The 55,431-nt window shown below is 71.7% G+C and carries 53 protein-coding genes, 2 tRNA genes and 1 riboswitch (2 of these 56 running past the window's edge); of the genes, 15 read left to right on the top strand and 40 right to left on the bottom strand.

The features are described from left to right. On the top strand, positions 1-1,180 hold the 3' portion of the coding sequence (locus tag ACZ6RC_RS00505; RefSeq protein WP_469578343.1) for a transglycosylase domain-containing protein. It extends 1,091 nt beyond the left edge of the window; 1,180 of the gene's 2,271 nt are visible here — the last part of the coding sequence; the start codon falls outside the window, past its left edge; it ends in the stop codon at positions 1,178-1,180. A gap of 37 nt (positions 1,181-1,217) precedes the next feature. Here ACZ6RC_RS00505 and ACZ6RC_RS00500 read toward each other — a convergent pair whose 3' ends face one another. From ACZ6RC_RS00500 to ACZ6RC_RS00490, 3 genes are all read right to left on the bottom strand, one after another. After that, positions 1,218-1,538 carry a DMT family transporter gene (locus ACZ6RC_RS00500; RefSeq protein ID WP_391143372.1) on the bottom strand — a complete coding sequence of 107 codons (321 nt, stop codon included), beginning with the start codon at positions 1,536-1,538 and terminating at the stop codon, positions 1,218-1,220. Between the two features lie 31 nt (positions 1,539-1,569). Beyond that, positions 1,570-1,645, bottom strand: a riboswitch (guanidine-III (ykkC-III) riboswitch). Positions 1,646-1,751: 106 nt separating this feature from the next. Continuing rightward, a complete protein-coding gene (locus ACZ6RC_RS00495; protein WP_365715335.1) occupies positions 1,752-2,090 on the bottom strand; it encodes a GroES family chaperonin in 339 nt (112 codons plus the stop codon). Positions 2,091-2,150: 60 nt separating this feature from the next. Continuing rightward, the gene (locus ACZ6RC_RS00490) at positions 2,151-2,471 is read right to left on the bottom strand and encodes a DUF3618 domain-containing protein (protein ID WP_391143203.1); all 321 of its coding nucleotides are present in this window, start codon (positions 2,469-2,471) and stop codon (positions 2,151-2,153) included. 123 nt (positions 2,472-2,594) lie between these two features. On the opposite strand from ACZ6RC_RS00490, the gene bcp reads away from it, so the two are divergent. The 3 genes from bcp (at position 2,595) to ACZ6RC_RS00475 (ending at position 5,060) form a co-directional block, all read left to right on the top strand. Then, positions 2,595-3,068: a thioredoxin-dependent thiol peroxidase gene (gene bcp / locus ACZ6RC_RS00485; RefSeq protein ID WP_469578339.1), complete on the top strand. Its 474-nt coding sequence runs from the start codon at positions 2,595-2,597 to the stop codon at positions 3,066-3,068. Between the two features lie 214 nt (positions 3,069-3,282). Further along, entirely contained in the window at positions 3,283-4,779 is a 1,497-nt protein-coding gene (gene proP / locus ACZ6RC_RS00480; RefSeq protein WP_391143210.1) for a glycine betaine/L-proline transporter ProP, read from the top strand. A 194-nt stretch (positions 4,780-4,973) separates the two neighbouring features. Further along, positions 4,974-5,060, top strand: a tRNA-Leu gene (locus ACZ6RC_RS00475). A 52-nt stretch (positions 5,061-5,112) separates the two neighbouring features. Here ACZ6RC_RS00475 and rdgB read toward each other — a convergent pair. The 4 genes from rdgB to ACZ6RC_RS00455 form a co-directional block, all read right to left on the bottom strand. Next, positions 5,113-5,715, bottom strand: coding sequence for an RdgB/HAM1 family non-canonical purine NTP pyrophosphatase (rdgB, locus tag ACZ6RC_RS00470; protein WP_391143219.1), 603 nt, complete (start codon positions 5,713-5,715; stop codon positions 5,113-5,115). A gap of 8 nt (positions 5,716-5,723) precedes the next feature. Further along, positions 5,724-6,104, bottom strand: a complete 381-nt coding sequence (locus ACZ6RC_RS00465; protein WP_453614142.1) for a hypothetical protein — start codon at positions 6,102-6,104, stop codon at positions 5,724-5,726. Positions 6,105-6,262: 158 nt separating this feature from the next. Further along, complete coding sequence (gene rph, locus ACZ6RC_RS00460; protein ID WP_391143226.1) at positions 6,263-6,994, bottom strand: ribonuclease PH; 732 nt, start codon at positions 6,992-6,994, stop codon at positions 6,263-6,265. 76 nt (positions 6,995-7,070) lie between these two features. Continuing rightward, complete coding sequence (locus ACZ6RC_RS00455; protein WP_356604889.1) at positions 7,071-7,304, bottom strand: PTS sugar transporter subunit IIB; 234 nt, start codon at positions 7,302-7,304, stop codon at positions 7,071-7,073. Positions 7,305-7,541: 237 nt separating this feature from the next. Between ACZ6RC_RS00455 and ACZ6RC_RS00450 the strand changes: the two genes are divergently transcribed. Beyond that, positions 7,542-8,804 (top strand): PTS transporter subunit EIIC, encoded by a 1,263-nt coding sequence (locus tag ACZ6RC_RS00450; protein WP_453614140.1) that lies wholly within the window; start codon positions 7,542-7,544, stop codon positions 8,802-8,804. Between the two features lie 286 nt (positions 8,805-9,090). Further along, positions 9,091-10,356, top strand: coding sequence for a PTS transporter subunit EIIC (locus ACZ6RC_RS00445; protein WP_453614137.1), 1,266 nt, complete (start codon positions 9,091-9,093; stop codon positions 10,354-10,356). 88 nt (positions 10,357-10,444) lie between these two features. Here the strand turns inward: ACZ6RC_RS00445 and ACZ6RC_RS00440 are convergent, their stop codons facing one another. Continuing rightward, the gene (locus ACZ6RC_RS00440; protein ID WP_391143238.1) at positions 10,445-11,197 is read right to left on the bottom strand and encodes an MBL fold metallo-hydrolase; all 753 of its coding nucleotides are present in this window, start codon (positions 11,195-11,197) and stop codon (positions 10,445-10,447) included. Positions 11,198-11,453: 256 nt separating this feature from the next. Here ACZ6RC_RS00440 and ACZ6RC_RS00435 point away from each other — a divergent pair, with 256 nt between their 5' ends. Then, positions 11,454-11,960 (top strand): type II toxin-antitoxin system PemK/MazF family toxin, encoded by a 507-nt coding sequence (locus ACZ6RC_RS00435; protein WP_469578331.1) that lies wholly within the window; start codon positions 11,454-11,456, stop codon positions 11,958-11,960. Between the two features lie 109 nt (positions 11,961-12,069). Here the strand turns inward: ACZ6RC_RS00435 and ACZ6RC_RS00430 are convergent, their stop codons facing one another. From ACZ6RC_RS00430 to clpS, 7 genes are all read right to left on the bottom strand, one after another. After that, complete coding sequence (locus tag ACZ6RC_RS00430; protein ID WP_469578328.1) at positions 12,070-13,020, bottom strand: PLP-dependent cysteine synthase family protein; 951 nt, start codon at positions 13,018-13,020, stop codon at positions 12,070-12,072. A gap of 5 nt (positions 13,021-13,025) precedes the next feature. Continuing rightward, on the bottom strand, positions 13,026-13,304 hold the full coding sequence (locus ACZ6RC_RS00425; protein WP_391143246.1) for a MoaD/ThiS family protein: 279 nt from the start codon (positions 13,302-13,304) through the stop codon (positions 13,026-13,028). 99 nt (positions 13,305-13,403) lie between these two features. Then, positions 13,404-13,520, bottom strand: a complete 117-nt coding sequence (locus ACZ6RC_RS00420) for a putative leader peptide (protein WP_391143248.1) — start codon at positions 13,518-13,520, stop codon at positions 13,404-13,406. A 90-nt stretch (positions 13,521-13,610) separates the two neighbouring features. Further along, positions 13,611-14,042: a M67 family metallopeptidase gene (locus ACZ6RC_RS00415; protein WP_391143251.1), complete on the bottom strand. Its 432-nt coding sequence runs from the start codon at positions 14,040-14,042 to the stop codon at positions 13,611-13,613. 78 nt (positions 14,043-14,120) lie between these two features. After that, positions 14,121-15,548 (bottom strand): amino acid permease, encoded by a 1,428-nt coding sequence (locus tag ACZ6RC_RS00410; protein WP_391143254.1) that lies wholly within the window; start codon positions 15,546-15,548, stop codon positions 14,121-14,123. A gap of 361 nt (positions 15,549-15,909) precedes the next feature. Beyond that, entirely contained in the window at positions 15,910-16,488 is a 579-nt protein-coding gene (locus ACZ6RC_RS00405; RefSeq protein WP_391143257.1) for a DUF2017 domain-containing protein, read from the bottom strand. Further along, positions 16,488-16,793, bottom strand: a complete 306-nt coding sequence (gene clpS / locus ACZ6RC_RS00400; protein ID WP_391143258.1) for an ATP-dependent Clp protease adapter ClpS — start codon at positions 16,791-16,793, stop codon at positions 16,488-16,490. The genes ACZ6RC_RS00405 and clpS overlap by 1 nt, the downstream gene beginning before the upstream one ends. Positions 16,794-16,896: 103 nt before the next feature. Here clpS and ACZ6RC_RS00395 point away from each other — a divergent pair, with 103 nt between their 5' ends. After that, positions 16,897-18,273: a nicotinate phosphoribosyltransferase gene (locus tag ACZ6RC_RS00395; protein WP_469578322.1), complete on the top strand. Its 1,377-nt coding sequence runs from the start codon at positions 16,897-16,899 to the stop codon at positions 18,271-18,273. A 115-nt stretch (positions 18,274-18,388) separates the two neighbouring features. Then, positions 18,389-18,988: an isochorismatase family protein gene (locus tag ACZ6RC_RS00390; RefSeq protein WP_391143264.1), complete on the top strand. Its 600-nt coding sequence runs from the start codon at positions 18,389-18,391 to the stop codon at positions 18,986-18,988. A gap of 53 nt (positions 18,989-19,041) precedes the next feature. On the opposite strand, the gene ACZ6RC_RS00385 is transcribed toward ACZ6RC_RS00390, so the two are convergent. Both ACZ6RC_RS00385 and ACZ6RC_RS00380 read right to left on the bottom strand, forming a co-directional pair. Beyond that, positions 19,042-19,335, bottom strand: coding sequence for a hypothetical protein (locus tag ACZ6RC_RS00385; RefSeq protein WP_365715357.1), 294 nt, complete (start codon positions 19,333-19,335; stop codon positions 19,042-19,044). A gap of 123 nt (positions 19,336-19,458) precedes the next feature. Next, positions 19,459-21,900: an immune inhibitor A domain-containing protein gene (locus ACZ6RC_RS00380; RefSeq protein ID WP_469578318.1), complete on the bottom strand. Its 2,442-nt coding sequence runs from the start codon at positions 21,898-21,900 to the stop codon at positions 19,459-19,461. A 371-nt stretch (positions 21,901-22,271) separates the two neighbouring features. Between ACZ6RC_RS00380 and ACZ6RC_RS00375 the strand changes: the two genes are divergently transcribed. Then, the gene (locus ACZ6RC_RS00375) at positions 22,272-22,541 is read left to right on the top strand and encodes a hypothetical protein (RefSeq protein WP_469578316.1); all 270 of its coding nucleotides are present in this window, start codon (positions 22,272-22,274) and stop codon (positions 22,539-22,541) included. Between the two features lie 12 nt (positions 22,542-22,553). On the opposite strand, the gene ACZ6RC_RS00370 is transcribed toward ACZ6RC_RS00375, so the two are convergent. Next, on the bottom strand, positions 22,554-23,348 hold the full coding sequence (locus ACZ6RC_RS00370) for an RDD family protein (protein WP_391143273.1): 795 nt from the start codon (positions 23,346-23,348) through the stop codon (positions 22,554-22,556). A gap of 143 nt (positions 23,349-23,491) precedes the next feature. Next, positions 23,492-25,003, bottom strand: a complete 1,512-nt coding sequence (locus ACZ6RC_RS00365; protein WP_469578313.1) for an RDD family protein — start codon at positions 25,001-25,003, stop codon at positions 23,492-23,494. 333 nt (positions 25,004-25,336) lie between these two features. On the opposite strand from ACZ6RC_RS00365, the gene ACZ6RC_RS00360 reads away from it, so the two are divergent. After that, positions 25,337-25,864 (top strand): SsgA family sporulation/cell division regulator, encoded by a 528-nt coding sequence (locus ACZ6RC_RS00360; protein WP_453614119.1) that lies wholly within the window; start codon positions 25,337-25,339, stop codon positions 25,862-25,864. Between the two features lie 59 nt (positions 25,865-25,923). Here ACZ6RC_RS00360 and ACZ6RC_RS00355 read toward each other — a convergent pair whose 3' ends face one another. Beyond that, positions 25,924-27,303 (bottom strand): FAD-binding oxidoreductase, encoded by a 1,380-nt coding sequence (locus tag ACZ6RC_RS00355; protein WP_391143278.1) that lies wholly within the window; start codon positions 27,301-27,303, stop codon positions 25,924-25,926. Positions 27,304-27,412: 109 nt separating this feature from the next. On the opposite strand from ACZ6RC_RS00355, the gene ACZ6RC_RS00350 reads away from it, so the two are divergent. Next, positions 27,413-28,876 carry a tetratricopeptide repeat protein gene (locus tag ACZ6RC_RS00350; RefSeq protein ID WP_469578310.1) on the top strand — a complete coding sequence of 488 codons (1,464 nt, stop codon included), beginning with the start codon at positions 27,413-27,415 and terminating at the stop codon, positions 28,874-28,876. 105 nt (positions 28,877-28,981) lie between these two features. Here the strand turns inward: ACZ6RC_RS00350 and hppD are convergent, their stop codons facing one another. Beyond that, on the bottom strand, positions 28,982-30,127 hold the full coding sequence (hppD, locus tag ACZ6RC_RS00345) for a 4-hydroxyphenylpyruvate dioxygenase (RefSeq protein WP_469578307.1): 1,146 nt from the start codon (positions 30,125-30,127) through the stop codon (positions 28,982-28,984). 121 nt (positions 30,128-30,248) lie between these two features. Between hppD and ACZ6RC_RS00340 the strand changes: the two genes are divergently transcribed. After that, positions 30,249-30,725, top strand: coding sequence for an Lrp/AsnC family transcriptional regulator (locus ACZ6RC_RS00340; protein WP_391143286.1), 477 nt, complete (start codon positions 30,249-30,251; stop codon positions 30,723-30,725). Between the two features lie 31 nt (positions 30,726-30,756). Here ACZ6RC_RS00340 and ACZ6RC_RS00335 read toward each other — a convergent pair whose 3' ends face one another. The 6 genes from ACZ6RC_RS00335 to ACZ6RC_RS00310 form a co-directional block, all read right to left on the bottom strand. Beyond that, positions 30,757-31,551: a S16 family serine protease gene (locus ACZ6RC_RS00335; RefSeq protein ID WP_469578304.1), complete on the bottom strand. Its 795-nt coding sequence runs from the start codon at positions 31,549-31,551 to the stop codon at positions 30,757-30,759. Positions 31,552-31,778: 227 nt separating this feature from the next. Continuing rightward, positions 31,779-32,420 carry an IclR family transcriptional regulator gene (locus ACZ6RC_RS00330; RefSeq protein ID WP_189975433.1) on the bottom strand — a complete coding sequence of 214 codons (642 nt, stop codon included), beginning with the start codon at positions 32,418-32,420 and terminating at the stop codon, positions 31,779-31,781. 402 nt (positions 32,421-32,822) lie between these two features. After that, positions 32,823-34,613, bottom strand: a complete 1,791-nt coding sequence (locus ACZ6RC_RS00325; protein ID WP_391143292.1) for a DEAD/DEAH box helicase — start codon at positions 34,611-34,613, stop codon at positions 32,823-32,825. Between the two features lie 102 nt (positions 34,614-34,715). Beyond that, entirely contained in the window at positions 34,716-35,108 is a 393-nt protein-coding gene (locus tag ACZ6RC_RS00320; protein ID WP_469578300.1) for a type II toxin-antitoxin system death-on-curing family toxin, read from the bottom strand. Then, on the bottom strand, positions 35,105-35,305 hold the full coding sequence (locus tag ACZ6RC_RS00315) for a CopG family transcriptional regulator (RefSeq protein ID WP_469578296.1): 201 nt from the start codon (positions 35,303-35,305) through the stop codon (positions 35,105-35,107). The genes ACZ6RC_RS00320 and ACZ6RC_RS00315 overlap by 4 nt, the downstream gene beginning before the upstream one ends. A 25-nt stretch (positions 35,306-35,330) precedes the next feature. Beyond that, complete coding sequence (locus ACZ6RC_RS00310) at positions 35,331-36,812, bottom strand: MFS transporter (RefSeq protein WP_469578293.1); 1,482 nt, start codon at positions 36,810-36,812, stop codon at positions 35,331-35,333. Between the two features lie 375 nt (positions 36,813-37,187). Here ACZ6RC_RS00310 and ACZ6RC_RS00305 point away from each other — a divergent pair. Continuing rightward, positions 37,188-37,259: transfer RNA gene (locus ACZ6RC_RS00305), tRNA-Cys, on the top strand. A 79-nt stretch (positions 37,260-37,338) separates the two neighbouring features. Here the strand turns inward: ACZ6RC_RS00305 and ACZ6RC_RS00300 are convergent. The 9 genes from ACZ6RC_RS00300 to ACZ6RC_RS00260 form a co-directional block, all read right to left on the bottom strand. Continuing rightward, positions 37,339-39,651 (bottom strand): xanthine dehydrogenase family protein molybdopterin-binding subunit, encoded by a 2,313-nt coding sequence (locus ACZ6RC_RS00300; RefSeq protein WP_391146368.1) that lies wholly within the window; start codon positions 39,649-39,651, stop codon positions 37,339-37,341. After that, complete coding sequence (locus ACZ6RC_RS00295; protein WP_469578291.1) at positions 39,648-40,973, bottom strand: (2Fe-2S)-binding protein; 1,326 nt, start codon at positions 40,971-40,973, stop codon at positions 39,648-39,650. The genes ACZ6RC_RS00300 and ACZ6RC_RS00295 overlap by 4 nt, the downstream gene beginning before the upstream one ends. After that, positions 40,970-41,845 (bottom strand): FAD binding domain-containing protein, encoded by an 876-nt coding sequence (locus ACZ6RC_RS00290; protein ID WP_391146374.1) that lies wholly within the window; start codon positions 41,843-41,845, stop codon positions 40,970-40,972. Before ACZ6RC_RS00290 ends, ACZ6RC_RS00295 begins: the two co-directional genes overlap by 4 nt. A gap of 225 nt (positions 41,846-42,070) precedes the next feature. Next, positions 42,071-43,777 (bottom strand): beta-N-acetylhexosaminidase, encoded by a 1,707-nt coding sequence (locus ACZ6RC_RS00285; protein WP_469578288.1) that lies wholly within the window; start codon positions 43,775-43,777, stop codon positions 42,071-42,073. Positions 43,778-43,848: 71 nt separating this feature from the next. Next, positions 43,849-44,688 (bottom strand): carbohydrate ABC transporter permease, encoded by an 840-nt coding sequence (locus ACZ6RC_RS00280; protein WP_469578286.1) that lies wholly within the window; start codon positions 44,686-44,688, stop codon positions 43,849-43,851. After that, positions 44,685-45,587: a carbohydrate ABC transporter permease gene (locus tag ACZ6RC_RS00275; RefSeq protein WP_469579387.1), complete on the bottom strand. Its 903-nt coding sequence runs from the start codon at positions 45,585-45,587 to the stop codon at positions 44,685-44,687. Before ACZ6RC_RS00275 ends, ACZ6RC_RS00280 begins: the two co-directional genes overlap by 4 nt. A gap of 215 nt (positions 45,588-45,802) precedes the next feature. Then, on the bottom strand, positions 45,803-47,110 hold the full coding sequence (locus ACZ6RC_RS00270; RefSeq protein WP_453614093.1) for an extracellular solute-binding protein: 1,308 nt from the start codon (positions 47,108-47,110) through the stop codon (positions 45,803-45,805). Positions 47,111-47,319: 209 nt separating this feature from the next. After that, a complete protein-coding gene (locus tag ACZ6RC_RS00265) occupies positions 47,320-47,619 on the bottom strand; it encodes a DUF3039 domain-containing protein (protein WP_391146387.1) in 300 nt (99 codons plus the stop codon). 29 nt (positions 47,620-47,648) lie between these two features. After that, on the bottom strand, positions 47,649-48,209 hold the full coding sequence (locus tag ACZ6RC_RS00260; RefSeq protein WP_391146389.1) for a YqgE/AlgH family protein: 561 nt from the start codon (positions 48,207-48,209) through the stop codon (positions 47,649-47,651). 253 nt (positions 48,210-48,462) lie between these two features. On the opposite strand from ACZ6RC_RS00260, the gene murA reads away from it, so the two are divergent. Beyond that, on the top strand, positions 48,463-49,803 hold the full coding sequence (gene murA / locus ACZ6RC_RS00255) for a UDP-N-acetylglucosamine 1-carboxyvinyltransferase (RefSeq protein WP_391146391.1): 1,341 nt from the start codon (positions 48,463-48,465) through the stop codon (positions 49,801-49,803). 124 nt (positions 49,804-49,927) lie between these two features. On the opposite strand, the gene ACZ6RC_RS00250 is transcribed toward murA, so the two are convergent. The 4 genes from ACZ6RC_RS00250 to ACZ6RC_RS00235 form a co-directional block, all read right to left on the bottom strand. After that, the gene (locus ACZ6RC_RS00250; RefSeq protein WP_017237029.1) at positions 49,928-50,209 is read right to left on the bottom strand and encodes an HU family DNA-binding protein; all 282 of its coding nucleotides are present in this window, start codon (positions 50,207-50,209) and stop codon (positions 49,928-49,930) included. A gap of 484 nt (positions 50,210-50,693) precedes the next feature. After that, a complete protein-coding gene (locus ACZ6RC_RS00245; protein ID WP_391146395.1) occupies positions 50,694-52,121 on the bottom strand; it encodes an NAD-dependent malic enzyme in 1,428 nt (475 codons plus the stop codon). A gap of 423 nt (positions 52,122-52,544) precedes the next feature. After that, positions 52,545-54,914 carry a HelD family protein gene (locus tag ACZ6RC_RS00240; protein ID WP_469578279.1) on the bottom strand — a complete coding sequence of 790 codons (2,370 nt, stop codon included), beginning with the start codon at positions 54,912-54,914 and terminating at the stop codon, positions 52,545-52,547. A 74-nt stretch (positions 54,915-54,988) separates the two neighbouring features. After that, a protein-coding gene (locus tag ACZ6RC_RS00235) for an RNA polymerase subunit sigma (RefSeq protein WP_469578276.1) crosses the window boundary here: on the bottom strand, positions 54,989-55,431 show its final stretch. The gene runs 481 nt beyond the window's last position; 443 of the gene's 924 nt are visible here — the last part of the coding sequence; its start codon lies beyond the right edge, outside the window — the gene reads right to left on this strand; the stop codon is at positions 54,989-54,991.

Raw genomic sequence — 55,431 nt, 5'->3', positions numbered from 1 at the left:
CGCGGCGATCGAACCGGCCACCGGCCGGGTCCTCGCGCTGTACGGCGGCGTCGACTACACCGAGCAGTACGTCAACAACGCCACCCGCCGCGACTACCAGGTCGGCTCCACCTTCAAGCCCTTCGTCCTCGCGGCCGCCGTCGAGAACGCGGCACAGACCCAGGACGGCCGGACGATCACCCCGAACACCTCCTACGACGGCACCAACAAGCGCCCGGTGGAGGGGTGGCCCGGCGACCTCTACGACCCGGCCAACGAGGACGACGTGTCGTACGGCCCGCTCACCGTCCGCGCGGCCACCGACCAGTCCGTCAACGCGGTGTACGCCCAGCTGGCGGTGGACGTCGGGCCCGCCGAGGTCAAGGAGACGGCGATCGCCCTCGGCCTGCCCGCGAAGACCCCCGACCTCAACGCCACCCCCTCGATCGCGCTCGGCCCGGCCACCGCCAGCGTCCTCGACATGGCACAGGCGTACGCCACCTTCGCCGACCACGGCACCCACCGCGCGTACACGCTGGTGGACAAGGTCAGCAGGGACGGCCAGGAGCTGGAGCTGCCCGCCCCGGAGACCCGGCAGGCGATCGGCCGGGAGGCCGCCGACACGACGACATCGGTCCTGCGCGGGGTGGTGGAGAGCGGTACGGGCAAGGCGGCGCTGTCGGCCGGCCGCCCGGCCGCCGGAAAGACGGGCACGGCCGAGGAGGACCGGGCCGCCTGGTTCGCCGGCTTCACGCCCGATCTCGCGACGGTGGTCGCCGTGATGGGCCAGGACCCGAAGACGGGCCGGCAGAAACCGCTGTACGGAGCGCTCGGCCTGCCCCGGATCGACGGCGGCGGGGCGCCGGCGGAGGTCTGGGGCCACTTCACCCGCGAGGCGCTGGCCGGGACCGCGCCGAAGGATTTCGACCTGCGGATCGCGGCGGGCGCGGAGGAGGTCCTCGAACCGGTGGACCCGCAGGACCCCCTCGCCCCGGAGCGCTCCGGGGACCCGCGCGACCCCCGGGACCTCGGCGGCACACGGGAACCGGGCGACACTCGGGAACCGGGGCGCCCGGGCCGCTCAAAACAGGCCGAGGAGCCCGGACGCCCCGGCTGGCCGGAAAGCGCCGCCCGCCCGGACACACCCCGGGCCGAGGACCGCGTCCAGCGGTACCGGCCCGGCGGGGCGGGCAACCCCTAGGGGTGTCGTGACCCCGGCAAGATCGGCAAGAGGCCCCCTAGTGGCCGGAGGTCGCCTTCAGGCCCACCACCGCGACCAGCAGCAGACAGACGAAGAAGATCCGCGCCGCCGTCGCCGGCTCACCGAGCACGACCATGCCGAGCACCGCGGCACCGGCCGCTCCGATGCCCACCCACACGCCGTACGCCGTACCGATGGGCAGCGACTTGGCGGCCTGCGACAGCAGGAGCATGGAGGCGACGATCCCGGCGCCCGTGAGAAGACTCGGCCAGAGACGGGTGAAGCCGTCGGTGTACTTCATACCGATGGACCAGCCGACTTCGAGCACACCGGCTATGACGAGAAGAACCCAGGCCACGACGAACACCTCCGCGAGACGGATCAACAGGGGTGCGTCGTCTTTGCGATTCCTGGGAAGGCCCGGTACGGCGCGTCTCGTCGGGTGTCTCCAGGCTAGCAAAAGGCAGACGAAAGACCTGGTGACCATGGTCACCAGGTCTCGGGTCCGGCCCCGCCGCGAGCCCCGTACGGGACGGCGGGCGGCTCCGCGGCAGGCGGCGAGCCGCGGGCGCTACAGGTACAGGCCGGTGGAGTCCGTGGACCCCTGGAAGCGGTCCGCCGCCACCGCGTGCAGGTCGCGCTCGCGCATCAGGACGTACGCCACGCCCCGCACCTCGACCTCGGCCCGGTCCTCGGGGTCGTACAGGACCCGGTCGCCGGTCTCGACGGTGCGGACGTTCTGGCCGACGGCGACGACCTCGGCCCAGGCCAGCCGGCGCCCGACCGCGGCGGTCGCCGGGATCAGGATGCCGCCGCCCGAGCGCCGCTCGCCCTCGGGAGAGTCGGTCCGGACCAGGACGCGGTCGTGCAGCATCCTGATGGGCAGCTTGTCGTGCGTGTTCTCGCTCACGCCCCGAAACCTACCTGCCCGGGCGTGTCGGCCGTAGCCGGGTGGGGGCCACAGGGAGCGTCATCCCTTGCGCCGCCGGGACGAGGTCGCCAGCAGCCCCACGAGGGCCACGGCGACCAGGGCCACCGGCACGACCCGTTCGAGCCGCGGCGCGCCGTCGGCGTGGGTGAAGCGGGCCTTCACGCCGGAGACGGTCCGGTTGACGGCGACGAACGCCCGTCCGGCGGTGTGGTCGACCGACGAGGCGACCCTCGCCTTCGCGTCGCCGATGATCGTCTTCGGATGCATCCGAATACCGATCTCGTCGAGAGTCTCGGCAAGCTGGTCGCGCCGGCGGACGATGTCCGCCTCGATCTGCGCAGGGGTCCTGGCGTCCGACACCGCGCTGCCTCCGTTGTCGTCATCGGTTCGTTGATGGACAGTCTGTCAGCTTCCGCGCTCTCGGGTTGTCCTCGACCCCCATTAGGCTCTTCTGGCGTACGCGTCCATCCTCCGAGGAGAGCCATGAGCGAGCGACTTCAGCCCGGTGACACCGCCCCCGCCTTCACCCTGCCCGACGCGGACGGCAACGAGGTCTCGCTGGCCGACCACAAGGGCCGCAAGGTCATCGTGTACTTCTACCCCGCCGCCCTGACGCCCGGCTGCACCAAGCAGGCCTGCGACTTCACCGACAACCTGGACGTGCTGGCCGCCGCGGGCTACGACGTCATCGGCGTGTCCCCGGACAAGCCGGAGAAGCTGGCGAAGTTCCGCGAGCAGGAGTCCCTGCGGGTGACGCTGGTCGGCGACCCGTCGAAGGAGGTGCTGGAGGCGTACGGCGCCTTCGGCGAGAAGAAGCTGTACGGCAAGACGGTGACGGGCGTCATCCGCTCGACGGTCGTCGTCGACGAGGAGGGCAAGGTCGAGCGGGCGCTCTACAACGTCAAGGCGACCGGGCATGTCGCCAAGGTCCTCCGGGACCTGGAGATCCAGGCCTGACCGCCCGGCGACCGGCCCGGCCGTCCGGGACCGGGCTCGACCGTCCCGCGCCGGGCCTGGACGCCCGGCGCCCGGCCTGACCGTCCGGCGCCCGGACGGAGGGCCCAGGGCGGGGTGACGGACGTCCCAATGACCGGTGACTTCCGTTTGTGAACGGCGTGACCGCGCAGATGTTCCTCTTGGAGTTCCATGCCCCGAGAAAGGACGTACGGTCATGCCGGCCACCGACCGCGACAACGCGGCCGACCCCGAGGCCCTGAAACGCCACCCCCGGCTGTTCAGGGCCATCACGCGTCGGCAGCAGCCCAGACTGCGCCGGACGGACATCACGGTGACCGACGAGGCGGCGGTCAAGCGGGCCGTGAAGGCGGCCTCGCTCGGCAATGCCATGGAGTGGTTCGACTTCGGCATCTACGCCTACCTCGCGGTCACCCTCGGCCACGTCTTCTTCCCGTCCGGGAACGACACGGTCCAGCTGCTGTCGTCGTTCGCGACCTTCGCCGTCGCCTTCCTGGTCCGCCCGCTCGGCGGCATGTTCTTCGGCCCGATGGGCGACCGGATCGGACGCAAGAAGGTCCTGGCGCTGACCATGATCCTGATGGCGGTCGGCACGTTCGCGATCGGCCTGATCCCGTCGTACGCCTCGATCGGCTTCTGGGCACCGGTGCTGCTGGTCTTCTTCCGGATGCTCCAGGGCTTCTCCACCGGCGGTGAGTACGGCGGCGCCTCGACCTTCATCGCGGAGTACGCCCCCGACCGCCGCCGCGGCTTCTTCGGCAGCTTCCTGGAGTTCGGCACCCTCGCCGGCTACGTCGGCGCGGCCGGTCTCGTCACGGCGCTGACCGCCTGGCTCGGCTCCGACACGATGGAGGCCTGGGGCTGGCGCGTGCCGTTCCTGGTGGCCGGACCGCTCGGCCTGGTGGGTCTCTACCTCCGGATGCGGCTCGACGAGACGCCCGCGTTCCAGAAACTGGAGAGCGAGTCGGCGCACGCCTCGGAGGCCGCCGACACCGTGGAGACCTCGACCAAGGGCGACCTGGCCAAGATCTTCCGGCAGCAGTGGCCGACGCTGATCCTGTGCATCGCCCTGGTGGGCGCGTACAACATCACCGACTACATGCTGCTCTCGTACATGCCGACGTACCTCTCCGACGAACTCGGCTACAGCGAGACGCACGGCCTGCTGATCCTGCTGCTCGTGATGGCCTTCCTGATGCTGATCATCACGCAGGTGGGACGGCTGAACGACCGCTTCGGGCGCAAGCCGGTCCTGATGGCGGGCATGCTCGGGTTCCTCTTCCTCTCGCTCCCGGCGTTCCTGCTGATCGGCCAGGGCGGGATCCCGGCGATCACGGCGGGCATGCTGATGCTCGGCCTGTCGCTGGTCTGCATGCTGGGGACGATGTCGGCGGCGCTCCCGGCGCTGTTCCCGACGAACGTGCGGTACGGCTCCCTGTCGGTCGGCTACAACCTGTCGGCCTCCCTCTTCGGCGGCACGACGCCGCTGGTCATCACGGCCCTGATCAGCGCGACCGGCAGCAACCTGATGCCCGCGTACTACGCGATGGCCGCGGCGCTCGTCGGCGTGGTGGCGGTGGCCTGCATGAAGGAGACCGCACAGAAGCCGCTGGAGGGCTCGCCCCCGTCGGTGGAGACCCCGGAGGAAGCGGCGGAACTGGTCCTGGCCCAGACGCCCGAACCGAAGTTCTGACCCTCCGACCGGCCTCCCGCCGACCCACGAACGGCCCGCACCGGATACCGCCGGCGCGGGCCGTTCCTGCGGCTCCTGTGCCCCAACTGCCATGCGATGACCACCACCTGATGTCGGGGAGGGCCCGGCGGACGGGCCCATGGCGCCCTCTCGACCACCGAAGCGGCCTTCCCCGGTACGATGTCAGGCGGCTAGCGGCGGTGGTGCAATGGCGACACAGCAGACTTAGGATCTGTGGCCCGTGAAACGGCTTGAGGGTTCGAATCCCTTCCGCCGCACCAAGAAGGCCTGCGAATCGAAGGTCGATTCGCAGGCCTTTATTGTGCGGACTCCTCAGCCCAGCAGCTCCCGCACCACCGGCACCAGCGCCCTGAACGCCTTCCCCCGGTGGCTGATCGCGTTCTTCTCCTGCGGCGTCAGTTCCGCGCACGTCACGTCGTACCCCTCCGGCTCCAGGATCGGGTCGTAGCCGAAGCCGTTCGTGCCCACCGGGGTGTGGCGCAGGGTGCCCTCCAGGCGGCCTTCGACCACGCGTTCCGTGCCGTCGGGGAGGGCGAGGGCCGCGGCGCAGGTGAAGGCGGCGCCGCGGTGGGGGGTGGCGATGTCGGCGAGTTGGGCCAGGAGGAGGTCGAGGTTGGCGCGGTCGTCGCCGTGGCGGCCGGCCCAGCGTGCCGAAAAGATGCCGGGGGCGCCGTTCAGGACGTCGACGCAGAGGCCGGAGTCGTCGGCGACGGCGGGCAGGCCGGTGGCCTGGGCCAGGGCGTGGGCCTTGAGGAGGGCGTTCTCGGCGAAGGTGACGCCGGTCTCCTTGACGTCGGGGATCTCCGGGTACGCGTCCGCGCCGACGAGGTCGTGGGGCAGACCGGCGTCGGCGAGGATGGCGTGGAGTTCGGTGATCTTTCCGGCGTTGCGGGTGGCGAGGATCAGACGGGTCATGGGTCCGATTATCCCGGTGTGCAGACCTTGCCGATCTCGGTGGCGGCGTCCGTGACGGGCTTGATGTCCGGGGTGGTGTCGCCGTTGTTCACGGCGGTGCGGACGGAGTCGACGCCCTTGGTGAGGTCGTCGACGGCCTTGGAGAGGTCGGCGTTGTCCGTGGTGTCCTTGAGATTGCCCAGCTCGGTGGAGATGTCGTTGAGGGCTTCGTTGAGCTGGGTGGGGTCGTTGGAGGCGTTGGAGACGGCCTGCTGGAGCTTGTCCACGCTGGTGGCTATGGCGTCGGCGGTGGCGACGCAGTCCATGGCCTTGTCGAGGGCTCCGCAGCCGACGAGGGTGGTGGTGAGCACGGCGGCCGTGGCCGCGGCGAAGGCGAGTCGGCGCTTCAAGTCGGGTCCTCCCCTGGTGTACGGAAACGGGCGCACGGTCGGACCGTGCGCCCGTGTCACGGAGGACGCCGTTGTGGGTCTCCGTGGTTGCCACGTCTGTCCGCCCCGACCACACGCCGGGCGGGGCGGTGAGGGGTGTGGGCGGGCTGTCGCGGTGGTTAGAGCGTGCCTTCGAGGGCCTGGCGCTGGAGTTCGGCGAGTTCGGTGCAGCCGCCGGAGGCCAGGTCGAGGAGGGCGTTGAGCTCCTTGCGGTCGAAGGGCTCGGCTTCGGCGGTGCCCTGGACCTCGACGAAGCGGCCGTCGCCGGTGCAGACGACGTTCATGTCGGTCTCGGCGCGGACGTCCTCTTCGTAGCAGAGGTCGAGGAGGGGGACGCCGTCGACGATGCCGACGGAGACGGCGGCGACGGTGCCGGTGAGGGGCTTGCGGCCGGCTTTGACGAGCTTCTTGGTCTGGGCCCAGGCGACGGCGTCGGCGAGGGCGACGTAGGCGCCGGTGATGGCGGCGGTGCGGGTGCCGCCGTCGGCCTGGAGGACGTCGCAGTCGAGGACGATGGTGTTCTCGCCGAGCGCCTTGTAGTCGATCACGGCGCGCAGGGAGCGGCCGATGAGGCGGGAGATCTCGTGGGTGCGGCCGCCGATCTTGCCGCGGACGGATTCGCGGTCGCCCCGGGTGTTGGTGGAGCGGGGGAGCATCGAGTACTCGCCGGTGACCCAGCCTTCTCCGCTGCCCTTGCGCCAGCGCGGGACGCCTTCGGTGACGGAGGCGGTGCAGAAGACCTTGGTGTCGCCGAAGGAGACGAGGACGGAGCCCTCGGCGTGCTTGCTCCATCCGCGTTCGATGGTGACGGGGCGGAGCTGTTCGGGGGTACGGCCGTCGATACGAGACATGGGACGAGCGTAGCCGTACGTGGAGGAGGGCCCGTTCCCCTGCCGGAACGGGCCCTCCTTCAGGTGCGGGGGTGGCTCACATCATGTCTTCGATGTCGGCGGCGATGGGGTCGGCGTCGGTGCCGATGACGACCTGGATCGCGGTGCCCATCTTGACGACGCCGTGGGCGCCGGCGGCCTTCAGGGCGGCTTCGTCGACCTTGGTGGGGTCGATGACCTCGGTGCGCAGGCGGGTGATGCAGCCTTCGACCTCTTCGATGTTGTCGATGCCGCCGAGGCCGGCGACGATCTTCTCAGCCTTGCTGGCCATGTGTCTCTCCCTGTCCGTTCCGTTCGGAGAACGTAAGTCTCGGCGCACCCACGGTCCGCTGTGTCACGGTAACCCACGGTTGGCCCAACTTCGCGAGCGTGTGCACGGGTTCTGCCGAATGATGACGATCACCGGCGCCCTGCCCTGAGCGGGCTCCGGGGAGCCTATCGCAACTGGTCTACACCAGTGTGCAACGCGAGCCGGGGCGTGCTTGTTCCGGGACCTGGGAGGACGCCGATGAGTAGCGAGAGCGCCGCCGCGCCGCGGAGGACGTGGCGGAACGGCCTCTTCCAGGGGCTTCAGAAGGTGGGCCGCAGCCTCCAGCTCCCCGTCGCCGTGCTGCCGGCGGCCGGTCTGCTGGTCAGCCTGGGCAGTCTCTTCTCCGCGTATCTGCACGGCGATTTCTGGGACAAGACCTCCGCCGTGCTGCTGGGAGGCGGCACGGCCATCCTCGACGGCTCCTTCGGTCTGCCGCTCCTCTTCTGCATCGGCGTCGCGATCGGTTTCGCGAAGAAGGCGGACGGCTCCACGGCGCTCGCCGCGGTGGTCGGTTTCCTCGTCTACTTCAACGTCCTCAAGGTCTTCCCTCGCGAGGGGACGGTGACACCGGAGCTGCCGGAGGGGGTGCCGCAGAACCCCGGGGTGCTGGGCGGCATCCTGATCGGCCTGCTCACGGCCGTGACCTGGCAACGATTCCACCGGACGAAGCTGGTCGACTGGCTGGGCTTCTTCAACGGCCGCCGGCTGGTCCCGATCATGATGGCCTTCGCCGGTGTCGTGCTGGGCGTGGTGTTCGGGCTGATCTGGGAGCCGGTGGGTGACGCGCTGACCTGGTTCGCCAAGCAGCTGATCAGCCTCGGCGCCTGGGGCTCCGCCATCTTCGGCGTCGCGAACCGGCTGCTGATCCCGATCGGCATGCACCAGTTCATCAACACCTTCTTCTGGTTCCAGGCGGGTGAGTACACCAAGGCGGACGGCACGGTCGTCCAGGGTGACCTGACGCGCTTCTTCGCGGAGGACCCGTCGGCGGGTCAGTTCATGTCGGGCTTCTTCCCGATCATGATGTTCGGTCTGCCGGCCGCCGCCCTCGCGATCGCGCACTGCGCCCGTCCCGAGCGGCGCAAGGAGGTGACGGGTCTGATGATCTCGGTCGCTCTCACCTCATTCGTCACGGGCGTGACCGAGCCGCTGGAGTTCTCGTTCATGTTCGCCGCGCCGCTGCTCTACGGTCTGCACGCGCTGCTGACGGGGGCGTCGATGGGCATCACGTGGGCGCTGGGGGTGCACGCGGGTTTCAGCTTCTCGGCGGGGTTGATCGACTACGTCGTCAACTGGCATCTCGACACGAAACCCTGGCTGATCATTCCGATCGGTCTGGGGTTCGCGGTGGTCTACTACGTGCTCTTCCGCTTCCTGATCACCAAGTTCGACATCCCGACGCCGGGGCGTGAACCGGTGGAGGAGGAGGAGCGGGCGGACCGGGACATCACGAAGCCGTAACCCCGCGGGCCCCGGTTCCCCTCTTCGGGAGGGGCTTCCGGCCCCTCTTCCCAAGGTCGACAAGGCCCCTGGACCTCATGGTCCGGGGGCCTTTCGTCGTGCGGGGCGGGTTATGGCCGAGTCCACAGAATTCGCAGGTTCCTTATCTAAGTCTCACGTGCTAAAACTGGTCTACACCAATGAGTGGTGTAGACCACGCGGTCCAGACCACCGCGTTCCACGAGACGCCGCCGTCGCCCCCTTTTTCCTGTCCTCTGGCGGCGCCTTGCCTTACTGGAGGAAGTTGATGAGTACGGCCACCGCCCAGGCCGCCGCTCCCGCGAAGAAGCGCGGATCCGGCCTGTTCCAGGGCCTGCAGAAGGTCGGTCGCAGCCTGCAGCTGCCGATCGCCGTGCTGCCGGCCGCGGGTATCTTGCTCCGTCTCGGCCAGCCGGACGTCTTCGGCACGGACGGGCTCGGGTGGGACAAGGTCGCCTCCGTGTTCGCCACGGCCGGCGGCGCTGTCTTCGACAATCTGCCGATGCTGTTCTGCATAGGCGTGGCCATCGGCTTCGCGAAGAAGGCCGACGGCTCGACGGCCCTCGCCGCCCTCGTCGGCTTCCTCGTCTACGCCAACGTCCTCAAGGCGTTCCCGGTGACCGAGGCCGTCGTGAACACGACCGCCAACAAGGGCGTCGACGTCGCGGCCACGTACAACAACCCGGGTGTCCTCGGCGGCATCCTCATGGGTCTGCTCGCCGCGGTGCTGTGGCAGAAGTTCCACCGCACCAAGCTGGTCGACTGGCTCGGCTTCTTCAACGGCCGCCGTCTCGTGCCGATCATCATGGCCTTCGTCGGCACCGCCGTCGGCGTCGTCTTCGGTCTGGTCTGGGAGCCGATCGGCAACGGCATCTCCAGCTTCGGCGAGTGGATGACCGGCCTCGGCGCCGGTGGCGCCGGCCTCTTCGGTCTGATCAACCGCGCGCTGATCCCGGTCGGCATGCACCAGTTCGTGAACACCGTCTCCTGGTTCCAGATCGGCGACTTCACCAACGCGGCCGGCGAGGTCGTCCACGGCGACCTGAACCGCTTCTTCGCGGGCGACCCGAGCGCCGGAATCTTCATGTCCGGCTTCTTCCCGATCATGATGTTCGGCCTCCCGGCCGCCGCGCTCGCCATCGCGCACTCGGCCCGCCCCGAGCGCCGCAAGGCCGTGACCGGCATGATGGTCTCCCTCGCGCTGACCTCCTTCGTCACCGGCGTGACCGAGCCGATCGAGTTCTCGTTCATGTTCATCGCGCCGCTCCTGTACGTGATCCACGCGGTCCTGACCGCCGTCTCGATGGCCGTCACCTGGGCCCTCGGCGTCCACGCGGGCTTCACGTTCTCCGCGGGCTTCATCGACTACGCCCTGAACTGGAACCTCGCGACCAAGCCCTGGTTGATCATCCCGATCGGTCTGGTCTTCGCGGTGATCTACTACGTGCTCTTCCGCTTCGCGATCACCAAGTTCGACCTCACCACCCCGGGCCGCGAGCCCGAGGAGGAGATCGAGGACCTCACCAAGGCGTGAGCCCCGCCCCCGCCTCACCCGTACGACGGAAGGGCCCCGGAACCGTGTCGGTTCCGGGGCCCTTCCCGTACGCGGGGGCCGGTGGCGCTCAGATCTCGTAGACCGCGCCCGGTCTCGCCAGCTCCACCGGGCCGGTGTACACCGCGCGGGCGTCCGCCAGGTTCAGCGAGCCGTCGGTCCACGGCGGGATGTGGGTCAGCACCAGCCGCCCGACCGAGGAGCGCGACGCCTCCGCGCCCGCCTCACGGCCGTTGAGGTGCAGCGCCGGGATGTCCTCCTTGCCGTGGGTGAAGGACGCCTCGCACAGGAACAGGTCCGCGCCCGCCGCCAGTTCGTGCAGCGCGTCGCAGACGCCCGTGTCGCCGGAGTAGGTCAGGGCGCGGCCGCCGTGCTCGATGCGGATGCCGTACGCCTCCACCGGGTGGCACACCTTCTCCGTACGGACGGTGAACGGGCCGATCTCGAAGGTCTCCGACCGCAGCGTCCGGAAGTCGAAGACCTCGCTCATCGCCTTCTCGGAGGGCGTGTCCGCGTACGCCGTGGTCAGCCGCTGTTCGGCGCCCTCCGGGGCGTAGACCGGGAGGGCGTCGCAGCGGCCGCCCTCGTGGCGGTAGTAGCGGGCGACGAAGTAGCCGCACATGTCGATGCAGTGATCGGCGTGGAGGTGGCTGAGGAAGATCGCGTCGAGGTCGTAGAGACCGACGTGGCGCTGCAGCTCGCCCAGGGCGCCGTTGCCCATGTCGAGGAGCAGCCGGAAGCCGTCGGCCTCTACGAGGTAGCTCGAACAGGCCGATTCCGCGGACGGGAACGACCCGGAGCAGCCGACGACGGTGAGCTTCATGGAGCGTGAACCTCCGAGGAAGGGCGTCCTTGGACGGTGCGGGGCAGCCGCAGGGGAGTCACTGGACAGTCGCTGAGCGGTCACTGAGCGGTCACTGAGGGAGAGGGCGTGCGATCTGTCGAGCGTACGGCTCACCCGGCCCCGTCGCTCCTTGTGAGTGGCCCGTTGTGGGCGAACTCACGGGCTCTGTCACCGGTTCGGATGGACCTGGGGGCGCACGGGCGCGGGCGATCGGCCGCCGGTAACGTCGTGGGGTATGGACACGTCATGGTGGCCGGCGCTCGTCGCGGTCGTGGTGCTGGCGCTCGTGGTGGCGCTGGTGGGCGGCCGCCGGCGCTCGGGTGCGCGGCGTCCGCCCGCGAAGGGGCGGACGAGGGGGCCGGCCGGGAGGCCGTCGAGGCCGGGCGGTACGGCGCCGAAGGCGCCGGGCCGGGCGGCGGGGAAAGCGCCCGGAAGGCTGCCGCGCGCCGGGGAGATCTGGTGGGCCGACGTGCCCTACGAGGACGGTCCGGGCTCGAAGGACCGGCCGTGCCTGGTGCTCTCGCTCCGTGGCGGGCAGGCGCTCGTCGTCAAGATCACCAGCAAGTACCACGACGAACGGCCGGGTGTGATCGCGCTGCCGCCGGGGGCCGTGGGCGACGCGCACGGGCGGCCGAGCTTCCTGGAGACGGACGAGCTGCGGGAGGTCCCGGTGGCGGAGTTCCGCCGCAGGGTGGGTACGGCGGACCCGGTCGTCTGGGACCAGGTCCGCCATCTCGCGTGAGCCGGTGCCCCGCTGCGCGGCCGGGCCGCGGGGCCCGGTGGCCCGGTACGCGGCCGGGCCGTGGGGCGTCCGCGCCTGAGCGGGGCGGGCGGGAATTTCCGGAGACGGCCTACGCCCAGAGCTGGCCGTGGAGCGTCTCGATCGCTTCCTCCGTCGTCGCGGCGGTGTAGACGCCGGTGGACAGGTACTTCCAGCCGCCGTCGGCGACGACGAAGGCGATGTCCGCGCTCTCGCCCGCCTTCACCGCCTTGTTGCCCATGCCGATCGCCGCGTGCAGCGCCGCGCCCGTCGAGACGCCCGCGAAGATGCCCTCCTGCTGGAGGAGCTCGCGGGTCCGGGTGACGGCGTCCGCCGAGCCGACCGAGAAGCGGGTGGTGAGGACGGAGGCGTCGTACAGCTCCGGCACGAAGCCCTCGTCCAGGTTCCGCAGGCCGTAGACCAGGTCGTCGTAGCGCGGCTCGGCGGCGACGATCTTGACGTCCGGCTTCTGCTCGCGCAGATAGCGGCCGACGCCCATGAGGGTGCCGGTGGTGCCGAGGCCCGCCACGAAGTGCGTGATCGAGGGCAGGTCGGCGAGGATCTCGGGGCCGGTGGTGGCGTAGTGCGCGCCCGCGTTGTCGGGGTTGCCGTACTGGTAGAGCATCACCCACGTGGGGTTCTGCGTCGCCAGTTCCTTGGCGACCCGTACCGCCGTGTTCGACCCGCCCGCCGCCGGGGACGAGATGATCTCCGCGCCCCACATGGCGAGCAGCTGGCGGCGCTCCTCGCTGGTGTTCTCCGGCATGACGCAGACGATGCGGTAGCCCTTGAGCTTCGCCGCCATGGCGAGGGAGATGCCGGTGTTGCCGCTGGTCGGCTCGAGGATGGTGCAGCCGGGGGTGAGCCGGTTGTCCTTCTCCGCCTGCTCGATCATGTGGAGCGCGGGGCGGTCCTTGACCGAGCCGGTGGGGTTGCGGTCCTCCAGCTTGGCCCAGATGCGGACGTCGTCCGAGGGCGAGAGCCGGGGCAGCCGGACCAGGGGCGTGTTGCCGACCGCCGCCAGCGGGGAGTCGTAACGCATGTGGATCAGACCATGCCGCCGGCCACGGCCGGCAGGATCGTGACGTTGTCGCCGTCGGTGAGCTTGGTCTCGATGCCGTCGAGGAAGCGGACGTCCTCGTCGTTCAGGTAGACGTTGACGAAGCGGCGCAGGCTGCCGCCGTCCACGATGCGGGCCTCGATCCCGGTGTGGCGGGACTCCAGGTCGGCGAAGAGCTCGGCGAGGGTCTCACCGCTGCCCTCGACGGCCTTGGCGCCGTCGGTGTAGGTGCGGAGGATGGTCGGGATGCGGACCTCGATGGCCATGGCGTGGGCTCCTGTCGGGAGTGACGTGGTGGGCGCGCGGCTGGGGCCCCCGCGCGGAGGGGGTGGTACGGGAGGTGCGCTCGGGCCGTGGATCGGTGATCAGAACGCAGCGCGGGGCGTACACATCGCGCTGGCGAGGCGGCACAGGTCGACGTGCAGACGGGCCACGAGCAGCAGTGTGCCCGGCGTCTGTTCGCTCACGTCGTGGGAAACCATGCGGTCATCGTATCGATTCCCGGTCCGGGTTCCGGAATGTGATCTCACATGACGGACGAGCGCTGCTCGCCTGTCGGACGGGCGCGGTGGTCAGGCCTCGACGTAGGCCTCGACGACCTGCACGTCCTCCTCGGTGACGACGCCTTCGACGATGGTGAAGGAGCGGAACTGGAAGGGTCCCGCCTCGTCGGTGTCGGCCGTGGAGACCAGGACGTAGTGGGCGGCGGGCTCGTTCGCGTAGGAGATGTCCGTACGGGAGGGGTAGGCCTCGGTCGCCGTGTGCGAGTGGTAGATGATCACGGGCTCCTCGTCCCGGTCGTCCATCTCGCGGTACAGCTTCAACAGGTCGGCCGAGTCGAACTCGTAGAAGGTGGGCGAGCGCGCGGCGTTCAGCATCGGGATGAACCGCTCGGGGCGGCCGCTGCCGACGGGACCCGCGACCACGCCGCAGGCCTCGTCGGGGTGGTCCGCGCGGGAGTGTTCCACGATCTGGTCGTACAGGGCCCGGGTGATGGTCAGCATGTCCGACAGGATAAGCAGAGGGGCCGCTCCGTACCGAGGAGTGGTACGGAGCGGCCCGAATGCTGGACTGCGGTGGCCCTACGAGCGCTTGTTGAAGGCCGCGCCCTGCGGGTTGCGGGACTTCAGGACCAGGTAGGCGACGCCCAGGACGAGGCCCCAGACGGGCGCGCAGTAGAGGGAGACGCGGGCTCCCTCGTCGATGCCCATCATCACGATGACCATGAGGATGAAGGCGAGCGCGAACCAGCTGGTGTACGGGGCTCCGGGAGCCTTGAAGGTGGACTCGGGGAGCTCACCGCGGTTCGCCTTGGCGCGGTAGCGGATCTGGCTGACCAGGATCATGATCCAGGCCCACATGCCGGAGATGGTGGCGAAGGAGACGACGTACTCGAACGCCTTGCCCGGGGCGACGTAGTTGATCCAGACGCCGACCAGCATCAGCGAGGCCGAGAAGGTCAGGCCGAGCAGCGGGGTGCCGTTCTTGGTGAGCCGGGTGAAGACCTTCGGGCCCTGGCCGTTGAGCGCGAGGTCGCGCAGCATGCGGCCGGTGGAGTACATGCCCGAGTTGCAGGAGGAGAGGGCCGCCGTCAGTACCACGAAGTTGACGATGGCGGCGCCGACGCCGAGGCCCATCTCCTCGAAGGCGGCGACGAACGGGGAGACGCCCGGCTTGAACTTGGTCCACGGCACGACCGACAGGATCATGATGAGCGCGCCGACGTAGAAGACGGCGATGCGCCACGGCACGGTGTTGATCGCCTTGGGCAGGACCGTCTTCGGGTCCTTGGACTCGCCGGCGGTGACGCCGACCAGCTCGACCGCGAGGAAGGCGAACATGACGATCTGCAGGGTCATCAGCGTGTTGCCGATGCCGGTGGGGAAGAAGCCGCCCTGGTCCCACAGGTGGGACACGGAGGCGGTGTCGCCGGCGTCGGAGAAGCCGATGGTGAGGATGCCGGCGCAGATCAGGATCATGCCGATGATCGCGGTGACCTTGACCATGGAGAACCAGAACTCCAGCTCACCGAAGAGCTTCACGGAGATCAGGTTGGCGCCGTAGAGGATGACCGTGAAGACCAGTGCGGAGATCCATTGCGGGATGTCCCACCAGTACGTCATGTAGGTGGCCGCCGCGGTGACCTCGGTGATGCCGGTGACGACCCAGAAGAGCCAGTACGTCCATCCGGTCACGAAGCCCCAGAAGGGGCCGACGAACTCCCGGGCGTACTCCGCGAAGGAGCCCGACACCGGGCGGTACATGAGCAGTTCGCCCAGGGCCCGCATGATGAAGAAGATGACCAGGCCCGCGATCGCGTAGGCGAGGATCAGGCTGGGGCCCGCCTTGGCGATGGCCTTGCCGGCGCCGAGGAAGAGGCCGGTGCCGATGGCGCCGCCGATCGCGATCATCTGGATCTGCCGGGCGCCGAGGCCGCGCTGGTAGCCCTCGCCGCCGCCCACGGCCCCGTCGGTGCCGTCGTTGTGCTGGTCGACCTGCACTGAGGTCATGGTGGTGCGCCTTTCTCCATGCTGATCCGCGCCGACTGCGTCTGGCTGCGGATCAGGTCCTGATCCCCCCGGATGTGGATGGAGTGCTACCGGCGGTCAGCCGGTCAAAGCGCCCCCGGGAACAGGGGTGGCGTCCCCGGGCGGTCGTGAAGATTTATCACGGTGGAAACAGTGATCGACGGGGGCGATTGTGGCGCACACCACAGGAAGAAGCGGACAGAAAGGACTCAAGACGGCAAGCTAGAACACTTTGGTGACGTATTCGTTATGCGGATTTGAGCGTCCGCTGAGCGAACAGAGCGTGACGGTCCGGGGAACGCGGGGCCGCGGCGACGGGCCCCCGCGCGGGGGCCCGTCGGACCTACGGCATCAGCGTCTCGACGAGCGACTCCTGGAGCGCGCCGAGCCAGAGGTACGCCATGACCATCGGCTTGCGCGGATCGGAGTCCGGCAGCCGGTAGAGCTCGCCGCTCTCGTCCTCGTCGGTGACCTCCAGGCGGGTCCCGATCGTCAGCCGCAGGTCGTTGAGCGCGCCGAGCCAGGCGCGGGACTCGTCGGCGGTGAGCTTGAGGACGGCGCCGCCGTCCCCGGTCGAGGTCAGCGCGTCGAGACCGCGGACCACGGCGAGGGCGTCCGCGCGCTTGCGGGAGCGCAGGTCCTTCTCGGTGTACCGGCGGAAGTCGGCCGCGGCGGCCCGCAGCTCCTCGTCCTCGTCGCCGTAGGCATCGGGGAAGAGCCGCTTGAGCGCGGGATCGCTGGGCGGTTCGCTCGGGCCCTCCGCGAAGAGCGCCGCCAGCGGGTCCTCCCCCTCGACGGGCTCGTCGCCCGGCCCGATCAGCTCCATGAGCTGGACGGCGAGGGAGCGGAGGATGGAGATCTCGACCTCGTCGAGCGCCACGGCCGCGCCGCCGCCCGGCAGCGCCTCGAAATGGCCGGCCATCAGCCGCGGTCCTGCGACAGCGTCGCCCAGAGGCCGTAGCCGTGCATCGCCTGCACGTCCCGCTCCATCTCCTCGCGCGTGCCGGCGGAGACCACCGCGCGGCCCTTGTGGTGCACGTCGAGCATCAGCTTGTGCGCCTTGTCCTTGGAGTAACCGAAGTACGCCTGGAAGACGTAGGTCACATAGCTCATCAGATTGACCGGGTCGTTGTGCACGATCGTCACCCACGGCACATCCGGTTCGACGACCGCGAAGGTGTCCTCGGACGATTCCGTACGTTCGATCTCGATAGGCGCGACGCTCACTCACCCCATGCTGCCACCCGGAGTGGCGTGTCGCACAAACGGGTCGCACGGCCGGACGTAGAAATCGTCACTCTGACGAGTATTCGGGGGTAGCATCGCCGACATGAACGCTGCGGACCTTGGGCTCCAGGAAGACGAGCGCGAAACGCTTCGGAAGAGGGGCGGTGGCGGGCTCCCGGTGGACGTGCCGTCGACCGCGCTCTTCACCGACCAGTACGAGCTGACCATGCTCCAGGCGGCCCTCCGGGGCGGCACCGCCGAACGACGCTCCGTCTTCGAGGTCTTCACCCGTCGCCTGCCCGAAGGGCGGCGCTACGGCGTGGTGGCCGGCGTCGGGCGGGTCCTGGACGCCGTCGAGAACTTCCGGTTCGGCCCGGAGGTGCTCGGCTTCCTGCGGGAGCAGGCCATCGTCGACGAGGCGACCCTGCAGTGGCTGGCGGGCTACCGCTTCTCCGGCGACATCTGGGGCTACCCCGAGGGCGAGGTGTACTTCCCCGGTTCGCCGCTGCTGCGGGTCGAGGGCTCCTTCGCCGAGTGCGTGCTCCTGGAGACCGTGATCCTGTCGATCCTCAACCACGACTCGGCCATCGCGGCGGCCGCCTCCCGGATGTCGGCGGCGGCCGGCGGCCGGCGGCTGATCGAGATGGGCGCCCGGCGCACCCACGAGCTCGCCGCCGTCGCCTCGGCGCGCGCCGCGTACGTCGGCGGCTTCGACTCCACCTCCGACCTCGCGGCCGGCTTCCGCTACGGCATCCCGACCGTCGGCACCTCCGCCCACGCCTTCACCCTGCTGCACGACAGCGAGCGGGACGCCTTCCGGGCCCAGGTCGAGTCGCTGGGCCGGGGCACGACGCTGCTCGTCGACACCTACGACGTGGCCGAGGCCGTCCGGACCGCCGTGGAGGTGGCGGGACCGGAGCTCGGAGCCGTACGGATCGACTCCGGGGACCTGCTCCTCGTGGCGCACCGGGTGCGGGCGCAGCTCGACGAGCTGGGCGCGACGGAGACCAGGATCGTGGTCACCTCGGACCTGGACGAGTACGCCATCGCGTCCCTGGCGGCGGCCCCGGTCGACGCGTACGGCGTGGGGACGCAGCTGGTCACCGGAAGCGGGCACCCGACCTGCTCGATGGTGTACAAGCTGGTCGCCCGTGCCGAGTCGGCGGACCCCGAGGCGCCGCTGACGGCGGTGGCGAAGAAGTCGCTGGGCGGGAAGGCGTCGGTCGGCGGCCGTAAGTGGGCGGCCCGGCGGGCCGACGCCTACGGCGTGGCCGAGGCGGAGGTCCTCGGCACCGGCCCGGTCCCGCCGGAGCTGGCCGACCGGCAGCTGCTCGTCGAGCTGGTCAGGGGCGGTGACGTGGTGGCCCGCGAGCCGCTGGAGGCGGCCAGGGCGCGGCACATCGCGGCGCGGGCCGGGCTGCCGATGTCGGCCATGCAGCTGTCCCGGGGTGAGCCGGTGCTGCCGACCGAGTACATGTAGGACGCAGTCGTACCGCCCTGAAATGCCCCCTCCCGAAGGGAGCGGGAAGTCTCTAGGCTCGAAGTCTCCAGGCTCGCCGTCGCTCCCCCCTTCCGACCCGCTAAGGACACGCCCCATGCACCGCGCATTGATCGTCGTGGACGTTCAGAACGACTTCTGCGAGGGCGGCAGCCTCGCGGTGACGGGAGGGGCGGATGTCGCCGCCGCCATCACCGACCTGGTCGGCGAGGCGGCGGGCGCCGCGTACCGGCACGTGGTGGCCACCCGCGATCACCACGTCGACCCGGGCGACCACTTCGCGCCGGAGGGCCAGGAGCCCGACTACGTCACCTCGTGGCCGGTGCACTGCGTCGCCGGTACGGAGGGCGTCGGCTTCCACCCGAACTTCGCGCCGGCGGTCGCCAGCGGGGCGATCGAGGCCGTCTTCGACAAGGGGGCGTACGAAGCGGCGTACAGCGGCTTCGAGGGGCGTGACGAGAACGGCATGACCCTTGCCGAGTGGCTGCGGGAGCGTGAGGTCGGGGAGGTCGACGTCGTGGGCATCGCCACGGACCACTGCGTCCGGGCGACGGCGCTGGACGCGGCCCGCGAGGGCTTCCGGACGCACGTCCTGCTGGACCTCACGGCGGGCGTCGCCAAGGAGACGACGGACCGCGCCCTGGAGGAGCTGCGCGGCGCCGGCGTCGAGCTGACCGGGAAGCCGGTCGTGGCCTAGGTCGTCTCCGGAAAGTCCCGCCTGGCCCGCGATCACGCGGGCCCGGGCGGGTCTCAGCCGGTCGGCAGGGAGCGTATGGGGTGCCACAGCTCCTGGGCCGTGGAGCGCCACAGGAGGCCGTCCGGGTGGTGGAGGACCGCCGTGATCTCGTCCGGGGTCGGGGGCTCCGCGTTGCCCCGGAGGTAGACGGCCCGCAGCCCGTGGTTCCGCAGCCTGGTCAGGGCGCGGGCACGGTTCGCCGCGTGGACGAGGAAGCGGACGGTGGCGCCGTCGCCGGCCGGGCTGGGCAGCCCGATCGCGACGACCACGCTGCCCCCTGGCAACTTGCAAAAACCTCCACCGGGCATGCCGGAACCACTCCCCCGTACGGTCGCTGTCAATAAGGAATCTGTCAGACGCACCTAAACACGATCGGCCGTCGCCCGCTAGAGGGCGACGGCCGATCATGCTTTGACCTGCGGTGATGCTCTTTACTTCTGCGACGGACCCACCTGGACGGTGATCGTCTGGCCGTCCTTCGGCTCCTTGACGACCTGGATCTTGGTGTTGGTGTCAGTTACCTTGACACCGGCCCGCTCGGTCTCCGTGTACCAGTACGTGCCCCGCCGGTCGTCGAAGACCGGGTTGCCGGGCTGCGAACCGACCCGCGCCGGCACGCCCGCCTTGTGCAGCTTGATGGCGTCGGTGCGGTAGGTGCCGAACGTCGAGTCGTACGCCTGGACGCGGTTGCGCATCAGGGTGCCGTCGGCGTTCTTCAGCGGCGTCGGGTGCGCGTCGACCGGGAGGATGAGGCCCTGGCCCGGGTGGACGGCCGTGTTGTTGTCCTTCTGCGAGGTGTCCCACAGCCAGACGAGCAGACCGTTCTGGTACGGGTAGTGCTCGACCCAGCTCGCCTTGTCTCCGGTGAACCCGAAGTTGTACGGGCCGACCTTCAGGGTGGCGTCGTACGAGACGTACTGGCGGTTCTCCGCGAGGTAGTACTGCTCGTACTCCTTGGTGAAGCCCTTGCCGATCCGCGAGAAGCCCTTGGCGGTCCAGCCGTTGTCGCCGTTCTCGACGTTGTCCGAGAAGACGGCGGCACCGTCGGCGGTCAGCGTGATGGCGTCGGCCGCGAAGCCCTTGCCGCCCGCGCCGCCGTCCGTCTGGTAGCGGAAGCGGAGGTCGAACTTCTTGCCCGCGTAGGCGTCCAGGCCGTACACCAGGTTCTTGTACGCGCCGGAGACGTCGGTCAGCGCCGGGGCGCCGCTCGCGTCGCGCGGCAGCGGCTTGCCGTCGGCGGTGCCGTCCAGCGCCGTCCAGTTGGCGCCGCCGTCCGTCGACACCTCGGTGTAGAGGTAGTCGTAGTCCAGCTCGATGTCGTACCAGCCCTTGAGCTCCAGGGTGGCCTTCGACTTGCCGGTGAGGTCGACGGAGCGGGTCAGGGTGTTCTTGAGGTCGTCACCCATGTCGCTCCACCACTGCGTGGCGCCCTCGGCGGGCGCGACGACGTCGGTGGTGACCTTCTTCTTCGGCAGCTCGACGACGAGCGCCTGCGGGTTCTTGGTGTTGTACTCCGCCACGCCCAGCTTGTGGGTGGACTTCGTGCCGCGCTGCTCGTTGCTCACCTTGGTGTAGTTGAGCCAGCCGAGCTGCAGCTTGTCCCAGGAGTTCATGTCGCCGGGCAGGTCGCCGATGGCGTCCTTGCCCCGGCCGAGCCAGGAACCGGAGGACATCAGGGACCAGAAGCCGGTCGAGTTCTCCGCGCCGGGCTTGCCCGAGGTGTCGTACAGGTCGGGCAGACCGAGGTCGTGACCGTACTCGTGGGCGAAGACGCCGAGGCCGCCGTTCTCGGGCTGCATCGTGTAGTCGCCGACCCAGATGCCGGAGTTGCCGATCTGCGTGCCGCCGGACCTGTTCTGCGCCGGGCCGGTCTTGCCCGCGTCCGTGCCGTACGCGTACCAGCGGTGCGCCCACAGGGCGTCGGGGCCCTGGGCGCCGCCGCCCGCGGACTCGTCCTCGCCCGCGTGGACGATCTGGAAGTGGTCGATGTAGCCGTCGGCCTCGTTGAAGTTGCCGTCGGCGTCGAAGTCGTAACGGTCCCACTGGTCGTACTGCGCCAGGTCGGCCTTGATCTGGGCGTCGGTGCGGCCCTTGGCCTTCTGGTCGGCGGTCCACGCGGTGACACCGTCGCGGACGGCGTCCCAGACGTTGGCGCAGTTGCTGTTGCCGCAGTAGTTCGAGCCGTAGCGGGCCTCGTTGTAGTCGACCTTGACCCAGTCGGAGACGCCGCCCTCGACCGAGTACCGGCCGGAGGAGGTCTTCTCCATGTAGGTCTTCAGGGACTGCTTCGGCTGGCCCTTCTTGTCCTTGCCGGTGCCGAAGTAGAGGTCCTGGAAGTGCTGCTGGTTGTAGTCCTTCTGCCAGGCCGTCGAGTTGTCCTTCGAGCGGTCCGGCTGGGCTATCCGGTTGTGCAGCGGGCCGGGCGTGCCGCCGAACTTCGGCTTCGGCTCGGCCGTGTCGTCGTCGGCGCGGTCCACCAGGGTCGTGTTGTCGACCTTGTCACCGAACTCGACGAGGATGGTGAAGATCTTGTCGGTCTTCTCCCGGCCCAGCTCGACGTACTTCTTGCTGTCGAGCTTGACGACCTGGGAGCCCCCGCGGCGCTCCACCTTGGCGTCGCCGCTCAGCACCTGCTCCAGCGCGGCCTCGCGCTGCTGCGCCTGCTGCTTGCTGAACGGGCCGTCGAGGTCGTGGTCGACCGCGGTCTTGTCCACGTGCGCACCCGGGGCCGGGTCCTGGCGCTCGATGCCGGCCGGCGCGTTCGGGCCCTTGTCGTCGGCCCATGCGGTGGTGAAGGTCGAGGCGGTGGCAGCGGTGGCCGCGAGCGCCACGACGACTGCGGACGCCTTGAGCGCCCGTCGTCTGTTGGTCACTTGATGTAGTCCTCCCCGGCGTCCCGGAGCCACGGACCGGAGGTGGGGTAATGTCCGCGGGCGGGTCGCGCGTCACAAGTGACGACATTCGACCGGAGTTACGCGAGAAAAGACAGACCTTGACTTGCACATACCAAGTGCACTATGCAGGAGCTGTCCTCCGGAATGCGGACATCGAACAGGCGCACCACGCACGGCCGTTGGCGGATCGATGACTCCATGCGCCCCTTGTGCACCCGCACGGTGGGTGAGGTCACGCTTACCGGCGGTTCCCCTCGGGCAAGGACCCTCGTAGAGTCGCTCGGGCGGGCGCCCACCCGGCGCCGGCCAGGGGGAGCGAACCGCCGATGCCTCGAGGGACGGTAACCGTCATGCCGCGTCCGAACGCCGCACAGCTCGCCTACGGTTCGGCGACCGTCGTCTTCTCCAGCGTCGCCCTGCTGCTGCTGTCCCGTACGACGGACACGCTGGGCATCGCCGTCATCTGCGCCGCCGGGCTGCTCCTCGGAGTGCTGGTGGCGGTGACGCTGCCGGCCCGCCGCACACCCCGCCCGGCCGTGCCGCCCCTCCCCCGGAACGACGAGATCCGGGAACCGGCCGTCCGCGTGGGTGCGGGGGCCGATACCCGGATCGGTTCGTAGCGGTACGTCGCGTCAGCTGGGTACGGAGACCACCACGGTCTTGGCGGCCTTGTCGTGGAGGCCCTGCTTGTAGGGCTTGTCGACGAGGATCAGGATCAGGATCAGCAGCGGCCACAGGCAGGCGCAGCAGATCAGTGCGGGCAGCCAGAGCACGACGGCGCGGATGAGCGAGGCGTTCATCGGCGGTGTGGAGCCGTCGTTGAGCATCGCGACCCGCAGCTTGAGCCACTTCTTGCCGAGGGTCTGTCCCTTCTTGGCCGTCATCACGGTGTCGTAGGCGACGTACGCCACGATGGTGATGAGCTGGAAGACGAGCTGGGATCCGCCGTTGAAGCTGTTGACGGTGTCGCCGAAGTCGGCGTCGTTGTCGGTCGCCCGCTGGTAGACGTCGAACGGGATGCCGATGAGCGCGAGCGGTACGGCGATGATCAGCCAGTCGATGAGGCGGGCGAGGATGCGCCGGCCGGACTCGGCGAGCGGCGGCATCCCGGCGAGCGGATCCGCCCCGCCGTAACCGCCGCCGGGGCCGCCGTAGGGCGGAGGGGGCGGCGGTGTGCTGCCGTACGGCGATCCCGGCGGGGGCCCGCCGGGGGGCGGACCACCGGGCGGCGGCCCCTCCGGCGGCGGACCACCGGGGGGCGTGCCTCCGGGGGGCGTCCCGCCTGACGGCGGGCCGCTGGGCGGCGGGCCGTCCGGGGGCGGGCTGCCGTAGGGGGACCCCGCCGACGGCGGTGTGGGGTCCTGCGGCTTCTTGAGGAACGGATCGTCCTCGGGCGGCTGTCCGGGCGTCGGCTGGTCGTTGCTCATGGGGGCAGTGCACCCCGCGGGCGGCCGCCCCGCAACGATTCACCGCCCGTACGGGGGACCGCCGTACGGGCGGGATCGCGGGCGGCCGGGCCGTTCGGCCTGGGTCATCCGGCCGGACTCGGGCGCTCCGGGCGGGCCCGGGGTCAGCCCGCGACGAAGGTGCGGGCCGCCTTGTCGTGCCAGCACTGCCGCCACGGACGGTCGAAGAGGCACCAGAGGACGTTGAGGACGCCGACCGCGAGCAGCCCGAGCAGGCTGTAGACGAGCCAGCGGCGCAGCGCGGCGCCGAAGCCGGGCGGTTCGTGCGCCTCGATGTCGCGCACCTGGAGGCCGCACAGCTTCTTGCCGAGCGTGCGGCCCCACTTGGCGGTGGGCACCGCTTCGTACAGCAGGCCGAGGACGAGCACCACGGCCAGCGCGATGCCGAAGTAGAGGGAGGTGGTGCCGTCCAGCAGCCAGACCTGGACGGTGACGCCCGACTGCTTGGCCGCCTCGATCTTGGCGTCGATGTGGTCGAGCGCCTTGACGACGAAGGGGAACGCCACGGCGCCGGTGAGTGCGCCGAGCACGACGGTGTCGACGAGCCGGGCGACGAGCCGCTTGCCGAGGCCGGCCGGGCGGGCCGCGGCCTGGGCGCGGGCGGCCCGCAGGAAGGGGTCGTCGACGGGCGGCTTCCAGGGCACCACGGGCGGTTCGGCCTCGGCCGTCCCGGCCGCGGCCGCCGGGGTCGGGGGCTGGGGGTGGGCCAGCTGGTGCACCTGCTGCGGCCAGGAGGGCGCGCCACCACCGGAGCCGGTGGTGACCGGCGCGGGGGCGGCCGGAGCGGGGGCGGCCGGAGCGGGGGTGGCGGCGGGGGCTGCCGCCTGCGACGGGTTGGGTACCCGCGCCTGCGGGGCTTCGGGGGCGGCCTGGGCCTTAGGGGTCCGGGCGGCGGCGGGGGTGCTCTGCGCCTGGGGCCCTTGCTGGGCGGACGCCGGCCGGGAGGCCTGCGGGGACCGGGCCGCTTCCCACTCCTCCTGCGCCGCCCGCTCCGCCCGGTCGGCCGCGTCACCGCGGCCGGTCCTCGGTGTCTGCGGCGGGAGCGCACGGATCGTCATGGTGCCTTCGGCGCCCGGCCGCTGCGGGTCCGTCGCCGACGCCTGCGGCCGCCGTACGCCGGGCAGGGCGCCGCCCGTCGGATCGGCGGGCGTCGCCGGGGTGACGGGCATGCCGCCGAGCCTGGCCGGGGTCGCCGCCGCCACGCGGGGGTCCTGCGCGGCCGCCGGGGGCGCGGGCTCCCCGTCCGGGGCGCCCCATGAGACCTTCTGGTCGCGGTCGCCGCCGAACCCGGTCTGCCGGGCGACGTCCGCGTGCCAGGCCGACGCCGGCTCGGGGTCGTGCCGGGTCTCGACGTCCGGGTCCTCGTCGAGGAAGACGGGGCCGGTCTCCTCCACCGCGGGCACCGGCGCGGGCGCCGGGCTCGGGGCGAGCGCGGGCCCGGGGGGCGTCATGCCGGCCGGCGGGCCGGGCGGGGTCTCGCCCTCCTGGGGTGCGGGCCGGCTCGTCCCGGGCACCCAGGCTCCCCCGTTCCAGTACCGGATGTATCCGGGAATGGACGGGTCCGGGTAGTACCCGGCCTGCGGTACCTCCCCGCCGGCTCCAGGAGGAGTAGCCACTGCCCCGACTCCGTTCCGTCACAACGCTGCTACGACCATCGGGCGCGCGCCCAAGGAGGACAGTAACGAAGAACGCGGCCCCGGGAAGACGGAGGCCGGGAGAAAAACCGCCTTCGAGCGACATCCCCACAAACTCGCCACGCACCGTCACCCTCAGGCCGACGGTCATCCGTCGGAAAGGTGTTCTCCCGTGTCCCGTCACCGATCGTGACGGAGACTCCTCCGCCGCCTCCCCCGAAAAACTTTCCCGAAGTCGCGTCATACCTCGCCGCCCCCGCGCTCTCTCCTCGTGCGGGCCCGCCCCGGGCCGCGGAGACGAGAGGGAGCAAGGCCATGCGGAACACCGAGAACACCGTCGTCGAGCGCGAGCTGGAACTGAAGCTGGTGCTCTCCCCCGAGCGAGCCGTCCCCGTCCCGGCCCGGCTGATCTACCGCACCGACGACCCGTACGCCGTCCACATCACCTTCCACCTCGGCTCGGAGCACCCGGTCGACTGGACGTTCGCCCGTGAGCTGCTCATCGAGGGCGTGTTCCGGCCCTGCGGGCACGGGGACGTGCGGGTGTGGCCGACGAAGGTGGAGGGGCGCGAGGTCGTCCTGATGGCGCTCTCCTCCCCCGACGGCGACGCCCTGCTGGAGGCGCCCTCCGCGCAGGTGTGCGCCTGGCTGGAGCGGACCCTGCGCACCGTGCCGTCCGGCACCGAGTCCGAACGGCTGGGCATGGACGACGGGATCGCCGCGATCCTCGCGACGACCGCCGTCACGGACGAGGTCAGCGAGGTGTGGCCGCGCGACCCGTCACCGTCCTTCGGCGGCGACGGCGCGAGGCCGTGGGACGAGCCGCAGGACGGTGACGTGTGACGCGGACGGCCGGTCGGCGGACCGCCGTCGAGCCGGTACGGGTGCTGGATGCCGGGGGCTCAGAACAGCTTGCCGGGGTTCAGCAGGTTCAGCGGGTCGAAGGTGCGCTTGATGCCCCGCTGCAGTTCGAGGCCGACGGGGCCCAGTTCGCGGGCCAGCCACTCCTTCTTCAGGACGCCCACGCCGTGTTCGCCGGTAATCGTGCCGCCCAGCTCCAGGCCGAGCGCCATGATCTCGTCGAAGGACTCCCGCGCCCGCCGCGACTCGTCCTCGTCGGTGTGGTCGAAGCAGACGACCGGGTGCGTGTTGCCGTCGCCCGCGTGCGCGCAGACGCCGATGGTCAGGTCGTACTTCGCGGCGATGGCGGCGGTTCCGTCCAGCATGGCGGCCAGCTTCGTCCGCGGGACGCACACGTCGTCGATCATCGTCGCCGACGAGATCGCCTCCAGGGCGGTGAGGGACATCCGGCGGGCCTGCAGGAGCAGTTCGGACTCGGCGGCGTCCTCGGCCGGGACGACCTCGGTCGCCCCGGCGGCGGTGCACAGCTCCCCGACGGCCGCGAGGTCGGCGGCCGCGTCCGGGGTGTCGAAGGCACACAGGAGAAGCGCTTCCGTGGTGTCGGGGAGCCCCATGTGCGCCATCCGGTTGACCGCCCGGACGGTGGTGCGGTCCATGAGCTCCAGCAGCGAGGGGGTGTGGCCGCGCTCCATGATCGCGCAGACGGCCTCGCAGGCGGCGGCCGCGGAGGGGAACTCGGCGGCGAGCGCGAGCTGCCGGGGCGGCTGCGGCCGGAGCGAGAGCACCGCCTTCACCACGATGCCGAGGCTGCCCTCGGAGCCGACGAAGAGCCGGGTCAGGTCGTATCCGGCGACGCCCTTGGCGGTGCGGCGACCGGTGGACAGCAGGCGGCCGTCGGCGAGGACGACGTCGAGGCCGAGGACGTACTCCGCCGTCACGCCGTACTTCACACAGCACAGTCCGCCGGAGGCGGTGCCGATGTTCCCGCCGATGGTGCACATCTCCCAGCTGGACGGGTCCGGGGGGTAGTACAGGCCGTGTTCGTTGACGGCCCGGGAGAGGACGGCGTTGATCACGCCCGGTTCGACCACGGCGATCCGGTCGACGGGGTTGATCTCCAGGATGCGGTCCATCCTGACCAGGGACAGCACGATGCAGCCCTCGGAGGCGTTGGCGGCCCCGGACAGGCCGCTGCGCGCGCCCTGCGGGACGACGGGAACGCGGAGTTCGGTCGCGGTGCGCATGACGTACCGCACCTCCTCCACCGTGCGGGGCAGTACGACGACGGCCGGGATGCCGGCCTCGCAGAAGCTCGCCATGTCGTGGGCGTAGGAGGCGGTGACGTCCCGGTCGGTGATCAGCGCCTCGGCGGGCAGGCCGGCCCGCAGTCGGTCGTGGAGCCGCGTCAGAAGATCGTCCATACGTCCAGCGTGGCACCCGGGGCCATCGGTGTGAACCCGCCGGACGTTCGCCTTCGCGCAGCGGAGTGGACGCTTCGTGTGCTCTTCGTACAGGCGCACAGTGAGCGGCATGAAGACGGAGAACGTGTCGCGGACGGTCCTCGCGGCCGGGGTGGGCGCGGTGATCGCGGCGACGGCGCTGCTGTACGCCCCCGAGCTCGCACCCGGCCTGTTCGACGACCGCCGGCCGCCCCCCGGACCGGCCGCGCGGGCGAGGATCGCGGCGGAAGCGGGCGCTCCGGCGTCGCTGCCGGACCTCGCGGCGCTGATCGGCGACCGGGAGAAGTGGCTGGCGAAGCATCCGGAGGACGAGGGCTCGTGGGCGGTGCTGGGGGCGGCGTACACCGAGCGGGGAGTACGGCTGGGCGACGCCTCGGCCTATCCGCGGGCCGAGCGGGCGCTGCGGCGCTCGCTCGCGGTGGTGCCGGCCGAGCGGGGGAACGTCGACGCCCGGCTGGGGCTCGGGGCCCTGGCCAACGCCCGTGGTGACTGGAAGTCGGCGCGGAGCTGGGCGGAGGGGGTCCGTACGGCGGACCCGAAGCGCTGGTCGACGTACCCGGTGCTGATCGACGCGTACAACGGTCTCGGGGAGTACGCCTCCGCGCGCAAGGCGATGGACCGGCTGCGGGAGCTGCACTCGGGCGCGGCGGTGAGCGCGCGGGCGGCGCTGACGTACCGCGACCGCGGCTGGCGCGAGGACGCCTCGGCGGCGGCGCTCGACGCGGTGGGTCTGGCGGAGACCGCCATGGAGAAGGCGGTGGCGCTCTCCCGCCTCGGCGATCTGGCCTGGGAGCGGGGCGAGCCGGAGGAGGCGGTCGCGCAGTACGGGACGGCGCTGGGTCTCGCGCCGGAGCACGCTCCGGCGCTGGCGGGACGGGGGCGCGCGCTGGCGGCGCTGGGGCGCTCGGACGAGGCGGTGCGCGACTACCGGGCGGCGCTGGCCCTCCAGCCCGTGCCGGAGTACGTGCTGGAGGCGGGCGAGCTGTTCGAGTCGCTGGGGATGCCGGAGGAGGCCCAGGCGCAGTACGAGCTGCTGCGGACCCGGGTCTGGGCCAACCGGTCGGACGCGGAGGTGGTGCTGGGCCTCTTCGAGGCGGACCACGGCGATCCGGCCGCGGCGGTGCGGCGGCTGAAGGCGGAGTGGACGCGCGGGCACCGCTCGGTGCGGGTGGCGGACGCGCTGGGCTGGGCGCTGTACCGGGCCGGGGAGCCGAAGGAGGCGCTGGGGTACGCGAAGCGGGCGACGGACGAGGGGCTGCGGAGCGCGCTGTTCGCGTACCACCGGGGGGAGATCGAGCGGACGCTGGAGGAGCTCGGCCCGGCCCGGCGCCATCTGGCGGAGGCGCTGCGGATCAATCCGTGGTTCTCGCCGCTGCTCGCGGTGAAGGCCCAGGAGGCGGTGGCCGAGGTGGGCGAGCCGTCGGACGGCCCGCCGCCGGAGCTGCGCGGGGGTTCCCCGAAACACGCGGCACCGAAGCCGGACGGTCAGGAGAAGCCGGAGCCGGGGCAACGGCCGCGGGGGACTGCGGCGTAGACGCGTGGACCGGGCGCCCGGGTGGGTAGGGCGCGGCGGGGTCGGGCATGCGGGTGGCCCCACGGCTCGGTGCCGTGGGGCCACTCCTCACGCACGCACCGACGACTAGAGGTTGCCGCGCTTCTCCTGCTCGCGCTCGATCGCCTCGAACAGGGCCTTGAAGTTGCCCTTGCCGAAGCCCATGGAGCCGTGGCGCTCGATCATCTCGAAGAAGACGGTCGGGCGGTCCTGGACCGGCTTGGTGAAGATCTGCAGGAGGTAGCCGTCCTCGTCGCGGTCCACGAGGATCTTCAGCTCGCGCAGGGTCTCGACGGGCACCCGGGTCTCGCCGGCCCACTCGCCGAGGGTGTCGTAGTACGAGTCCGGGGTGTCGAGGAACTGGACGCCGGCGGCCCGCATGGAGCGGACGGTCGCGACGATGTCGTTGGTGGCGAGGGCGATGTGCTGGACGCCGGCGCCGCCGTAGAACTCCAGGTACTCGTCGATCTGCGACTTCTTCTTCGCGATCGCCGGCTCGTTGATCGGGAACTTCACCTTCAGGGTGCCGTCCGCGACGACCTTCGACATCAGCGCCGAGTACTCGGTCGCGATGTCGTCGCCCACGAACTCCTTCATGTTCGTGAAGCCCATGACCTCGTTGTAGAAGCCGACCCACTCGTTCATCCGGCCGAGCTCGACGTTGCCCACGCAGTGGTCGATCGCCTGGAAGGTGCGCTTGGCCGGCGGCTCGACGATCGGGGCGGCGGGCGCGAAGCCGGGCAGGTACGGGCCGTCATAGCCGCCGCGCTCGACGAGGGTGTGGCGGGTCTTGCCGTAGGTCGCGATGGAGGCGAGGACGACAACCCCGTGGTCGTCCTTGATCTCGTGCGGCTCGGTGATGCCCGTTGCGCCGTGCTCGACGGCGTACGCGTACGCGGCGCGCGCGTCGGGCACCTCGATCGCCAGATCGACGACGCCGTCGCCGTGCTCCGCGACGTGCTCGGCGAGGAAGCGGCCCCGGTCCGTGGAGGCCTTGATGACGGAGGTGAACACGAAGCGGGCGGCGCCGTTCGTCAGGACGTAACTGGCGGTCTCGCGGCTGCCGTTCTCCGGTCCGGAGTAGGCGACCAGCTTCATGCCGAAGGCCGTGGAGTAGTAGTGCGCGGCCTGCTTGGCGTTGCCGACGGCGAAGACGACCGCGTCCATTCCCTTCACGGGGAAGGGGTCGGCCTGCCGCGCCGTGGAGGGGGTGTGCTGGATGGTCTCAGTCATGGTGGCAATGTCCCGCCGATCGGCAAGCTGCGCAATAGTTCGCCGCTGGGCTGGGCAACATGCACAGCGGGCGGTCAGTATGGGCGGACTACTTGTACAGGATGACCATCGGGAGGCCGTCGTGGCGATCGATCATCTGGACGGGCGGCTGATCGTGCTGCTGGCGCGGGAGCCGCGTATCGGGGTCCTGGAGGCCTCCCGGCGGCTGGGGGTGGCGCGGGGCACGGTCCAGGCCCGGCTGGACCGCCTGCAGTCGAACGGCGTCATCCGCGGTTTCGGGCCGCAGGTCGATCCGGCGGCCCTCGGCTATCCGGTGACGGCCTTCGCGACCCTGGAGATCAAGCAGGGGCAGGGCACCGACGTCCGGGCCCATCTGGCGACCGTCCCCGAGGTCCTCGAACTCCACACCACCACCGGCCACGGCGACATGCTCTGCCGGCTGGTCGCCCGCTCCAACGCCGATCTCCAGCGGGTCATCGACCGGGTCGTCGGCTTCGACGGCATCGTCCGGGCCTCCACGGCGATCGTCATGGAGAATCCCGTACCCCTGCGGATCATTCCGCTGGTGGAACAGGCCGCGACGGACGAGCCCGGCTGACGGGGAGCGTCGAGGTGTCCCGCACGGCCCGTCAGCAGCGCGGGACCTTCGCCTCCTGGCCCTGGTCCAGTGCGCGGAGGGACGCGACGGCGTCGCCGAGGGTGGAGACGGGGATCAGCCGCATGCCCTTCGGCAGCTCCGCCTGCGCGTCGGCGCACTCCGCCTTCGGTACGAGGAAGACGCTCGCCCCGTCCCGCCCGGCGGCCTGGGTCTTCAGGGAGACCCCGCCGACCGCGCCGACGGTGCCGTCCGGCTGGATCGTGCCCGTACCGGCGATGGTCCGGCCGCCGGTGAGGTCCTGGCCCGCCCCGTCGCCGTCGAGCTTGTCGACGATGCCGAGCGAGAAGAGGAACCCGGCGCTCGGCCCGCCGATGTCGGCGAGGTGCAGGGTGACCTTGACGTCCTTGGGGTTCAGCTCGAGATGGCCGAGGGCGGCGAGGACGGCGGCGTCCTGGGACTGCTTCATCTGGCCCAGGTTGTGCTTGGCGACCTCGGCGTCCGACTTGCCGGGAGGGTAGACCGAGTCGCGCGGGAGGACGGCGCGGTCGGTGCGGAACCAGGCGTCGGCGACGGTCGCGACGTCGTTGTCCACGCTGGGGCCGGTGGCCACGATGGTGGTCATCAGCAGCTTCCCCTCCGTCTCGCGGACGGGGGCGCCGCTGATCGTGATGACCTCGCGCCCCTTGTCCGCGCCGAGGACGTCGGCGGTCGAGCCGGGCTGCGCGATGGCGAACGGCAGCGGCGCGAACCCGACGACGGCGAAGAGCGCGGCGACGGGCATGGCACAGAGCGCGAGGGCACGGTTGCGCGTGAGACGGGAGAGCACGGACCCAATCTACTGGGCGGCTCCCACCCGGCCGGAGCGGCGGGCACCCGGAACCGGGGAGCGGCGCGCTCCGGCCGGGCACGCGCTCCGGCCCTGGGACGGAGCCTGCCGTGGGGCGGCTGCCGCCGGTCGCCGGCTCCGGCCGGGCACGCGCTCCGGCCCGGGACGGATCCCGCCGTGAGGCGGCTGCCGCCGGTCGCGCGCTCCCGCCGTGGGGCGGATGCGGTCTAGCGCAGCGCGTCGGCGACCTCGCGGGCCGCATCCACGACGCGGGGGCCGACCCGTTCCGGTACCGCGTCGGCGAGCATCACGACGCCGACGCTGCCCTCGATCCCGGTGATCCCGACCAGCGGGGCCGCCGCGCCGCTCGCGCCCGCCTCCAGCTCGCCGTGGGTGAGCGTGAAGCCCGGTTCGATCAGGCTGCCCTGGCGGGCGGCGAGGATCGCGCGGCCGGCCGCGCCGCGGTCCAGCGGGTGACGGAAGCCGGCCCGGTAGGCCACGTGGTAGTCGGTCCAGGTCGGTTCGACGACGGCGACCGCCAGCGCCTCCGCCCCGTCGACCAGGGTGAGATGGGCCGTCGCCCCTATGTCCTCGGCGAGCGAGCGCAGCGCGGGCAACGCCGCCTCGCGTACCAGCGGGTGGACCTGGCGGCCCAGCCGGAGTACGCCGAGGCCGACCCGGGCGCGGCCGCCCAGGTCGCGTCGTACGAGCGCGTGCTGTTCGAGTGTGGCGAGCAGACGGTAGACGACGGTCCTGTTGACACCGAGTTTGTTGGACAACTCGGTGACCGTCAGACCGTGGTCGGTGTCGGCGAGCAGTTTGAGGACTCGAAGTCCCCGGTCGAGCGTCTGGGAGGTCTCCGCGGTCACGACGCCCTCTCCTTCGGAGTGATCGGAGTGAGTGACGGCGGACCCTCGACGAGAGCTGCGACACCGGTCCCGTCGGCGACGCACGTCAGAGGCCGCCGGCAGGCCATGCGCACCGGCTGCGCTCCGCGGCGGCGCTGCCACGGGGCGTTCATTGCGGGGACAGTAGCGAGCCACTCCGCTCAGCGGAAGACCTCGTCCAGAATCCGGGCGCGAGCGACCGGATACAGACGGTTCGGGGCGTAAGTCGGCCGGTCACAGGACTTCGGCGGACAAGATCGGCTTTGTCGTCACCGACGTACGAGGGGCCCGTACGCGGTTCGCGTACGGGCCCTGAACCCTGTCGTGAGTCGCCTTGCGGCGCCCCGGGCGACCGCGGCCTTGGTGGCTCCGGCCGGCGCGCGGTCAGCGCATCCGGGTCGCCCATTCCTGCACCTTCTTGATCCGTTCCCGGATCTGCCCGGCGGTCGCCTCGGCGCTCGGCGGGCCGCCGCACACCCGCCGCAGCTCGGTGTGGATCACGCCGTGGGGCTTGCCGCTCTGGTGGACGTACGCCCCCACCATGGTGTTGAGCTGCTTGCGCAGTTCGAGGAGTTCCTTGTGCGAAACGACGGGCCGCCGCTCCGCCGGAAGCTCCAGCAGGTCCGCCTCCGAGTCCGGCCTCTTGCGGCTGTGGGCGATCTGCCGGGCCTGCCGCTTCTGCAGCAGGAGCTGGACCTGGTCGGGTTCGAGGAGGCCGGGGATGCCGAGGTAGTCCTGCTCCTCCTCGCTGCCCGGGTGGGCCTGCATGCCGAACTCGGCGCCGTCGTAGAGCACGCGGTCGAAGACGGCGTCGGACTCCAGCGCCTCGAAGGGCAGCTGGTCCTGCTCGCCGGTGTCCTCGTCCTGCTGCCGCTCGGCCTCCGCCATCTCCTTCTCGGACTCGGCGTACGGGTCCTCCTCGCCGTTCTTCTTCGGCTTGTCGAGGACGTGGTCGCGCTCGACCTCCATCTCGTTGGCGAAGCCGAGGAGGTTGGGGATGGTGGGAAGGAACACGGAGGCGGTCTCGCCGCGCCTGCGTGAACGTACGAAACGTCCCACGGCCTGCGCGAAGAAGAGCGGGGTCGAGATGGTCGTCGCGTACACGCCCACGGCGAGGCGGGGGACGTCGACGCCCTCGGACACCATGCGGACCGCGACCATCCAGCGGTCGTCGTTCTCGCTGAACTCGTCGATCCGCTTGGAGGCCGCGGCCTCGTCGGAGAGGACGACGGTCGCCTTGGTGCCGGTGATCTCGCGGATCAGCTTGGCGTAGGCGCGGGCGGAGTCCTGGTCGGAGGCGATGACGAGCCCGCCGGCGTCCGGGATGCCCTTGCGGACCTCGGTGAGGCGCTGGTCGGCGGCGCGCAGGACGTTCGGCATCCAGTCGCCGCGCGGGTCGAGCGCGGTGCGCCAGGCCTGCGAGATCGCGTCCTTGGTCATGGGCTCGCCGAGGCGGGCGGCGATCTCGTCGCCGGCCTTGGTGCGCCAGCGCATGTTGCCGCTGTAGGAAAGGAAGATCACGGGCCGGACGACGCCGTCGCCGAGGGCGTTGCCGTACCCGTAGGTGTAGTCGGCGGAGGACCGCCGGATGCCGTCGTTCCCCTCCTCGTAGGTGACGAAGGGGATGGGGTTGGTGTCGGAGCGGAAGGGCGTACCGGTCAGCGCGAGCCGGCGGGTGGCCGGGTCGAACGCCTCCAGGCAGGCCTCGCCCCAGGACTTGGAGTCACCGGCGTGGTGGATCTCGTCGAGGATGACGAGGGTCTTGCGCTGCTCGCAGCGGTTGCGGTGGAGCATGGGCCGGACGCCGACACCGGCGTACGTGATGGCGACGCCCTGGTACTCCTTGCTGAGCGGCCCGGCGCTGTAGTCGGGATCGAGCTTGATCCCTATGCGCGCGGCGGCGGCGGCCCACTGCTTCTTCAGGTGCTCGGTGGGCGCGACGACGGTCACCTGCTGGACGACATGGTGGTGCAGCAGCCAGGAGGCGAGCGTCAGCGCGAAGGTGGTCTTGCCGGCGCCGGGCGTCGCGACCGCGAGGAAGTCGCGGGGCTGGTCCTGGATGTACTTCTCCATGGCCCCCTGCTGCCAGGCGCGCAGCTTGTTGGCGGTGCCCCAGGGGGCGCGGCCGGGGAAGGCGGGAGAGAGGTGGTGGGAGGAGGTGGCGGTGGTAGTCACGGTCTCCGGTTCGACGCTCGTCCAGATATGACAACCGGGCCACCCTACCGGCGGCCCGGCCGGAACCCCGTACGAACGCCCCGCGAGGGAGGCGGGTGCGATTCAGCTCACGTCGGTGTCGATCAGCGCGCGCAGAGCGTGACCGATCGCCTCGATCTCGTCGGACTCCCCGACGGCGACCGCGATGACCAGGCGCTCGGCGGCGTCGATGTCCGGGCGCAGCTGGATGCCGTTCATCGCGAGGAACGTGACGCAGGACAGCCAGGCCGTCCGCTTGTTCCCGTCGACGAAGGGGCGATTGACGGCCAGGGACTGGAGCAGCGCGGCCGCTTTGCCGACGAGGTCGGGGTACGCCTCCTCGCCGAACATGGCCGCCGACGGCCGGTGCACGGCCGACTCCAGCAGCCCCGCGTCGCGCACCACCACCTTCTGGTCGTCCACGGCGTGCTCGGCGATGACGAGGACGTCCTCCGCGGACAGGTAGACACACCTCACTTCAGGCGGTCCATCAGCTCGCGCCACCTGAGAGCCTGCTCCCTCGCCGTCTCACGGACGATCGCCTCCTGCGCCGTCCGCGCGAGGTAGTCGTCCACGGCCTTGAGGAGGATGGCGTGCATGCTGGTGCCCTCCTGCTCGGCACGCTGCTTGAGTGCTTCCGTCTGGTCGTCGCGGAGACGCAGATTCATGGCCATACCAGAACGGTACCACCATCTGGGGTCAATCTGGTACCACCGCGTCCTTGTGCGTCAGCCTCGTCGAGACCCACGCCCCCACCAGCGCCACCCCCGCCATCGGCAGGAAGACCGCCGCGAAGGCCGTCGGGTGGGCTCCCGAGGCGGAGGCGCCCCCATGGCCCACCGCTCCCCCGCCGAGGGCCGCGAAGGCGGCGCCGCCCGCGGCCAGCAGGATGACGTTGGAGAGGGCGTCCGAGATCTGGAGCGCCGCGGAGTTCGAGCCGGCCTCCTCGGGCGCGGACAGTTTCAGGAGCAGCACGCTGGTGGAGGCGATGACCAGGCCCATGCCGAGGCAGCCGAACCCCCACGCCACCGCGACCACCCACACCGGCACCGAGGCGATCAGCACGCTCGGCGCGGTCGCGATCGCCGCCGCGACGAGCAGCATGCCGACGACCGTCAGCCGTTCGCGGTACGGCTCGGTCCACGGCCGCGCCTGGAGGTAGGAGCCCAGCGCCCAGGTCGCGCCGCCGACGGCGAGGGAGAGCCCGGCGAGGGTGGGGCTCAGGCCGCGTTGGGTGACCAGCATCAGCGGGACGAAGGACTCGGCCGCGATGAACGACCCGGCCGCGACGCCGCGGAGCAGAACGACCGAGGGGAGGCCGCGGGCCGCCCGGTACGTCCCGCGCGGGAGCAGCCCCCGGGCGGACGGCACGAGCAGCGCCGCGCCGGCCGCCGCGGGGAGCAGGGACAGCCAGCGCAGGTCCTGCCCGGCGTACTGCAGGAGCCCCGCGCCGACCGAGATGCCGAGGGCGAGCCGGATCCGGCGCCGGTCGTAGGGCGGGAGCGGGGCGGCCGGGTCGGCGGGGCCGGCGGCGACGCGGCGGATGGCGGGCAGGGCGAGGGCCAGGGGGAAGACGACGAGGACCGGGATCCCGACGAAGACCCAGCGCCAGCCGAGGTGCTCGGTGATGGTTCCGGAGGCGAGGGGGCCGACGACGGAGGGGACGATCCAGCCGGCGGCGAAGGCGGCCATGATCGCGGGCCGCAGCTGTTCGGAGTAGGCGCGGCTGACGACGACGTACAGCGCCACGATGACCAGCCCGCCGCCCAGGCCCTGGACGGCCCGGCCGAGGATGAACAGCCACATGGTGCCCGCGGTGCCGGAGAGCAGGAGGCCGGTGGCGAAGGAGGCGATGCCGGCGGCGAGCGGGGCGAGCGGCCCGGCGCGGTCGGACCACTGGCCGGACAGGACCATGGCGAAGAGGCTGGTGGTGAAGTAGGCGGAGAAGGCGAAGGCGTAGAGGGGGATGCCGTGCAGCTCGCGGGCGGCGACGGGCATGGCGGTGCCGACGGCGGTCGCCTCGAAGGCGATGAGGACGACGACGGAGACGATGCCGACGCTGAGCGCCCGATGGGCCCGGTCGAGCACGGACGCCTTCGCCTCTCCCGGGAGACGGCTGTCCGCGGCGTCCAGGGAGGGGGCGACGCCGGGGTCGGCGTCTCGGGGTTCCAGGGCACTCATGCGCTTCAGGGTAAGGGGCATGGCGACGGATGGACCCTGTCGCCGGGAGGGGGTGGGGTCGTCTGATGGTCCGGGGCGTGTGTCGGAAGTAGCGTCGTCCGCCCGCAGGGCGGGGCCGGGGTCGTCTGGTGCGTGCGATCGCAAGGCGGAGGGTGGGGGCACCTCCCGCGCCGCCAGGCGCAGGGGGAGAGAGCGCAGCGGGCTGCGCCGACGACCGACAACGCAGCGAGCGTGCGTGCCAGGCGTCCCCGGCCAGACGGGACTTTCGACACACGCCCCGGGACCGTGAACGGCGTATGGCAGTCGTGTTGCGGCCCCCCCGTATCCCTTGAGCCCGCCCGGCGGCCTCCGTACCGTCGTACTCGTGCTCAACCGGACCGTGTGCCCGAGTGGTTGAGGGACTCGCCTGCAAAGCGAGGTACGTGGGTTCAATTCCCGCCACGGTCTCCGATACGACGCCGGCGCCGCCCCCACCAGAAGGGCGGCGCCGGCGTCCGTCGTTGCGGCAGGGGGCGCCGCCCCCGCGTCAGGAGTTGGGCACCGCGACCGCCGCCTGGGGGCGGATCGGGAGGCGGTTGACGGGGCGGCCGGTCGCCGCGCGGACCGCGGAGGCGACGGCCGCCGGGGAGGTGACCACGGGCACCGCGCTCGCCGCCTTCGCGCCGAAGGGGGCCACGACGTCGCGTTCCTCGACGAGCTTGACGATGCGGACGTCCGGGGCGTCCAGGGACGTCGGCAGGGCGTAGCCCGTGAGGTCGGGGTGGCGGACCAGGCCGCGGGCCGTGCGGAGGTTCTCCGTGAGGGCCGCGCCGACGCCCTGGGTGACGCCGGCCTCGATACGGGTGGCGAGCTGGGCCGGGTTGAGGACGCGGCCGACGTCCTGGGCCACGGCCATCTCCACCACCCGGATCGAGCCGAGTTCGATGTCGACGTCCACCACCGCGCGGATCGCGCAGAAGGCGAGGCCCACGAAGGCGTCGCCCTGGCCCGACTCGTCCAGCGGCTCGGTCGGGTGGGGGCGGCACTGGGCCGTCGCCCAGAGTTCCTTGCCGTCCATCGCCTCGGTCACCGTCGTCGACAGCACGCCGTCGTACGAGGTGATCTTGCCGTCGGTGATCTGGAGCAGCTCCGTGGACATGCCGAACTTGTGGGCCAGCGGCTGCAGCAGCTGCGTCCTCACCATCTTCGCCGCCCGCTCGACCGCGCCGCCGGAGACCCAGGTGTGCCGGCCGTGCGTGGCCGGGCCCGCCGGGGGCTGGTCCGTGTCGACGCCGGCGACGTGGACCTCGTCGATGCCCAGCGTCTCCTGCACGATCTGGCGGGCCAGGGTGGTGAAGCCGGAACCGGTGTCCACGGCCGAGCAGATCACCGTCGCGATGCCGTCGTGCACCTTCACGGTGGCCGTCGACACCTCGTCCGCGCCTTCCGCGCCGAGCATGTGCACCATGCCGACGGCGTAGCCGACGCCCCGCCGGACGGCGCCCGGCTCGCCCGCGCCCTCCGGGCCGCCGGGGAGCAGCCAGTCGTCCTCGGGGGTGTCAAGGGGCAGCGCGGGCAGCGGGAACTCGCGTACGGCGGCGAGGAGTTCGGCCACCGGGGCGGGGCAGGTCACGGTCTGGCCGGTCGGCAGGATGTCCCCCGTCGCGAGGACGTTCCGCAGGCGTACGTCGACCGGGTCGAGGCCCAGCTTCGCCGCCAGCTTGTCCATCTGCGCCTCGTACGCCGCGCAGACCTGCAGCGCGCCCTCGCCCCGCACATGGCCGGACGGCGGGTTGTTCGTACGGACCGCCCAGCCCTCGATGAAGGCGTGCGGCACGACGTACGGGCCGCAGGCGAAGGAGACCGCGGCGGCCAGGGACTCGGACGAGGCGTCGGCGTAGGCGCCGGCGTCGAGGAGGATCTGCGCCTCCACCTTCACCAGCCGGCCCTCGGCGTCGGCGTGGTGGCGGTAGCGGAGCAGCGTCGGGTGGCGGTGGGCGTGGCCGAGGAAGGACTCCTCGCGGGTGGCGGTCAGTTTGACCGGGCAGCCGGTGCGCAGCGCCAGCAGGCCGAGGGGGATCTGGAAGCCGGGGTCCTCGCGGTCGCCGGTGGCGCCCGGGACGCCGGTGACGACGACCTTCACCTGGTCGGGGGCGAGGCCGAAGCAGGCGGCCGCCAGGTCCCGGTCGGTGTGCGGGTCGGTGGAGGCGGTGTAGATCTCGACGCCGCCGTCGGGGCGGGGCACGGCGAGTCCCGCCTCGGCGCCGATGGGCGCGGGGTCCTGGCGGCCGATGCGGTAGAGCCCCTCGACCACCACCTCGCCGGCCGCCTCGGGGTCGCCGAAGCGCAGCGGGATGTGCCGGATCAGGTTGCCGTCGGGGTGCAGGGCGGGGGCGGCGAAGGCCTTCTCCGGGTCGGTGACCGGGTCGAGGATCTCGTACTCGACGGTGATGGCCGCCGCCGCGAGGCGGGCGGTGTCGGGGTGGTCGGCGGCCACGGCGGCGATCGCCTCGCCGTGGTGGCGGACCAGGTCGGAGGCGAAGACCGGGCGGTCGGCGACGGTCCGGCCGTACGTCGCCTCCCCCGGCACGTCGGCGTGGGTGACCACGGCCCGGACGCCGGGCATCTCGGCGGCGGCCGTCGTGTCGATGGAGACGATCCGGGCGTGCGGGTGCGGGGAGCGCAGCAGCGCGGCCCACAGCAGCCCCTCGGCCCACAGGTCGGAGGCGTACGGGAAGGTGCCCTCGGTCTTGGCCCGCGCGTCGGCGGGCGGGAGCGAGGCGCCCAGGCCGTGCGGCGGCAGCTCCTGCCGGGCGTCGTCGAGCGCGGTGCTGGTGGCGGTGGTCGCGTCGCTGCTCACGCCATGCCTCCGTCGTGCGGGTGGGGGATCTGGTGCGGGATGCGCGCCTCGTCGGCGTGGTCGGCGGCCGTGGCGGCCTCGCGCTCGGCGACGACCTCCTGGACGGCGTCGAGGACGCCGCGGTAGCCGGAGCAGCGGCAGAGGTTGCCGCAGAGCGCCTGGCGGGTCTCCAGCTCGGTGGGGGCGTGGTTGCCCTCGAGGAGGTCGTGGACGGTCATCGCCATGCCGGGGACGCAGAAGCCGCACTGGACGGCTCCGCACCGGGCCAGGGCCCGCTGCACGTCGGACGGTTCGCCGTCGGTGGCCAGGCCCTCGACCGTACGCACCTCACTGCCGGCGGCCGTCGCGGCGGGCACCAGGCAGGAGGCGACGAGCCGGCCGTCGACCTGGACGTTGCAGGCGCCGCACTCGCCCTGCGAGCAGCCGTCCTTGGCGCCGGCCAGTCCCAGGCGCTCGCGCAGGACGTAGAGCAGGGACTCGCCGATCCAGGAGTCGGTGACGGGGCGGTCGGCGCCGTTCACCCGCAGGACGTACGAGGTGTGCGGGTGCTCGTCGCTGTCGGCGCTGCTGCCGGTGGACACGGCGGGCGCGGAAGCCTCCACCGCCCCGAACGGCGCGTAGGCGTCCCCGGGTGCCTCGTCAGGCGCGGGTGCCTCGCCGGGGTCCTCGCTCTGCGCGGGGACCTCGTCGGGCGCCGCGCCCTCCCCCGGCGCGAGGTGCTCGGGTTCCCCGCCGGCCTCACCCGGCGCGAAGCCCTCGAACGTCTCCTCCGGTGCGTATCCGGCGTCGGCGGCCTGCTCCGGCGACGCCGGGGCGTCCGGTGCGCCCGCCGTCTCCGGTACGAAGCCGGGCGCGAGTTCCTGGACGAAGCCGGCCTCCGCCCACGGCGCCGGCGCGCCGCCCGGCAGGGTCGCCGGGGCGCTGCTCGTGTACTGCGCCAGCATCGAGGCCGTGTACTCGCCGGACTCGTCCGGGCCGTCGGGCACCACCGGGATGCGCCACTGGCCGGTCGACGCCGACTGCGCCTCGGGCGAGGGTCCGGCGGCCTCGGGGAAGGTCCACTGGCCCGTCGCGTGCGGGTCGGGCGCCTGCGGGGGCTGCTGCACGGCCCACGAGCCGGTGGCCGCCGGGTCGGTCGCCGCCAGCGGGGTCAGCGGCGTGATCATCGGCGGTACGTAGCCGTGGCCGGGCGCCTCCAGCGGGACGCCGTCCAGCATGAACTCGGGCGGCAGTTGGACGAAGGCGGTGGCGTCGCCGTCGTACCCCTCGCTCTGCGGGATCGGCTCCCAGCCACCCGTCCGGTCATCGTGCTCGTCGCTCACGACAGCGCCCTCCCCAGTGCTCGTCGGGCCAGCGCGGCGACGGTGCGCCGCAGGTGCAGTACGGCCGGGGGCAGCTGCTCGTCGCCCTCCGGGTCCGGGATGCAGGCGGCGGCGACGTACTCGCCGAACGCCGCCAGCGCCTCCGGCGCGAGCCCCCGCGCCCCGTCCCAGTCCACCAGCGAGGCGATCCAGTGCTCGGCCTCCAGCGGCCGCAGCGGCATCGGCGCGATGGCGCCCACCGCGCAGCGCACCCCCCGGCGCGCCGGGTCGAGGACGACGGCGACGGAGGCGGTGGCGCGGGCCGGGCCGGTGCGGCCGGTGGCCTTGACGAAGACCTGGGGGGCGTGCAGCAGCGGTACGCGGACGAAGGCGACCAGCTCGCCGGGGGCCAGCAGGTCGCGGCCGGCCAGCAGGTGGGAGATCGGGATCTCGCGGGTGCCGAGCGGGCCCATGACGACCAGGTCGGCCTCCAGGGCGGCCAGCACGGGCAGGGAGTCGCCGGTGGGCGCGGCGGTGACGATGTTCCCGCCCAGGGTGCCCGCGTTGCGGATCTGGGGCGGGCCGGCGGCGCGGGCGGCCGCGGCGAGGGCGGGGATGAGCGCCGCGAAGTCGGGGCGGCCCATCCGGGCGTGGGTGAGGCCGGCGCCGAGGAGGGCGTGGCCGTCCTGGTACTGCCAGCCGCGGATTTCGTTGATCCGGCCGAGACCGACGAGTCCGGCGGGCCGCAGCCGGCCCTTGTTCACGGCGGCCATCAGGTCGGTGCCGCCCGCCACGGGCACGGCGGCCGGCATGGCGGTGAGCGCCGCCACGGCCTCGTCGAGCGAGGCGGGCAGCGTCACGGACTGCGCCGTCTGTGGTGCGTGCGTGGTCAACCCGCTGCCCCTTCCCGGTGTCCCCGGCGGTCCCCGACTCGTCCCCGGCTGTGACGCCTGTGTGGCCGTACCGTACGTGCTCACAGCCTGGACGTGGCAACTCTGGCACATCTTCCGGGCCGTCCGGCGCGAGGGTCCGCGAAGGCTGGTTCCGTCCAGGACGTCCCGCGAGCGGCGGTAACTTCCGTTTTGCCGCTCTTGGGTGACGTCGGGGAGCGAGGTGCCTCACACGATCGGGGGCGCTCCGTCGAGGGGGCGGCCCGCCACTCCCGGGCGCCGCTGCCAGGGCGCGGGGCCGGCGGGCGGCCGGTAGTCGACGCCGAGGGCGTCCAGGCGCCGGTAGTGGGCGGTCATCCGGCGTTCGAAATCGGCGAAGTCCCGTTCGGCGGGTGCGGGGAGCGTCGACCAGGCGACCTCGGCGAAGGCGGCGAGGCGCGGGAAGACCTGGTAGTCGACGCGGGACCGGTTCTCCATGACCTCGGTCCAGGCGTTCGCCTGGGCGCCGATGACCCGGGCGGCCGCCTCGGGCGAGAGGGCGGGGGGCACGGGATCGAAGCGGTAGACGTCCTCCAGGGTCCGTACGTAGCCGATGGGCATCGGTTCGTCCTCGCCCGGGGCCTGACGGTGGTCCAGGTACACCTGCTGCTCGGGGCACATGACGACGTCGTGGCCGGCCTCGGCGGCCGCGATCCCGCCGGCGTAGCCGCGCCAGGAGGAGACGGCGGCGCCGGGCGAGAGGCCCGGTCCTGGCCCTCCGGGCCCCGCCGCGCGGCCGAGGCTTCCGCCTTCCAGGATCTCGTCCCAGCCGATGAGGCGGCGGCCGCGGTCGGCGAGCCAGCGGTCGAAGTGGCGGACGAACCAGGCCTGCAGGGCGTCCTCGTCGGCCAAGCCCAGCTCTTTGATCCGGGCCTGGGCGGTGGCCGACCGCCGCCACTGCTCCTTGGGGCACTCGTCGCCGCCCAGGTGGACGAAGGTGGACGGGAAGAGGTCGAGGACCTCCTCGAGGACGCCCTCGTAGAAGCGCAGGACGGTGTCGGTGGGGGCGAGGACGTTCGGGTTGACGCCCCAGGTGTCCCAGACGGTCAGGGCGGCGGTGTCGACGACGTCGCTGTTCCCCAGTTCGGGGTAGGCGGCGATGGCGGCCTGGGAGTGGCCGGGGACGTCGATCTCGGGGACGACCGTGATGTGCCGTTCGGCGCCGTAGGCGACGATCTCGCGGATGTCGTCGTGGGTGTAGTAGCCGCCGTGCGGGGTCTCGTTCCACAGCGGCGAGGCGCGGTGGCCCCACTTCGTCCGGGCCCGCCAGGCGCCGACCTCGGTGAGCCGGGGGTACCGCTCGATCTCCAGGCGCCATCCCTGGTCGTCGGTGAGGTGGAAGTGGAAGACGTTCAGCTTGTGCGCGGCGAGGAGGTCGAGCTGGCGCAGGACGTCGTCCTTGGGCATGAAGTGCCGTGCCACGTCGAGCATGAACCCGCGCCACGCGAAGCGGGGGGCGTCGGTGACGGTGAGCGGCGGGAGGTCCCAGCCGCGGTCGGCCGGGCGGACGGGCGCCTTGCGGTACGCGTCGGGGCCGAGCAGCTGACGGAGCGTCTGGACCCCCCAGAACACGCCGGCGGGGCCGCCGCCCTCGATCAGGACGGTGACGTCCTCGACGGAGCCGTCGGTGGACAGCCGGTACGCCTCCGGGCCTTCGGCGCGCTCGATCTCGGCGCTGATCCGCAGCCGTACGGCGCGCGGCCCGTCACCGGCGGCGAACGGCAGTCCGGTGGCCGCGCCGAGGGAGGACCGCAGCCACCGGGCGGCGCCCTCGGTCCCCGGCCCGGCGTCGAGCGTGGTGTCCGCGTCCAGCGCGAGGCGTCCGGGGGCGTCCCCCAGGGTCTCGACCGTCCTGGGCGCGGGGATGAGCGGCTCGTGGTGGTCGTCGTCACGCATGGCATCGGCCTTTCGGAACGGGAACCGGGGGGCGGGGCCCGGGGTGTACGGCGGACGGGGGCGGGGGCTTGTCAGTCCTTCACCGCGCCGCCGAGCCCCGAGACCAGGCGGCGCTGGACGAGTACGAAGAAGACGAGCACCGGGATCGTCATCACGGTCGAGCCGGCCATGATCCCGCCCCAGTCGTTCTCGTCGGGCTTGAAGAAGACCAGCAGCGCCATCGGCAGGGTGGACTGCGAGGTGTCGCTGATGAGGAACGACTTCGCGAACAGGAAGTCGTTCCAGGTGGAGATGAACGAGAAGACGCTCGTGGCCACAAGCCCCGGGAAGACCAGCGGGAACAGGATCTGCCAAAGGAACCGGGTCCGGCTCGCGCCGTCGATCTGGGCCTGTTCCTCCAGCGCCTCCGGGACCGCCTTGACGAAGCCGCGCAGCATCCAGATCGCGAAGGGCAGCGAGAAGGCGATGTGCGGCAGGATCAGCGAGCCCAGGGTGTTGAGCTGGCCGAAGTCCCGCATCAGGAAGAAGAGCGGGATCGTCAGCGCCTCGATCGGCACCATCTGGGCGATCAGGAACATGATCAGCAGGGTGGTCCGGAAGCGGAACCGGAAGCGGGTGACGGCGGTCGCCGCCAGGAAGGCGATGAGCGCGGAGGCGAGGACGACGGTACCGGCGACGATCAGCGAGTTGAGGAAGTAGCGGCCGAATTCCTGCTGTTCGAAGACCCGCCGGAAGGAGTCGAGGGACGGGGCCAGGGTCCACGGCCGCGGTTCGGCCGACTGGATCTCGCCGGCCGGCTTGAAGGCGGAGAGGACCATCCAGTACAGCGGGAAGGCGACCGCGGCCGCGACGAGGAGGGCGCACGCCTCGGCGGCGAGCCGCCCGGGGCGGCGGATACGGAACGCGCTCACAGCTCTTCTCCCTGACGGCGCAGCAGTCGGAGGTAGACCAGCGTCACGGCCAGCAGGATCAGCAGCATGACGACGCCGATCGCCGCGCCCAGGCTGTACTGGGACGAGGCGAACGCCTTCTGGTAGGCGTACACGTTGAGGACGAGGTTCTGCCCGGCGATGCCGCCGCCGCCCGTCATCACGTAGATCTGGGTGAAGACCTTGAAGTCCCAGATGATCGACTGGATCGTGACGACGACCAGGATGGGCCGGAGCATCGGCGCGGTGACCGAGCGCCAGATCCGCCACTGCGAGGCGCCGTCGAGGGCGGCGGCCTCCAGGACCTCGGACGGGATGGCCTTGATGCCCGCGTAGACCGTCACCATCACGAACGGGAACGAGCACCAGACGACCTCGAAGAGGACCAGCGCGAAGGCGCTGTAACGCCCGTACGTCCAGGAGAAGTCGCCGAGGCCGAGGACGCGGTTGACGGGTCCGTAGTCGGCGTCGAAGAGGAAGACCCAGACGGTGGAGCCGGTGACGGCGGGGGTGGCCCAGGCGCCGAGCGCGGCCAGCATGAGGGCGAGCCGGGGCACGGCCCGTACGCGGGTGAGGAGCACCGCGAGCGCGCAGCCGACGGCGAGCGTGGTGACGACGCAGGCGGCGGCGAACAGGACGGTGGCGAGGAGGACCTGCCGGAACTGGGGGTCGGAGAAGAGGGCGGTGTAGTTGCCGAACCCCTGGAAGGAGGTCGGCTCGCCGCCGCTGACCTGGGCCTGGGTGTACTCCAGGAAGGAGATCAGCCCCAGTTGGTAGATGGGGTAGAGCAGCAGCCCGCCGAGGACGACGAGCGCGGGCAGGAGGTAGAGCCAGGGCGTCCAGCCGGAGCCGTGCCGGCTTGGGGCGCCCCTCCCCCGCACCGCAGTCCGGGCCGCCGGGCCGCCGCCCTCGCGGGGGCCGGGGACGACGCCGGGGGCCGCGGCGGGGCCGCCCGCCGCGCCCGTCTTCGTCACACCCCCCTCGTCACCGCGGGCTCGCCTGCCGCCCGTCTCCGTACCGCCCCTCTCCGTATCGCCCCTCTCCGTATCGCCGGTCTCCGTGCCGCCCGTCTCCGTGCCGTTCGCGGACGCCATCGTCATCGGCCCGCTGCGGCGAAGGCGGCGTCCATCTTCTTCGCGGCGTCGTCGGAGGCGGTCCGCACGTCCTTGCGGCCGCTGACGACCTCCTGGAACATCGTCGGCAGCACCAGCGAGGCGTCGATCTGCCCCCAGCCCGCGGAGGCCGGGACGAACCTGGCGCCCGCGCCGAGGGTGTCGATGAAGGGCTTCACGAAGGGCTGCTTGCGCGCCGCCTCCGCCCGGACGTCGGTGTAGGTCGGCAGGAAGCCCATCGCGTCGAAGAGCCTGCCCTGGGTCTCCTTGCCGGCGAGGGACTTCATCAGGTCGACGGCGAGCGTGCGGTGCTCGCTGCTCTTCAGCACGCCGAGGTTGTTGCCGCCCGCGAACGCCGGGGCGATGGAGCCCGGGGTGACGCCCGGCAGGGGGACGACGGCGTACGCGCCCTTGACGGTCCCGGCCTCGACGGCGGCGTGGCTGAAGTCGCCGCCGATCGCCATGGCGGCCTTGCCGGAGGCGAAGGCGGTGACGGTGGCGTTGCCGCCCATCTGGGCGCACTTGGCGGCCGGGCAGTTGTCGTCGCCGAAGAGCGAGGTGTAGGCGGTGATGCCCTTGCGGGCGGCCTCGCCGTTGACGGCGGAGGTGTACGTCCCGCCGTTCTCCGTGGCGAGTTCGCCGCCGTGGGCCCACAGGAAGGGCATGGCGCCGTAGGTGTAGGCGCCGCCGACGGCGATGCCGTAGAGCCCGGGCTTCGCCTTGCGGATCTTCTTGGCGGTCGAGATCAGTTCGGCCTGGGACTTGGGGGCGGTGAGGCCGAGCTCCCGGAAGACGTCGGTGCGGTAGTAGAGGGCGCGGACGCCGACGAAGAGCGGGGCGCCGTAGACCTTGCCGTCCACCGTGACGGAGGCGGCGGCGGTGGGGTCGGTGTCCTTGGCCTCGGCCCAGGCGCCGAACTCGGCGCTGATGTCGGCCAGTCCGCCGTCCTTCACATAGCCGGCGGTGTCGGTGTTGCCGTACTCGATGAGGTCGGGGGCGGACTTCGGGTCGTTGAAGGCGGCCTTGATGCGCTGCGCCCGCGTGTCGACGGGGATGTACTCGACCTCCACGTCCGCGCCCTGGTGCCGCTTCTCGAAGGCCGCGACGGCCGCGTCGACGACCTGCTCCTTCGGCTTGTTGTTGACCTCCTGGAAGAGCCAGACGCGGAGGGTGCCGCTCTTCTCGTCCGTCGCGGCCTTGCCGTCGGAGGTCTGCGGGGCGCAGGCGGTGGCGGTGAGGCCGGCCAGGACGAGGGCGGTGACCGGGGCGGCGATACGGGCAGAAAGCTTCATACGGGGGCTCCCACCAATCGGCGTTGCAGCATGCGCAACGGGCGTTTCGTGCTGCACAACACGCGAGAGGTTAGGGGCGAGGAACGCGCGCCGACAAGTGGTCTCAACCACTCTGTGACCGGCGGAAGCACCCCGTGCAACGCGAAACGGCCCCCGGTCCGCGCACCGAAGTACGCGCACCGGGGGCCGTCCCCGCGGACGGGGGCGAGCTACTTGTCGCCGCCCTTGCCGCCCTTGCCACCCTTGTCCTTGTCCCCGCCGGGGCCCATGGACTCGTAGATCTCCTTGCACATCGGACAGACCGGGTACTTCTTGGGGTCGCGCCCCGGTACCCAGACCTTTCCGCACAGCGCCACCACGGGAGTGCCGTCGAGGGCGCTCGCCATGATCTTGTCCTTCTGGACGTAATGGGCGTAGCGCTCGTGGTCGCCGTCACCGTGGGACACCTGCGGCGTCGGCTCGACGAGGGTTCCCGTACCTGCCCCGCGCTCGGGCTCGAGAGTGCTCATGGCCACCAGGGTACTGAAAACCGCCGGGCTCAGTTGAGTGAGGGATCGTCCGGGTACGTCGCCACCATCGCCAGGTCGCCCCGCTGGCGGCGCAGGACCTCGCGCCACAGGCCCTCGGGGCGCGGGGAGGAGACGTCGCCCGGTTCGGATTCGACGACGTACCACGCGCCGTCGCCCAGTTCGACCTCCAGCTGCCCCGGGCCCCAGCCGGCGTACCCGGCGAAGATCCGCAGCGCTCCCAGCGCGGGGCCCAGCAGCTCGGGCGGGGTCTCCAGGTCGACCAGGCCGATGGCGCCGTGCACCCGGCGCCAGCCGAGGGGGCCCTCGTCGCCGGGGATCACCGCGAGTCCGAGGGCCGCGTCGAGGGAGACGGGACCGCCCTGGAAGACGACTCCCGGCTCGCCGGCCAGCTCGGCCCACGGCTGCAGGATGTCACCGACCGTGACGGGCGTGGGCCTGTTCAGGACAACGCCGAGGGAGCCCTCGTCGTCGTGGTCGAGGAGGAGCACCACCGCGCGGTCGAAATTCGGGTCGGCCAGGGCGGGGGTGGCGACGAGCAGCCGCCCTGTGAGCGAGGACACCTCGGTCATGCGACACATGATCCCGCATCTTCGCCGTTCGTGGGGGCACTCGGGACCGATGGACGGCGACGCAGTTCAGGACGGATGAGGGCGCGGTCCGGGAACACAACCGGACGGTGACACTCCGCAAGATCATATGAACAGAGGGTGTTGTGCCGAATTCATTACATCTGCCGGGCCCCTCCGGACTGCCGTCAAGGGGCCTCCGCCCCCTTACCCTTTTCCCTGGCCCCCTGCCCGACGACTCCGGAACGCGAGATTCATGACCGGCACAGACGATGTACTGCTTGTCCACGGCGGAACCCCGCTGGAGGGCGAGATCCGCGTCCGCGGCGCGAAGAACCTCGTGCCCAAGGCGATGGTCGCCGCTCTCCTCGGCAGCGGGCCGAGCCGGCTGCGCAACGTGCCCGACATCCGTGACGTCCGCGTGGTGCGCGGGCTGCTCCAGTTGCACGGTGTGACGGTCCGCCCCGGCGACGAGCCGGGCGAGCTCATCCTCGACCCGACGCACGTCGAGTCCGCCAACGTGGCCGACATCGACGCCCACGCCGGTTCGTCGCGCATCCCGATCCTCTTCTGCGGCCCCCTGCTGCACCGCCTCGGCCACGCCTTCATCCCGGGCCTGGGCGGCTGCGACATCGGCGGCCGGCCGATCGACTTCCACTTCGACGTGCTGCGCCAGTTCGGCGCGACCATCGAGAAGCGGGCGGACGGCCAGTACCTGGAGGCCCCGCAGCGGCTGCGCGGCACCAAGATCCGGCTGCCGTACCCCTCGGTCGGCTCGACGGAGCAGGTGCTGCTCACGGCCGTGCTCGCGGAGGGCGTGACGGAGCTCTCCAACGCCGCCGTGGAGCCGGAGATCGAGGACCTGATCTGCGTCCTGCAGAAGATGGGCGCCATCATCTCGATGGACACCGACCGGACCATCCGGATCACCGGTGTCGACCGCCTCGACGGCTACACCCACCGGGCGCTCCCGGACCGCCTGGAGGCGGCCTCCTGGGCGTCGGCGGCGCTGGCGACCGAGGGCAACATCTACGTGCGCGGTGCCCAGCAGCGCTCGATGATGACGTTCCTGAACACCTACCGGAAGGTGGGTGGCGCGTTCGAGATCGACGACGAGGGCATCCGCTTCTGGCACCCGGGCGGCTCGCTGAACGCGATCGCCCTGGAGACGGACGTGCACCCCGGTTTCCAGACCGACTGGCAGCAGCCGCTGGTGGTGGCCCTGACGCAGGCCGCCGGCCTCTCCATCGTCCACGAGACGGTCTACGAGTCCCGGCTCGGCTTCACGTCGGCGCTGAACCAGATGGGCGCCCACATCCAGCTGTACCGCGAGTGCCTGGGCGGCTCGGACTGCCGCTTCGGCCAGCGCAACTTCCTCCATTCGGCGGTCGTGTCCGGCCCGACGAAGCTCCAGGGCGCGGACCTCGTCATCCCGGACCTGCGCGGCGGCTTCTCGTACCTGATCGCGGCCCTCGCGGCCCAGGGGACCTCCCGGGTCCACGGCATCGACCTGATCAACCGCGGCTACGAGAACTTCATGCAGAAGCTCGTGGAGCTGGGGGCCAAGGTCGAGCTGCCGGGCAGCGCGCTGGTGTAGCGCCCGCAGACGGACGAACGGAAGGGCGGCCACCCCCTGACAGGGTGACCGCCCTTCCTGCTGCCCTGAGGCTGCTGGGGCCGTTCGTCCGCCACCCTGCGGCGGCGGACGAGGCCCTCGTGGCTTACTTGCCCTTGGCGGCTTCCTTGAGCTTCGAGCCCGCGGAGACCTTCACGCTGTAGCCGGCCGGAATGTTGATCGGGTCGCCGGTCTGCGGGTTGCGCGCGGTGCGAGCGGCACGGTGGGTGCGCTCGAAGGTCAGGAAGCCGGGGATGGTGACCTTCTCGTCGCCCTTGGCGACGACCTCGCCGACGGTCTCGGCAAGAGCGGCCAGCACGGCGTCGGCGTCCTTGCGGGTCACCTCGGCGCGGTCGGCCAGGGCGGCCACCAGCTCACTGCGGTTCATGTTGTTACTCCCGTGTTCTTCTTGCTGTTGAGGCGTGCCACGCGGCGGAGCCGCACATTGGGCACAGCGAAGCCGATGCTGCCAGGGCCCTCGGACAGTCCCCGGACCCGGGTCTGCTGACAGACCCTCGCGCCCGAATAGGCATCCTGCCCCCACCAGCGGCGGGAACGCCAATCCGGCACCCCCTGGGGTCACACGAAAAGCGCCACTGCCACCGGCATGGTGACGTTCCGTCGACTCCGCCGAGACTCTTTGGAGCCGAACAGCCACCCTAAAGGCGGGTTTACGACGCGGCGACTCGCGACGCGCCGTAGCCCGGGCGGAGGTGTCCGCCGGGTCTCGGCGGGCGTACCGGCCGCCGCGGGGCCGTCGCCGGTCCCCGCCGCGGTCCGTGACGGCCGCCGTGGGGCCGCTGCGCGGGCCTGTCACGGCCTCGCGCGGCGGACCGGGCCCGCAGGGGAACCCCAGGGCCCGGCCGGCGTTCTCAGACGGCGCCGTCGCCGGGGCCGCCGGCCGCCTTGGCGGCGGTGCGGACGGCGCCCGCGACCGCGCCGGCGACCTTGTCGTTGAAGACCGAGGGGATGATGTAGTTCGCGTTCAGCTCGTCGTCGGTGACGACGTCGGCGAGGGCCGCGGCGGCGGCGAGCATCATGTCGGTGTTGACGGTGCGGGACTGCGCGTCCAGCAGCCCGCGGAACACGCCGGGGAAGACCAGCACGTTGTTGATCTGGTTGGGGAAGTCCGAGCGGCCGGTGGCCACGACGGCCGCCGTCTGGCGGGCGATCGCCGGGTCGACCTCGGGGTCCGGGTTCGCGAGCGCGAACACGATGGAGTCCTTCGCCATGGCGGCGACGTCGTCCGCGCCGAGGACGTTCGGGGCCGAGACGCCGATGAAGACGTCCGCGCCGACGACGGCCTCCTTGAGGGTGCCGGTGACGCCCTCGGGGTTGGTGTTGTCGGCGATCCAGCGCAGCGGCGAGTCCGGGTGGGCCTCGACGAGGTCGGGCCGGCCGGCGTGCACGACGCCGTGGATGTCGGCGACGACGGCGTGCTTGACGCCCGCCGCGATGAGCAGCTTCAGGATGGCCGTACCGGCCGCGCCGGCGCCGGACATGACGACCCGTACGTCACCGATGCTCTTGCCCACCACGCGCAGGGCGTTGGTGAGGGAGGCGAGGACGACGATCGCGGTGCCGTGCTGGTCGTCGTGGAAGACGGGGATGTCGAGGGCCTCGCGCAGCCGTGCCTCGATCTCGAAGCAGCGGGGTGCGGAGATGTCCTCCAGGTTGATGCCGGCGAAGCCCGGTGCGATCGCCTTGACGATCTCGACGATGGCGTCGGTGTCCTGGGTGTCCAGGCAGAGCGGCCAGGCGTCGATGCCGGCGAAGCGCTTGAAGAGGGCCGCCTTGCCCTCCATGACGGGCAGCGCCGCCTTGGGGCCGATGTTGCCGAGGCCGAGGACGGCGGAGCCGTCCGTCACGACCGCGACGGAGTTGCGCTTGATGGTGAGGCGGCGGGCGTCCTCGGGGTTCTCGGCGATCGCCATGCAGACCCGGGCGACGCCGGGGGTGTAGATCATGGAGAGGTCGTCGCGGTTGCGGATGGGGTGCTTGGACGCCATCTCGATCTTGCCGCCGAGGTGCATCAGGAACGTACGGTCGGAGACCTTGCCGAGGGTGACGCCCTCGATGGTGCGCAGCTGGGCGACGATCTCGTCGGCGTGCGCGGTGGAGGTAGCGGCGATGGTGACGTCGATCCGGAGCTTCTCGTGGCCGGAGGCGGTCACGTCGAGGCCGGTGACCGAACCGCCGTGGGACTCCACGGCCGTGGTGAGCTGGGAGACCGCGGTTCCGCTCGCGGGAACCTCCAGCCGGACCGTCATCGAGTACGAGACGCTGGGCGCCGTTGCCATGGCCGAGTTCCTCTGCTTTCCCTGAGCTTCGTTGCTACGCCGCCCCGGCTGGTTGCCCGGCGGCGCCCTCCGATGGTCGCACCTACCTGCCGGTAGCAGGTAATGCGGTCATTTTGTTTTCGGAAAGTAGTTTCCACCATACGAGAACCCTGCGGGAAACAGAAGAGGCCCCCGTCACCACAGGTGACAGGGGCCTCAACTTCGTACGTACGCACGAAGAGGTGTAAGTGGCACCGACCCGCCATGCTCGCCTCGCGGCAAGTGGTCCCTCTGAGGGACGAAGGTTGGGCCCGGGGGCTTGGATCGAGCCGGTGCCACGACCAAGGCTAACAAACCACCCTGGTAAGTGATTCCTCCCGCGCGGGTTGACTTGAAAACAACCCTTCGAGCACACGGTCGGTCACCTCCCGGGGAGGCCCGCGCTCACTCCCTGAGCAGGTCGGGGACGCCCGCCGCGTCCGGCGCGTCCCGGTCTCCCGAGATCACCGTCAGCTGCTGGGTGGCCCGGGTCAGCGCCACGTAGAGCACCCGCAGCCCGGCCGGGGACTCGTCCGCGATCTCCGCGGGCGAGACGACCACCGTGGCGTCGTACTCCAGCCCCTTGGCCTCCAGGGAGCCCAGCGCCACCACCCGGTCGCCCAGGCCCGCCAGCCAGCGGGCGGCCTGCTCGCGCCGGTTCATGGCGACGACGACGCCGACCGTGCCGTCCACCCGGTCGAGCAGGCGCCGCGCCTCCTCCCGTACGGTCCCGGCCATCTCCGCCTTGTCCGCCACGGCCACGAAACGGGGCTCCACGCCGGTGGAGCGGACCGCGCGGGGCGACTCCTTGCCGGGCATGGCGAGGGCGAGGACCTTGGCGGCGAGATCGGCGATCTCGGCCGGGTTGCGGTAGTTCACGGTCAGCTCGAAGCGGCGGCGCGGACGGCTGCCGAGCGCCTCGTCCCGGGCCTCGGCGGCCTCGTCCGGCGTCGACCAGGACGACTGCGCCGGGTCGCCGACGACCGTCCAGGTGGCGTGCCGGCCGCGCCGGCCCACCATCCGCCACTGCATCGGGGTGAGGTCCTGCGCCTCGTCGACGATGACGTGCGCGTACTCGGTGCGCTCCGCCGCGAGCCGCTCGGCCCGCTCGCGCTGCGTCTCCTCGCGTACGGGCATCAGCTCCTCCAGGCCCGTCAGCTGGTCCAGCGGGTCGTACTCCCGCTTCCTGCGGGGCCGGGCCGGGGCGCCGAGGAGGGTGTGCAGCTCGTCGAGGAGGGCCACGTCGTGCACGGAGAGGCCGTCGCGGCGCAGGGACCGGGCGACGCGCCGGATCTCGCCCTGGTTGAGGACGCGGCGGGCCCAGCGGCTCAGGCGCTTCTCGTCGGCCATCGCCTCCAGGACCCGGCGGGGAGTCAGCTCGGGCCACCAGGCGTCGAGGAAGGCGAGGAAGGAGTCCTCGGTGGAGACGTCCTCGTCGAAGGAGGAGCGCAGCTCCGCCGCGAGTTCGGGGTCGCTGTGCCGACCGACGGCGCCGGACTTGGCGTACAGCGCGTCGAGCAGCAGCCGGCGGGCGCGGGGCCGCAGCAGGTTGACGGGCGCCGAGCCGCCGAGGACGTTGTGCCGGATCCGCTGGAGTTCGTCCGCCTCCAGTTCGAGGCGGCGGCCGAAGGCGACGACGCGCAGCCGGGTGGGGGTGGCGGCGGGGGCGGGGGCGGTGTCCTCCTCGTCCTCGCCGAACGAGAGCTGACCGGCCGGGTCCGCGGGCGCGGCCTTCGGCGCCGGGGACTCCAGGGCGCCGCGGGCGGCCTTGCGCAGGACGGCGAGCATGCGGGAGGAGCCCTTGACGCGGGCGACGGCCGGTTCGTCGTAGACGGTGGCCTCCACGCCGTCGACCAGCGAGCCGAGCGCGCGGATCGCGACCTGGCCCTCCTCGCCGAGGGAGGGCAGCACGCCTTCGGTGTACGAGACGAGCAGCGGGGTCGGGGAGACGATGAGGATGCCGCCCGCGTACCGCCGCCGGTCCTGGTAGAGCAGGTAGGCCGCCCGGTGCAGGGCGACCGCCGTCTTGCCGGTGCCCGGACCGCCCTCGACGTACGTCACGGAGGCGGCGGGCGCGCGGATGACCAGGTCCTGTTCGGCCTGGATCGAGGAGACGATGTCGCGCATGGTGTGGCTGCGGGCCTGGCCGAGCGCGGCCATCAGGGCACCGTCGCCGATCACGGGCAGCTCGCGCCCGTCGAGGGTCGCCGTCAGCTCGGGGCGCATCAGGTCGTCCTCGACGCCGAGGACCTTGCGGCCCTTGGAGCGGATGACCCGGCGGCGCACCACCCGGCCGGGGTCGACCGGGGTGGAGCGGTAGAACGGGGCGGCGGCGGGCGCGCGCCAGTCGATGACCAGCGGGGCGTAGTCGGAGTCGAGGACGCCGATCCGGCCGATGTGGAGCGTCTCGCCGATCTCGGCGGTGTTGTCCGGCCGCACGGCGTCCTCGGCCGGTTCGACCGAGGTGTACGCGCCGTCCGGGCCCTTCTTGCCGTCCTTGCCGTACAGCAGGTCGATCCGGCCGAAGAGGAAGTCCTCGAACTCGTTGTTGAGCCGGTTGAGGTGGATGCCGGCCCGGAAGACCTGGGCGTCCCGCTCGGCCAGTGCGCCGGGCGTGCCGACCTGGCCGCGCTGGGCGGCGTCCTTCATCAGGAACTCCGCCTCGTGGATCTTCTCCTCGAGGCGGCGGTAGACCTGGTCCAGATGTTGCTGCTCGACGCCGATCTCGCGGTCCCGGACCGTGTCGACCACACCGACGGCTTCCTGCGCGGCCACCGAGGCCCCCTTCTGACGTGCACTGCCCCCGCCGTGGGGCAGCCGTCGAGCTTATGCCACTCGGGGGCCGAATGTCAGGCGTCCACCTCCACCAGGCGCTCGCCGTCGAAGGTGCGGACCTCGAAGTGGTCGATGTCGTCGCGGTCCATGGCGGCTCCGCCGTGGACGTAGAGCGGGTTCCTGGCCGCTTCGGTCGGGGCGCCGGGGATGCCGTAACCCCAGGTGGGCACGGCCCAGGAGGTGACGACCTCCTCCTCGCCGCCGGTGGAGACGGCGATGAGGCGGCACTTCAGCGGGCCCTTGACGTTCTTGAGCTCCAGCACGGTGTGCGTGCCCCAGCCCTTCTTCTCCATGCCGACCGTGGCGCTGACCTTGCTGGTCGGGTCGGTGGCCCGGACCTTCTCCTCCATGTGGTTGAAGAAGGCGTCCTCGGCGGGGCTGGTGGGGTGCGGTTCGACCGCGCGGTTCTCGCGGCTTCCCTCGGAGGTGGCGACCACGGCGACGGCGGGCCCGCCGA

The organism is Streptomyces sp. NPDC048353, assembly GCF_055587165.1.
Note: the sequence above shows the minus strand (reverse complement) of the source record. Positions and strands in the feature narration are given on the sequence as shown.

What these genes read in the sequence shown, in the direction of transcription:
- ACZ6RC_RS00390 (WP_391143264.1), top strand. Translation starts at nt 18,389, where the DNA reads ATGCACCGCGCATTGATCGTCGTGGACGTTCAGAACGACTTCTGCGAG.
- ACZ6RC_RS00440 (WP_391143238.1), bottom strand. Translation starts at nt 11,197, where the DNA reads ATGAAGCTCACCGTCGTCGGCTGCTCCGGGTCGTTCCCGTCCGCGGAA.
- hppD (WP_469578307.1), bottom strand. Translation starts at nt 30,127, where the DNA reads ATGACTGAGACCATCCAGCACACCCCCTCCACGGCGCGGCAGGCCGAC.
- ACZ6RC_RS00360 (WP_453614119.1), top strand. Translation starts at nt 25,337, where the DNA reads ATGCGGAACACCGAGAACACCGTCGTCGAGCGCGAGCTGGAACTGAAG.
- proP (WP_391143210.1), top strand. Translation starts at nt 3,283, where the DNA reads ATGCCGGCCACCGACCGCGACAACGCGGCCGACCCCGAGGCCCTGAAA.
- ACZ6RC_RS00310 (WP_469578293.1), bottom strand. Translation starts at nt 36,812, where the DNA reads ATGAGTGCCCTGGAACCCCGAGACGCCGACCCCGGCGTCGCCCCCTCC.
- ACZ6RC_RS00430 (WP_469578328.1), bottom strand. Translation starts at nt 13,020, where the DNA reads ATGCGTTACGACTCCCCGCTGGCGGCGGTCGGCAACACGCCCCTGGTC.
- ACZ6RC_RS00375 (WP_469578316.1), top strand. Translation starts at nt 22,272, where the DNA reads ATGCCGCGTCCGAACGCCGCACAGCTCGCCTACGGTTCGGCGACCGTC.
- ACZ6RC_RS00250 (WP_017237029.1), bottom strand. Translation starts at nt 50,209, where the DNA reads ATGAACCGCAGTGAGCTGGTGGCCGCCCTGGCCGACCGCGCCGAGGTG.
- ACZ6RC_RS00265 (WP_391146387.1), bottom strand. Translation starts at nt 47,619, where the DNA reads ATGAGCACTCTCGAGCCCGAGCGCGGGGCAGGTACGGGAACCCTCGTC.
- ACZ6RC_RS00285 (WP_469578288.1), bottom strand. Translation starts at nt 43,777, where the DNA reads ATGCGTGACGACGACCACCACGAGCCGCTCATCCCCGCGCCCAGGACG.
- ACZ6RC_RS00350 (WP_469578310.1), top strand. Translation starts at nt 27,413, where the DNA reads ATGAAGACGGAGAACGTGTCGCGGACGGTCCTCGCGGCCGGGGTGGGC.
- bcp (WP_469578339.1), top strand. Translation starts at nt 2,595, where the DNA reads ATGAGCGAGCGACTTCAGCCCGGTGACACCGCCCCCGCCTTCACCCTG.
- ACZ6RC_RS00395 (WP_469578322.1), top strand. Translation starts at nt 16,897, where the DNA reads ATGAACGCTGCGGACCTTGGGCTCCAGGAAGACGAGCGCGAAACGCTT.
- ACZ6RC_RS00435 (WP_469578331.1), top strand. Translation starts at nt 11,454, where the DNA reads ATGGACACGTCATGGTGGCCGGCGCTCGTCGCGGTCGTGGTGCTGGCG.
- rdgB (WP_391143219.1), bottom strand. Translation starts at nt 5,715, where the DNA reads ATGACCCGTCTGATCCTCGCCACCCGCAACGCCGGAAAGATCACCGAA.
- ACZ6RC_RS00410 (WP_391143254.1), bottom strand. Translation starts at nt 15,548, where the DNA reads ATGACCTCAGTGCAGGTCGACCAGCACAACGACGGCACCGACGGGGCC.
- ACZ6RC_RS00385 (WP_365715357.1), bottom strand. Translation starts at nt 19,335, where the DNA reads ATGCCCGGTGGAGGTTTTTGCAAGTTGCCAGGGGGCAGCGTGGTCGTC.
- ACZ6RC_RS00270 (WP_453614093.1), bottom strand. Translation starts at nt 47,110, where the DNA reads ATGAAGCTTTCTGCCCGTATCGCCGCCCCGGTCACCGCCCTCGTCCTG.
- ACZ6RC_RS00405 (WP_391143257.1), bottom strand. Translation starts at nt 16,488, where the DNA reads ATGGCCGGCCATTTCGAGGCGCTGCCGGGCGGCGGCGCGGCCGTGGCG.
- ACZ6RC_RS00370 (WP_391143273.1), bottom strand. Translation starts at nt 23,348, where the DNA reads ATGAGCAACGACCAGCCGACGCCCGGACAGCCGCCCGAGGACGATCCG.
- ACZ6RC_RS00415 (WP_391143251.1), bottom strand. Translation starts at nt 14,042, where the DNA reads ATGCTGACCATCACCCGGGCCCTGTACGACCAGATCGTGGAACACTCC.
- ACZ6RC_RS00425 (WP_391143246.1), bottom strand. Translation starts at nt 13,304, where the DNA reads ATGGCCATCGAGGTCCGCATCCCGACCATCCTCCGCACCTACACCGAC.
- rph (WP_391143226.1), bottom strand. Translation starts at nt 6,994, where the DNA reads ATGTCTCGTATCGACGGCCGTACCCCCGAACAGCTCCGCCCCGTCACC.
- ACZ6RC_RS00455 (WP_356604889.1), bottom strand. Translation starts at nt 7,304, where the DNA reads ATGGCCAGCAAGGCTGAGAAGATCGTCGCCGGCCTCGGCGGCATCGAC.
- ACZ6RC_RS00450 (WP_453614140.1), top strand. Translation starts at nt 7,542, where the DNA reads ATGAGTAGCGAGAGCGCCGCCGCGCCGCGGAGGACGTGGCGGAACGGC.
- ACZ6RC_RS00355 (WP_391143278.1), bottom strand. Translation starts at nt 27,303, where the DNA reads ATGGACGATCTTCTGACGCGGCTCCACGACCGACTGCGGGCCGGCCTG.
- ACZ6RC_RS00260 (WP_391146389.1), bottom strand. Translation starts at nt 48,209, where the DNA reads ATGACCGAGGTGTCCTCGCTCACAGGGCGGCTGCTCGTCGCCACCCCC.
- ACZ6RC_RS00245 (WP_391146395.1), bottom strand. Translation starts at nt 52,121, where the DNA reads ATGGCAACGGCGCCCAGCGTCTCGTACTCGATGACGGTCCGGCTGGAG.
- ACZ6RC_RS00315 (WP_469578296.1), bottom strand. Translation starts at nt 35,305, where the DNA reads ATGGCCATGAATCTGCGTCTCCGCGACGACCAGACGGAAGCACTCAAG.
- ACZ6RC_RS00445 (WP_453614137.1), top strand. Translation starts at nt 9,091, where the DNA reads ATGAGTACGGCCACCGCCCAGGCCGCCGCTCCCGCGAAGAAGCGCGGA.
- murA (WP_391146391.1), top strand. Translation starts at nt 48,463, where the DNA reads ATGACCGGCACAGACGATGTACTGCTTGTCCACGGCGGAACCCCGCTG.
- ACZ6RC_RS00420 (WP_391143248.1), bottom strand. Translation starts at nt 13,520, where the DNA reads ATGGTTTCCCACGACGTGAGCGAACAGACGCCGGGCACACTGCTGCTC.